At 69.2% G+C, this 57671-nt stretch carries 39 protein-coding genes, 1 tRNA gene, 2 pseudogenes and 1 riboswitch (2 of these 43 cut by a window edge); of the genes and pseudogenes, 22 read left to right on the top strand and 20 right to left on the bottom strand.

The genetic code is table 11. The annotated features are described in order from the left end of the window. Positions 1–652: the start of a M28 family peptidase gene (locus VMT65_RS19220; RefSeq protein ID WP_326309693.1), read on the bottom strand. It extends 1610 nt beyond the left edge of the window; only the first 652 of its 2262 coding nucleotides appear in the window; the start codon lies at positions 650–652; its stop codon lies beyond the left edge, outside the window. Positions 653–694: 42 nt separating this feature from the next. Continuing rightward, positions 695–1456, bottom strand: a complete 762-nt coding sequence (locus tag VMT65_RS19215) for an SDR family oxidoreductase (RefSeq protein WP_326309692.1) — start codon at positions 1454–1456, stop codon at positions 695–697. Between the two features lie 117 nt (positions 1457–1573). Between VMT65_RS19215 and VMT65_RS19210 the strand changes: the two genes are divergently transcribed. The 6 genes and pseudogenes from VMT65_RS19210 to VMT65_RS19185 all read left to right on the top strand — a co-directional run bounded on the left by VMT65_RS19210 (position 1574) and on the right by VMT65_RS19185 (position 6670). Beyond that, the gene (locus VMT65_RS19210) at positions 1574–2416 is read left to right on the top strand and encodes a helix-turn-helix transcriptional regulator (protein WP_326309691.1); all 843 of its coding nucleotides are present in this window, start codon (positions 1574–1576) and stop codon (positions 2414–2416) included. 77 nt (positions 2417–2493) lie between these two features. Next, positions 2494–3384: a LysR substrate-binding domain-containing protein gene (locus tag VMT65_RS19205; protein WP_326309690.1), complete on the top strand. Its 891-nt coding sequence runs from the start codon at positions 2494–2496 to the stop codon at positions 3382–3384. 164 nt (positions 3385–3548) lie between these two features. Then, entirely contained in the window at positions 3549–3734 is a 186-nt protein-coding gene (dmpI, locus tag VMT65_RS19200) for a 4-oxalocrotonate tautomerase DmpI (RefSeq protein ID WP_036545806.1), read from the top strand. Between the two features lie 93 nt (positions 3735–3827). After that, positions 3828–5033, top strand: a pseudogene (locus tag VMT65_RS19195) (MFS transporter); the annotation flags it as partial. A 35-nt stretch (positions 5034–5068) separates the two neighbouring features. Beyond that, on the top strand, positions 5069–5872 hold the full coding sequence (locus VMT65_RS19190) for an alpha/beta fold hydrolase (protein ID WP_326309689.1): 804 nt from the start codon (positions 5069–5071) through the stop codon (positions 5870–5872). Between the two features lie 141 nt (positions 5873–6013). Continuing rightward, entirely contained in the window at positions 6014–6670 is a 657-nt protein-coding gene (locus VMT65_RS19185) for a hypothetical protein (protein WP_326309688.1), read from the top strand. Between the two features lie 138 nt (positions 6671–6808). On the opposite strand, the gene VMT65_RS19180 is transcribed toward VMT65_RS19185, so the two are convergent. Next, a complete protein-coding gene (locus tag VMT65_RS19180) occupies positions 6809–7399 on the bottom strand; it encodes a helix-turn-helix domain-containing protein (RefSeq protein ID WP_326309687.1) in 591 nt (196 codons plus the stop codon). A 117-nt stretch (positions 7400–7516) separates the two neighbouring features. On the opposite strand from VMT65_RS19180, the gene VMT65_RS19175 reads away from it, so the two are divergent. The 3 genes from VMT65_RS19175 to VMT65_RS19165 all read left to right on the top strand — a co-directional run bounded on the left by VMT65_RS19175 (position 7517) and on the right by VMT65_RS19165 (position 9902). Then, the gene (locus VMT65_RS19175; protein WP_326309686.1) at positions 7517–8617 is read left to right on the top strand and encodes an aryl-sulfate sulfotransferase; all 1101 of its coding nucleotides are present in this window, start codon (positions 7517–7519) and stop codon (positions 8615–8617) included. A gap of 55 nt (positions 8618–8672) precedes the next feature. Next, the gene (locus VMT65_RS19170) at positions 8673–8849 is read left to right on the top strand and encodes a hypothetical protein (RefSeq protein WP_326309685.1); all 177 of its coding nucleotides are present in this window, start codon (positions 8673–8675) and stop codon (positions 8847–8849) included. Positions 8850–8912: 63 nt separating this feature from the next. Further along, positions 8913–9902 carry a cation diffusion facilitator family transporter gene (locus VMT65_RS19165; RefSeq protein ID WP_326309684.1) on the top strand — a complete coding sequence of 330 codons (990 nt, stop codon included), beginning with the start codon at positions 8913–8915 and terminating at the stop codon, positions 9900–9902. Between the two features lie 27 nt (positions 9903–9929). Here VMT65_RS19165 and VMT65_RS19160 read toward each other — a convergent pair whose 3' ends face one another. Further along, positions 9930–10844, bottom strand: coding sequence for a dienelactone hydrolase family protein (locus VMT65_RS19160; RefSeq protein ID WP_326309683.1), 915 nt, complete (start codon positions 10842–10844; stop codon positions 9930–9932). 158 nt (positions 10845–11002) lie between these two features. Here VMT65_RS19160 and VMT65_RS19155 point away from each other — a divergent pair, with 158 nt between their 5' ends. Both VMT65_RS19155 and VMT65_RS19150 read left to right on the top strand, forming a co-directional pair. Further along, positions 11003–11620, top strand: a complete 618-nt coding sequence (locus tag VMT65_RS19155) for a hypothetical protein (protein WP_326309682.1) — start codon at positions 11003–11005, stop codon at positions 11618–11620. A gap of 34 nt (positions 11621–11654) precedes the next feature. After that, the gene (locus VMT65_RS19150; RefSeq protein ID WP_326309680.1) at positions 11655–12494 is read left to right on the top strand and encodes a class I SAM-dependent methyltransferase; all 840 of its coding nucleotides are present in this window, start codon (positions 11655–11657) and stop codon (positions 12492–12494) included. Here the strand turns inward: VMT65_RS19150 and VMT65_RS19145 are convergent. Continuing rightward, positions 12437–13540 (bottom strand): HoxN/HupN/NixA family nickel/cobalt transporter, encoded by a 1104-nt coding sequence (locus VMT65_RS19145; protein ID WP_326309678.1) that lies wholly within the window; start codon positions 13538–13540, stop codon positions 12437–12439. The genes VMT65_RS19150 and VMT65_RS19145 overlap by 58 nt on opposite strands. Positions 13541–13571: 31 nt before the next feature. Continuing rightward, a riboswitch (cobalamin riboswitch) is annotated at positions 13572–13764 on the bottom strand. 128 nt (positions 13765–13892) lie between these two features. Here VMT65_RS19145 and VMT65_RS19140 point away from each other — a divergent pair. Beyond that, positions 13893–14837 (top strand): ATP-binding cassette domain-containing protein, encoded by a 945-nt coding sequence (locus VMT65_RS19140; RefSeq protein WP_326309676.1) that lies wholly within the window; start codon positions 13893–13895, stop codon positions 14835–14837. Beyond that, positions 14834–15616, top strand: a complete 783-nt coding sequence (locus VMT65_RS19135; RefSeq protein WP_326309674.1) for an ABC transporter permease — start codon at positions 14834–14836, stop codon at positions 15614–15616. Before VMT65_RS19140 ends, VMT65_RS19135 begins: the two co-directional genes overlap by 4 nt. Here the strand turns inward: VMT65_RS19135 and VMT65_RS19130 are convergent. The 3 genes from VMT65_RS19130 to VMT65_RS19120 all read right to left on the bottom strand — a co-directional run bounded on the left by VMT65_RS19130 (position 15600) and on the right by VMT65_RS19120 (position 20733). Further along, positions 15600–18773: a BTAD domain-containing putative transcriptional regulator gene (locus VMT65_RS19130; RefSeq protein ID WP_326309672.1), complete on the bottom strand. Its 3174-nt coding sequence runs from the start codon at positions 18771–18773 to the stop codon at positions 15600–15602. The genes VMT65_RS19135 and VMT65_RS19130 overlap by 17 nt on opposite strands. Positions 18774–18838: 65 nt before the next feature. Continuing rightward, entirely contained in the window at positions 18839–20065 is a 1227-nt protein-coding gene (locus VMT65_RS19125) for a cytochrome P450 (protein ID WP_326309670.1), read from the bottom strand. A gap of 32 nt (positions 20066–20097) precedes the next feature. Then, on the bottom strand, positions 20098–20733 hold the full coding sequence (locus tag VMT65_RS19120) for a hypothetical protein (protein ID WP_326309669.1): 636 nt from the start codon (positions 20731–20733) through the stop codon (positions 20098–20100). A 179-nt stretch (positions 20734–20912) separates the two neighbouring features. Here VMT65_RS19120 and VMT65_RS19115 point away from each other — a divergent pair, with 179 nt between their 5' ends. Beyond that, entirely contained in the window at positions 20913–21143 is a 231-nt protein-coding gene (locus tag VMT65_RS19115; protein ID WP_326309667.1) for an AbrB/MazE/SpoVT family DNA-binding domain-containing protein, read from the top strand. A 15-nt stretch (positions 21144–21158) separates the two neighbouring features. Here VMT65_RS19115 and VMT65_RS19110 read toward each other — a convergent pair whose 3' ends face one another. From VMT65_RS19110 to VMT65_RS19095, 4 genes are all read right to left on the bottom strand, one after another. After that, complete coding sequence (locus VMT65_RS19110) at positions 21159–21602, bottom strand: DUF4442 domain-containing protein (protein WP_326309665.1); 444 nt, start codon at positions 21600–21602, stop codon at positions 21159–21161. An 80-nt stretch (positions 21603–21682) separates the two neighbouring features. Next, a tRNA-Arg gene (locus VMT65_RS19105) sits at positions 21683–21755 on the bottom strand. Between the two features lie 88 nt (positions 21756–21843). Further along, positions 21844–22227 (bottom strand): DUF5313 family protein, encoded by a 384-nt coding sequence (locus VMT65_RS19100; RefSeq protein WP_326309663.1) that lies wholly within the window; start codon positions 22225–22227, stop codon positions 21844–21846. A 123-nt stretch (positions 22228–22350) separates the two neighbouring features. Then, positions 22351–23820 carry a flavin-containing monooxygenase gene (locus VMT65_RS19095; RefSeq protein ID WP_326309661.1) on the bottom strand — a complete coding sequence of 490 codons (1470 nt, stop codon included), beginning with the start codon at positions 23818–23820 and terminating at the stop codon, positions 22351–22353. A gap of 485 nt (positions 23821–24305) precedes the next feature. Here VMT65_RS19095 and VMT65_RS19090 point away from each other — a divergent pair, with 485 nt between their 5' ends. Then, on the top strand, positions 24306–25943 hold the full coding sequence (locus tag VMT65_RS19090; protein ID WP_326309659.1) for a long-chain fatty acid--CoA ligase: 1638 nt from the start codon (positions 24306–24308) through the stop codon (positions 25941–25943). Positions 25944–26084: 141 nt separating this feature from the next. Here VMT65_RS19090 and VMT65_RS19085 read toward each other — a convergent pair whose 3' ends face one another. The 4 genes from VMT65_RS19085 to VMT65_RS19070 form a co-directional block, all read right to left on the bottom strand. Then, the gene (locus VMT65_RS19085) at positions 26085–27497 is read right to left on the bottom strand and encodes a CBS domain-containing protein (RefSeq protein WP_326309658.1); all 1413 of its coding nucleotides are present in this window, start codon (positions 27495–27497) and stop codon (positions 26085–26087) included. Positions 27498–27503: 6 nt separating this feature from the next. After that, positions 27504–28193: a hypothetical protein gene (locus tag VMT65_RS19080; RefSeq protein WP_326309656.1), complete on the bottom strand. Its 690-nt coding sequence runs from the start codon at positions 28191–28193 to the stop codon at positions 27504–27506. Beyond that, positions 28190–29098 (bottom strand): ParA family protein, encoded by a 909-nt coding sequence (locus VMT65_RS19075; protein WP_442790266.1) that lies wholly within the window; start codon positions 29096–29098, stop codon positions 28190–28192. The genes VMT65_RS19080 and VMT65_RS19075 overlap by 4 nt, the downstream gene beginning before the upstream one ends. Before the next feature lie 290 nt (positions 29099–29388). Beyond that, positions 29389–29724 (bottom strand): cupin domain-containing protein, encoded by a 336-nt coding sequence (locus VMT65_RS19070; RefSeq protein WP_326309655.1) that lies wholly within the window; start codon positions 29722–29724, stop codon positions 29389–29391. Positions 29725–29795: 71 nt separating this feature from the next. Between VMT65_RS19070 and VMT65_RS19065 the strand changes: the two genes are divergently transcribed. Then, on the top strand, positions 29796–30728 hold the full coding sequence (locus VMT65_RS19065) for a GlxA family transcriptional regulator (protein WP_326309654.1): 933 nt from the start codon (positions 29796–29798) through the stop codon (positions 30726–30728). An 18-nt stretch (positions 30729–30746) separates the two neighbouring features. On the opposite strand, the gene VMT65_RS19060 is transcribed toward VMT65_RS19065, so the two are convergent. Next, on the bottom strand, positions 30747–31166 hold the full coding sequence (locus VMT65_RS19060; RefSeq protein ID WP_326309653.1) for a pyridoxamine 5'-phosphate oxidase family protein: 420 nt from the start codon (positions 31164–31166) through the stop codon (positions 30747–30749). Positions 31167–31269: 103 nt separating this feature from the next. Further along, the gene (locus VMT65_RS19055; RefSeq protein WP_326309651.1) at positions 31270–31644 is read right to left on the bottom strand and encodes a YybH family protein; all 375 of its coding nucleotides are present in this window, start codon (positions 31642–31644) and stop codon (positions 31270–31272) included. 245 nt (positions 31645–31889) lie between these two features. Here VMT65_RS19055 and VMT65_RS19050 point away from each other — a divergent pair, with 245 nt between their 5' ends. Then, a complete protein-coding gene (locus VMT65_RS19050; RefSeq protein WP_326309649.1) occupies positions 31890–33509 on the top strand; it encodes an acyl-CoA synthetase in 1620 nt (539 codons plus the stop codon). A gap of 105 nt (positions 33510–33614) precedes the next feature. Here the strand turns inward: VMT65_RS19050 and VMT65_RS19045 are convergent, their stop codons facing one another. Together VMT65_RS19045 and VMT65_RS19040 are read right to left on the bottom strand one after the other, a co-directional pair. Further along, the gene (locus VMT65_RS19045; RefSeq protein ID WP_040812982.1) at positions 33615–34007 is read right to left on the bottom strand and encodes an SCO5389 family protein; all 393 of its coding nucleotides are present in this window, start codon (positions 34005–34007) and stop codon (positions 33615–33617) included. A gap of 57 nt (positions 34008–34064) precedes the next feature. Then, positions 34065–35108: an NAD(P)H-dependent flavin oxidoreductase gene (locus VMT65_RS19040; RefSeq protein WP_326309644.1), complete on the bottom strand. Its 1044-nt coding sequence runs from the start codon at positions 35106–35108 to the stop codon at positions 34065–34067. Positions 35109–35306: 198 nt separating this feature from the next. On the opposite strand from VMT65_RS19040, the gene VMT65_RS19035 reads away from it, so the two are divergent. From VMT65_RS19035 to VMT65_RS19015, 5 genes and pseudogenes are all read left to right on the top strand, one after another. Next, positions 35307–36152, top strand: coding sequence for a M23 family metallopeptidase (locus tag VMT65_RS19035; RefSeq protein WP_326309643.1), 846 nt, complete (start codon positions 35307–35309; stop codon positions 36150–36152). A gap of 59 nt (positions 36153–36211) precedes the next feature. Then, entirely contained in the window at positions 36212–37192 is a 981-nt protein-coding gene (locus tag VMT65_RS19030; protein WP_326309642.1) for a helix-turn-helix transcriptional regulator, read from the top strand. Positions 37193–37406: 214 nt separating this feature from the next. Continuing rightward, complete coding sequence (locus VMT65_RS19025; RefSeq protein ID WP_442790265.1) at positions 37407–44753, top strand: amino acid adenylation domain-containing protein; 7347 nt, start codon at positions 37407–37409, stop codon at positions 44751–44753. 260 nt (positions 44754–45013) lie between these two features. Beyond that, complete coding sequence (locus VMT65_RS19020) at positions 45014–52339, top strand: non-ribosomal peptide synthetase (RefSeq protein WP_326309639.1); 7326 nt, start codon at positions 45014–45016, stop codon at positions 52337–52339. 297 nt (positions 52340–52636) lie between these two features. Further along, positions 52637–57671, top strand: a pseudogene (locus VMT65_RS19015) (amino acid adenylation domain-containing protein) (its annotated part continues 9845 nt past the right edge of the window); the annotation flags it as partial.

The following is a 57671-nucleotide window of genomic DNA, read 5'->3' as shown; positions in this document are numbered from 1 at the left end:
GCCGGGTGAGCCGCCACAGCAGAGACGGTCCGCCGGTGCCGCGCGCCTCGTGATTGATGACCACGCCGTGCTCGCGGTCGTAATCACCGGACGCCACAAAGGCTTCCGCGCCGAGCAGTCCGGGTTCCTCACCGTCGGTGAGCAAGACGACCAGGTCGTTGCGCAATGCGTTGGCACCGCCCGCGCGCAGTGCGCGAACCGATTCCAGGACGGCCGCGACGCCCGCCCCGTCATCGTTCGCGCCCGGTGCGGACGGCACGGAATCGTAGTGGGCGACAAGGTAAACCGTGCCGGTCGAGTCCTTGCCCGGGAACCGGCCCACAATATTGTGGACCAGGCCGATATTGGGATCGTCATCGAGCAGTCCGACGGGAAACCGCCCGACACCCGTGCGAATCTCGGTCTGCGCCCCGAGTTTTCGCAGCTGGTCCGCGAGCAGGTCGCGGACCCGATCGTGTTCGGCGGTCCCGACCGGATGCGGCTGCCGGGCGATGGCGTCGATCGTGGTGAATGCCCTTGTCGCACTGAACACATCCGCCGGTGCGTCCGCGTCCCGGTAGCCGTGCGGCTGTTGCGCCCACGCGGTGGCCACCACCACCGCGATCAGCAGCGCGAATGCCAACAGTCCCTGCAGCCCTCGTCCCACCCGCATGATCCCACCCTACGCAGGCGGTGATCATGCCCCGGAAACCTCTCAAACCTGCTGGGTGGGCAGCACGATGACCTGGCGCAGGTTCACGTGGGCCGGGCGGCTGGTGGTGTAGGCGATCAGATCGGCGATATCGTCCGCGCGCAGCGACTCCATGAACTCGAACATGCCGTCCAATTGTCCGCTCAGTTCGGCATTGTCGATGTGATTGCCCAGTTCGGTGTCGGTCAGGCCGGGTTCGATATTGGTGACCCGCACCTTGCGCGCGCCCAGCTCGGCGCGCAGCCCGTTGGACAGCTGGGTGATGGCGGCCTGCGTGGCCCCGTACACCGCGTAGCTGGGGAAGGCCACATGCGCCCCGATGGACGAGATGTTCACCAGGTCGGCGCTGCGGCCCGCCTCGCCAGCGGCCAGCAGGTCGGGCAGGAAGGCGCGGATCATGCGCAGCCGTCCCGCCACATTGGTCTCCAGCATGCGGGCCCACTCGTCCTCGCGGCCGTCGGCAATGGGGTTGGGCAGCATGACGCCCGCCGAGTTGACCACCAGATCGACCGATCCGAATGCTGCGTGCACGGCCTCGGCCGCGGCGGTGACGCTTGCCGAATCGGTGACGTCCACCGCCACCGCCAGCGCGGTGCCGCCCTCGGCCTCGATCTTGGCGGCCAGGGTCTCCAGCCGATCCGCCCGCCGCGCCAGCAGCGCCACCTTGGCCCCATTGCGGGCCAACAGCAGCGCGGTGGCCTCGCCCATGCCGCTGGCGGCTCCGGCGATGACGGCGGTCCGACCGGTCAGGTTCTCGTAGCTCATTTTTCTTCCTTCGCTCTCGCTGGTGTGCACTCATCTTGCGAGCCCGCAAGCGGGTCAACGAGGGTGAAGGTGTTCCTGGGTCTGCCAGTACCAGGATCGATTCGTAGGCTGGAAACCATGTCGAACGACCTGGGCGATTTCCTGCGCTCCCGCCGCTCCCGCATCCAGCCGGCCGAGGCCGGTCTGCGCGAATACGGCCGCCGTCGCGTCCCCGGGTTGCGGCGCGAGGAGGTGGCGCAGCTGGCGGGTGTCAGCGTCGACTACTACATCCGCCTGGAACAGGGTCGCGGCAAACACGTTTCGGACGCGGTGCTCGACGCCGTCGCCCGTGCCCTGCGCCTGACCGATCCGGAACGCCTGCACCTCTACGCCCTGGCCCGCCCCACCGGAACCGTCGACGCCCGCCCGACCACGGCCTCGGGGGTCTACACCGACACCATCCGGCCGGGTGCCCGCCTGATTCTCGACGCCCTCACCGCCCCGGCCTTCATCCTGGGTCGCCGCATGGATGTGCTGGCGTGGAATGCCCTGGGCGACTTGGTCTCCGGCTTCTCCCGGGTGCCCGCATCGGAGCGCAACCAGGCCCGGTATCTCTTCCTCGAGCCCGCGGCCCCGACCTTCTACCCCGACTGGGAAACCGTGGCGGGCGAAACCGTCGCCTACCTCCGCCTCGACGCGGGCCTGCACCCCGACGACCCGAAAATCGAGGCCCTGGTCGCGGAGCTCTCCGCCCGCAGCCCCGAGTTCCGCCGCCACTGGGCCGCCCACCCGGTCAAGGAGAAGACCTTCGGGACCAAGCTCATCCACCACCCCGAAGTCGGCCGCCTGGACCTCGGTTACGAAACCCTCGCCCTCCCGGGCGATCCCGATCAACTGCTGGTCCTCTACACCGCCGAGCCGAATTCCCCGGCCGCGGCGGCGCTGGCCCGCCTGGCCGAACGGCACGCGCTCACCGTGTGAGGATGCGCGTTGCCGATCGGGATGCCGAGCGGACCCGGAGCGGAGGGGCGCAGCCGGGGTGATGTTTGGATGGGCGGGTGGAGTTGCGTCAACTGCGGTATTTCGTGACGGTCGCCGAGGAGTTGCATTTCGGGCGGGCGGCCGAGCGGCTGCACATCGCGCAGCCCGCCGTGAGTCAGCAGGTGCAGCGGCTGGAGCGGGATCTGGGCGTGCAGTTGTTGGACCGGTCGCCGCGGCGGGTGCGGTTGACCGAGGCCGGGCTGCGGTTCCTGCCCGCGGCGCGCGGCGTGCTGGCGGCGGCGGATCAGGCGCGGGCGACGGTCGCCGAGCTCGCGGGCGGGCGGGCCGAGGTGTTCCGGCTGGGGACGGTGACCGGCCTCGGCGAGCGACTGGACGCGGTGCTCGACGCCTTCGCCGACAAAGCGCCGCAGGTGCAGGTGGAATTGGTGGCGCTGCCGGTGCGGGAGCGGCTGACACAGGTGGCCGACGGTCGGCTGGATGCCGCGTTCGTGCGGTCGCCGGAACCCGAGGCGAGCCCGGAGCTGGATTTCCTGCCCGCCTGGGACGATCCGCTGGTGGTGGCGCTGCCCGCCAAACACGCACTGGCCAAACAGGATTCGGTGCGATTGACCGATCTGGCCACCGTCCCGCTGCGGCTGACCGAGCGGCGCAACCATCCGGCGCTGGTGGATCTGGTCCTGAACGCCTGTGCCCGTGCGGGATTCGAGCCGGTGCCCGCCCCGACCTCGACCACGCTGCAGGACACCCTCGCCGCCATCGGCGCGGGTTCACCCATGTGGACCGTCGTCTACGAGTCGAATGCCCGGCAGGTCCACAACCCCCGGGTGGCGTTCCGCCCCTTCGCGGACGCGGGCATGAGTCTGCCCATCGCGCTGGCGGTGCGCGCGGACGCCGCCTCGCCGAATCTGCGCCTGCTGGGCGCGTTGCTCGCGGATTCCGCACGATAGGTTCCGCACGATAAGGATCGCTTATCGCTGCGCTAGCGACCTGCCCATTGGTCGGGGCATGGAATTCCGGTGAACTGTTCTCAGGCCGCCGAACGGATCGGAACTCGGAAACAAGGATTCCGAGATGGCCTGCATCCCAATGCTTTTCGCGAAGGAGAACAGTCATGCCCATCGTCACCGTGCAGCAGGGTCCCCGCACCGTCGAGCTGAAGCGCGACCTGGTGCGCCGCATTACCGACGCCTTCGTCGACGCCTACCAGATCCCGGCCGAGGCCGTGCAGGTCTGGATCCACGAGACCCCCGCCGACAGCTGGGGCACCGCGGGCCGCCTCACCGCCGACGGCAAGTAGTCGGAGCCCGTCGGTCCGCCGCGGTCGCTCGATCCGAGTCCCCGACCCGCCACCGAGCCGCCCGCGGCGCGCCGTCCCGCCCCGGCGCATTCCACTCGTTCTCTTCCCCAAGGACTTTCCATGCCCATCGCCGTCTTCGCGCTGGCCCTGTGCGCCTTCGCCATTGGACTCACCGAATTCGTGGTCGCGGGGCTGCTGCCCAATATCGCGACCGATCTGCACGCCTCGATTCCGGCCGCGGGCCTGCTGGTCTCCGGCTACGCCCTCGGCGTGGTCATCGGCGCGCCGGTGCTCACCGCCCTCACCGGCACGGTCGAACGCCGCCGCCTGCTGACCGGCCTCATGACCCTGTTTCTGTTCGGCAGCGTGATCTCGGCGCTGGCACCCGGGTACGCCGTGCTCATGGCGGGCCGCATCCTCGCGGCCCTGGCCCACGGCGCGTTCATGGGCGTGGGCATCGTGGCCGCCGGTGAACTGGTCACCGCCGACAAGCGCGGGCGGGCACTCTCGCTCGTGATCAGCGGCGCGACACTGGCCACCGTGCTGGGCGTGCCGTTCGGCACCCTGATCGGGCAGCAACTCGGCTGGCGGGCCACCTTCTGGATCGTGGCCGTCTGCGCAGCCGTCGGTCTGGCCGGAGTCGCCACCTTGGTGCCGCGCGCCGAACGCGCCGCCCAGGGCGACCTGCGCACCGAGTTCACCACCCTGCGCCAGCCGCAGGTGCTGCTGGTCCTGCTGATCACCGTGCTGGGCTTCGGCGGCGTCATGACCTCCTACACCTTCATCGCCGAAATGGCCACGCGGATCACCGGTTTCGCCAGCGGCTCGGTCATCTGGATCACCATGCTGTTCGGCTTGGGCACCGTGGTCGGCAATCTGGTGAGCGGACGATTCACCGACCGCTACCCGCGCGCCGCCGTCCCCGTGGCGCTGGGACTGCTGGCGCTGGTGTTGGCCGTGCTCACCCTCGCCATTCACGACAAGGCCGCCACCTGCGTGACCGTATTCCTGTTCGGCGCGGCCGCTTTCGGCACCCTCGCCCCGCTGCAGATGCGCGTCATGGCCAAGGCGCAGGCCGCGCCCACCCTCGCCTCGGCGACCAATGTGGCCGCGTTCAACCTGGCCAATACCGTCGGACCGCTGCTGGGTGGCGCGCTGCTCAACGCCGGATTCGGTTACCCCACCTTGAATCTCGCCGGTGCGCTGGTGACTGCCACCGGTTTGACAGTCGCCCTTCGTAGCCTGGCCGCCGACCGCCCCCGGGCCGTCGCGACCGAACCCGCCCTCATCGCGGCCTGAACCCCTATACACAATCACGAGAACGGTTGGATCCCATGCCTTTCGCACCCGTCACCCTCAGCAATGGCCCCAGCAGCGTCGAATACCTCGTCACCGGCAGCGGTCCGGGCGTGGTGCTGGTCCACGGCACCTTCGCCAACGCCGAGGCCAACTGGGCCGAACTCATGGCGGAACTGGGCGAGCGCTACACGGTCGTCGCCCCCAACTACGCCGGATCCGGTGCCACCACGGCCCCGGACGCGGTGACCGTCGACGATCTGGCCGCCCAGGTCCTGGCCGCCCCTGACCACGCGGGATTGACGAGCTTCCACCTGGCCGGGCATTCGCTGGGTGCGGTCACGGCGGCCGCGCTGGCCGCCCGCCACCCCGAGCGCGTGAATTCGCTTGTCCTGCACGCTCCGTGGGCGGCCACCGGGACCCGCGCCGCCGCCCTGTTCGAGCTGTGGCTGCACCTGCTGCGCACCGACCCCGCCGCGCTGGCCCGGCTGCTGCCCCTGACCGTGCTGAAGCCGGAAACCCCGGCGTCGTGGAGCGCGGCCGATTTCGAGGACACCGTCGCCGCCTTCGCCGGTCTCCTCACGCCGGGCCATGCCGTGCAGGTGGCCGCCGACCGCGACGCCGACATTCGAGACCTGCTCCCGCGCATCACCTCTGCCACACTGGTGCTCGCCAGCGCCCAGGATCAGATCGTCCCGATCGCCGAGCAACGTGAGGTCGCCCATGCCATTCCCGCCGCCGAATACCTCGAGTTCGACGCCGGTCACGCCCTGCCGCTCGAGGACGGCCCGGCTTTCGGCAAGGCGATCACCGAATTCTTCGACCGTCACACCGTCGCCTGAGCGTTCCGGCGAATATCTCGCGACCGACACCTCCCGGCCCGGACCGACCATCCGGTTCCGCGAGGTGTCGGTGCCGTTCCAACCCGGTATCGAACCAGCCTATTCGCAGGTAGATGCCGATTTCGGAGGTACAACGGCAGCATGAGCGAGCAAGTCGGCAGCGCTGCCGTACCGGCACCGGCGGGACGTTCGGTGGAATTCTGGGGCTACTGCATGTGGGGCCTCGCGGGGCTGGCAATCGCGGTGTCCGAACTCGCGTCGGTCTTCCGGCTGGCGAGCTGGCCGACCATCTCCAATACCATCGGGCACCTCGAGACCCAGCACGACTGGGTGCGGCTGGTCGTGGTCGCGGTGATCGTGCTGCTCGCCTATTACGCGGTGCCACAATTGACCACCCCGCCCGTGCCCGTCGTGCAATCGGTCGCGGGTCGCACGCTCACCGCGAACGGCCGTGTCACCAAGGGCGATTCACCGATCACCCTGCTGGGTGCGGGGTACCTCCTGGCGGCCATCGGCACGTATGTCTTCGGTGTCCTCTTCGCGGCGGCCGACCGCGGCATGCACCCGGATTCCTATCTGGGCGCGTACGTCCTCTACGGTCTGATCGCTCTCATGTGGGTCATCGTCCCCAGCGTCCTGGCCATGTTCTTCGGCCGAGATGTGCCGTTCCCCACGCTGTTTCGCACGGTCGGCTATCTGGAGCGGCGCGCACACCCGGTGGCCGCCATCCTGCTCGCCGGACTGGTCGTCCTGCTGATCCACCTGGCCTTCTACCCCTGGCCGAGAGTGGTGAGTTGAGCTATTTGCGTCCGCGTAGGACGAGGAAGGCCGCGTAGGCCGCCCCCGCGACACCGACCACTGCGACCACACCGATGGTTGTCAGGATTGCGTCCACCCTTGCGATTCTAGGCTTTTCGCCGAGATCGGGCGGTGTGGTCAGCGCGGGTGATGGGGGCGGCGGCGAATCGTCAGCGCGTCGGCGACCGACAGCAGCAGTGTCGTGGTGTCGTCGGTGTGCGCCCACCACCGATGCCGGACACCGGCCGCGCAGTAGAAGGCGTCCCCGGTCCCGAGCACGTGCTCCTCGCCCCCGGCGACAACCGTGATCGCGCCCCGCACCACATAGATCAATTCGTCATTGGCGTGGGCGAATTCGCGATCGCCGTGCGCCGAGCCGCCGGTGAACTCCAGCGCCCGCAGATCGCGCTCGCCATGGACGAGCGAGCGGACCGATCCGTCTGCCGCCTCGGCCTGCGGCAGCCGGGTGTCCTCGTCGGCACGCACCACGGGCGAGCTCGGCGCGTCATCGGCCTCGGACAACAGCTCGGTCGCGTTGACGCCCAAGGCATCCGCGATGCGCTGCAGCGACCGCAGGCTGGAACTGCTGCGCCCGTTCTCGAATTGGCTCAGGAACGACTGCGACAACCCGGTCAGCTCCGCCAGTCGCGCCAGCGTGAGCCCGGCCGCCAAGCGACGGGCATGCACGACCCGACCCAGCCGCCGCCAGCGTCCGCGTTCGATATCCACTCCATGCCTTTCGGTTACCGCGAGCCATGCCTTCCGGTTTGCCTCGAGCCGATCCGAACTCTTCAACCCGGGACCAATCTACTGAATATTCAGTGAGTCTGAATATTTGAAGGAACCGTGGAACAAAACACCCTCAAGCGCCGGGGCATCGGACTCATCGACAGCGATCCCGACCTGGCCTTCCCGGGCTACACCCTGTACGCGCCGCTGGCCGGGAACGGCATTGTCGACCTGGTCGATCTCGCGGGCGAGCGCGTGCACCGCTGGCAGCTGCCCTACCGCCCCGGCCGGCACGCCCGCCTGCTGCCCGGCGGCACCCTCGCCTACAACGGGACCACCCTGGCCGCGGGCGTGCTGTTCCCCATGTGGCGCAAGTACAGCGGCGGTTCCATGGGCAAGTACGCGCCCGACGGCACCCTGCTCGCCGAATACCGCGACGACCTGCAACACCACGACGCCCACCACTACGACGACGGCCGCATCCTCTACACCGCGGTCGAACCGCTGACGGGCGCGGCCGCGGCCCGCATTCGCGGCGGTGTGCCCGGCACCGAGGCGGACGGCACGGTGTGGGCCGACGTCGTCCGCGAGGTCGACGCGAACGGCGCGCTCCTATGGGAGTGGCGGGCCGCCGAGCACCTCGATCCCGCCGATCACGTACTGCAGCCGCACTATTGGCGCGAGCACTGGCCGCTCATCAACAGCGTGCACCCGCTCGACGAGCACACCGTGGTGGCCAGCCTGCGGAGCGTGTCCGCGGTGATCCTGATCGACCGCCGCACCGGTCGCGCCACCACCCTCGCCGACCGTTCGACCGTGGCGCAGCAGCATCACGTCACCCCGGTCAGTGACAGCCGCGTCCTGCTCTTCGACAATGGCACCTTCCGCACCGGCGAGTCGGTGACCTACAGCCGCGTCCTCGAAATCGACCTGGCCACCGGCGAACTCGCGTGGAGCTACCAGGATTCCCCGCGCGAGGCGTTCTTTACCCCGTACATGGGCGGCGCGCAGCGGCTGGCCAATGGCAACACCCTCATCACCGAGGCCGCGTTCGGGCGCATTTTCGAGGTGACGCCGGACCGGCGAATCTGCTGGGAGTACGTGGTCCCGTCGTTCACCGAATACCCCGACGCCGGGACCGCGGAGACCTTCCCCGGCGTCTCGAACGCGATCTTCCGCGCCTACCGCTACGCCGCCGACCAGATCCCCTGGCTGTAGCGGGTCCCGGCGCGGCGCGCATGACCGATCGGGAGAACAGGCGTATGCAGGAGGCATGGGTCGCCATCCGCAGCGGACGCCTTTCTACGGGGTGCTGATGCTGATCGGGGTCATGCTCTCCGGGCTCTGGATCCGGGACTGGCCCTGGTTGTGGCTGCGGGCGATCGGATTCGTCGCACTGTTCGTCATCGCGTTCGTCGGGTTCATCATGACGTTCCGCGATCTCTCATGACACAAATATTGCATACATAGCGATTCATGCATATGGTGGTCCGGGCACTACCGAAGGAGGGTCATGGGCGGACACGAGCATGCACACGGACACGATCACGCCGGGCATTCGCACGGCGCGACCGCGGACAGCGACAAGCGCTGGCTGGCGGGCGCGCTCGCGGTGATCGTGGCGTTCCTGCTCGGTGAGGTCGTGGTCGGTCTCATCGCCGGATCGCTGGCGCTGCTGTCCGATGCCGCGCACATGCTCACCGACGCGGCCTCGATCGTGTTGGCGCTGTGGGCGATTCGATTGGCCGCCAAGCCCGCCGAGGGTCGCATGACCTACGGCTGGAAGCGCGCCGAGATCCTCTCCGCCCAGGCCAACGGCCTGACCCTGCTGGGCCTGGCGGCCTGGCTGACCTACGAGGCGATTCGCCGCCTGATCGATCCGCCCGAGGTGACGGGTGGGCTGGTGCTGGCCACCGCGCTGATCGGCATCGTGGTGAACGTGCTGGCCAGCTGGATGATCAGCCGCGCCAACCGGACCAGTCTCAATGTCGAGGGCGCGTACCAGCACATTCTCAACGATCTGTTCGCCTTCATCGCGACGGCCGTGGCCGGTCTGATCATCATGCTCACCGGGTTCGCCCGCGCGGACGGCATCGCGACGTTGATCGTGGTGGTTCTGATGGTGAAGGCGGGCGTCGGCCTGGTGCGCGCCTCGGGCCGCATCTTCCTCGAGGCCGCGCCCGCCTACCTCGACCCGATCGAGATCGGCCGCGAGATGGCCCAGGTGGATTCGGTGGTCGAGGTCCACGACCTGCACATCTGGGAGATCACCTCCGGCGTCCCGTCACTGTCGGCGCACATCCTGGTCGCCCCCGGGGCCGACAGCCAATCCGTGCGCGCCGCGGTGGCCCACATGCTGGCCGAGAAGCATCACATCGATCACGCGGTCCTGCAGGTCGACTTCACCGATCACGAGGAATGCCCGCCCGACGACCACGACCACGAACCGCACTGCGCCGAGCCCCACGGCCCGGTGCACCGCAAAACCATTGCCACGAACTGAATTCGGGCCGATCGGGTCCGTGCGCTGTCAGGCGAGGTAGCGGCCGTACCAGTCGAGGACGCGACGCCAGGCCTCCGCGGCGGCGGTGGGTTGGTAGCGCGCGCCGGTGTCGTTGAAGAAGGCGTGGTCGGCATTGTCGGCGACGTAGGTGTCGTGGGGCAGGCCCGCCTGGTCCAGGGCGGCCTCGGCGGCGGGGCGGGAGGCGTCGACGCGGCTGTCCAGCGCGCCGTAGACGGCGAGGACCGCGGCCTTGGAACCGGTGAACTGGCCGCCGTCGGGGAAGGGGCCGTAGAAGGGTGTGGCCGCGGCCAGTTCGGGGGTGCCGGAGGTGAGCAGCAGCCAGGTCAGACCGCCGCCGAAGCAGAAACCGGTGGCGCCCAGCTTCTTTCCGGGGACGCGCTTGCCGAGTTCGGTCAGGCCCGCGCGCAGATCGGCGACGAAGCGGTCCTGCGGGATCTTGCTCAGCGCCGCGGTGGCGGCGGCCTCATCGGTGAAGGCGGCGGTGCCGCCCTCCTCGGAGAGCAGGTCCACCGCCAGCGCCGAATAGCCGACGCCCGCGAAACGGCCTGTCACGGAACGGATGTGGTCGGTGAGTCCCTTGTTCTCGTGGATCACCAGCACGCCGCCCTTGGGCTGCGCGGCCTCCGCCCAGGCGGCTTGCAGGGTGCGGCCCTCGGGGCCGGGGAGGGTGATGGCGGTCGGTTTCACGGCCGTCGCGGTTCCCGGCGGCGCGGCGGGCGCGCCGGAGGCGGTCGTGCCCGTGGCGGAGGTGGTGGGGGAGGATTGCTTCGCGGATTCGGCGCACGCGGCGAGCAGGGCCACCGCGGCGGGCGCGCCCATGCCGAGCAGTCCCAGCCGTCGCAGGGCCTCCCGGCGGCTGAGCAGGCCCTCGGCGTGGTCGGTGGCGATTTCCTCTGCGATATAGCGCTGCAGCGGCGTCATGGCACACAGCCTAGACCGTCAAGCCCGTGGAATCGGGGGCTCTTAGGTCAACTAACGATTATTGCGATTCGAACGAATGTTTCTGTGGGGGAAATGAATTGCCAATGATCTGCCAGGCGCGCCACCGACCATGCTCGACGACCGAAAGCGAAGTGATCATGAAAAAGCTCCTCACGGCGGCCGCCGCCCTCCTGATGGTCGGAGCACTGGCCGGTTGCGACCCCGACACCGGCACCTCCGGTGCGCCCGCGACCACCGCCCAGGCGACCCAGTCCGCTCCGGCGGCGACCTCGGGTCCGGGCTCCGCGCCCGCGACCACGGCCGCCAAGTCGACGCCGACCCTGCCCAACCGCGACGACGTGAATGTGGACGCCCGGGACTTCGAGTCGCAGGGCCACTACTACTTCCAGTCGCCAAGCACGAACATCAAATGCGGCATCTACGTGGACAATATCCACACCGTGGGCTGCCAGTTGAAGAACGCCACCGTCATTCCCGCGGGCCTGTCCTGCGCCAACAACCCGGGCCACTCGGTGGCCGCCCAGGTGCGGGCGGGCACCGCCGAATTCGTCTGCCTCAACCAGGGCGTCTACGTCGGCCCGCCCACCGACGGCTCGACCGCGCCCGGCTTTCACGAAGGCGGCGGCAAGGTCCTCGAATACGGCCAGACCATCGGCGTGCGCGGTGTCATCTGCGAGTCCATGCAGAGCGGTGTCCGCTGCACGGTGGACGGCCACGGCTTCGTCATCGCGGCCGACGCCCAGTCCCTGTTCTGACGCCCTCCCGGTGTCGGCGACCTAGCATGGCGGCGTGAGCATCGATCCCCTGTCGGTGAACCGTCGCAACTGGGATGCCCGCGCGGGCATTCACGCCGCCAGCAGCTTCTACCGCGACCACGATTCCGGCTATTGGTTCGCGCCGTTCGAATGGGATGCCCTCGGCGAGGTGCGCGATCGCGATGTGCTGCACCTGCAATGCCATCTCGGCACGGAGACAATAGAATTCGCGCGGCGCGGGGCCTGCGCGGTCGGCCTGGACTTCTCCCCGGAGTCGGTGCGGCACGCCCGCGAATTGGCCGGGGGCGCGGTCGAATACGTGTGCGCGGACGTCTATGACGCGCGAGAATCCTTGACCGGCAGGGCTTTCGACATCGTCTACACCGGCAAGGGCGCGCTCTGCTATCTGCCGGATCTGGACCGCTGGGCCCGCGTGATCGCCGATCTCCTGCGCCCCGGCGGGCTGTTCTACCTGGTCGAATTCCATCCGCTGCTGCACGCCCTCGGCCCCACCCCCACGCCGGGCGAGGACCCGAATCGCCTGGTGCTGCACGACGATTACCTCGAAGGCCGGGGCGCGCAGCGCCGCGACAGCGTCCACACCTACACCGACGGCCCGGACCTCACCACCGACACCACCGCCTACGAATGGCGGCACGGCTTGGGCGAGGTGATCAACGCGCTGCTCGCCGCGGGCCTGCGCATCACCGGCCTCACCGAGACCGCGACGCTCCCGTGGCCGCGCTGGCCGGACATGGTCCGCACCGATGACGGCTGGTGGCGGCTGCCCGCGACCGCCCCGATCATCCCTGTGCTCTACGGACTTTCGGCCGTCAAGGACCAGCGCGACTCGACCTTCGCCAGCCGCCAGTAGGCCAGCGCGATCGCCCACACCGCCACGAACAGCCCGACGATCACGAATCCCACATTGTTCAGGTCGATTCCGGAGATCCACGCGGTGACCGGATCGGTCAGCTCCAGCTTGTCGTGCAGGATGCCCACCAATTCGATGGTGCCGATCAGGAAGGCCACCGCGATGGAGAGCCCGGTGATGGTCAGGTTGTAGTACACCTTGCGCACCGGATTCGAGAACGCCCAGTGGTAGGCGAAATTCATGAAGGTGCCGTCGAGGGTGTCGAACAGGCTCATGCCCGAGGCGAACAGCAGCGGCAGGCAGACGATGGCGTACCAGGGCAGGCCCGCGGCCGCGCCGGACCCGGCCATCACCATGAGCGTCACCTCGGTGGCGGTGTCGAAGCCGATGCCGAACAGCAGGCCGATCGGATACATCTGCCCGGGCCGGGTGATGGAGCGGGTCAGCCGACCGAGGATCCGGTTGATGAAACCGCGATTGTCCAAATGCCGTTCGAGCTCGTGCTCGTCGAACTGTCCGGCCCGCATGGCCTTGAAAACCCGCCAAATCCCGGCCAGCGCCACCAGATTGAGCGCGGCGATCAGATACAGGAAGGTGCCGGAGCTGAGCGTGGCCACCAGGCCCAGATCCTGTCGCGCGCTGGAGTCGTCGTCCACCAGCGTGGTGGCCACCCGGGCCCCGGCCGCGATCCCGGCGGCCAACAGCACCACCACGGTGGAATGGCCGAGCGCGAACCAGAAGCCCACGGACACCGGGCGTTTGCCGTCGGCCATGAGCTTGCGGGTGGTGTTGTCGATGGCGGCGATGTGGTCGGCGTCGAAGGCGTGCCGCATGCCCAGGGTGTAGGCGGTGACACCCAGTCCGACCCCGAACACCTGGGTGCCGACCGTGTAATGCTGGGGCAGCACCAGCGCGAACAGAATGCCGAACGCCACCACGTGCATCGCGGCGATGACGGCGAGCAGTCCGCCGGTGCGGATCCAATCGCGCCGCTCCCAGCGCAGGGTGGGAAGCGTTCTCGGGACCGGTTTTTCGGGCAGGGACATCTAGGGCGGCCTCTCCAGCACCTCGTGGACGGGGTTCGTTGGTGCCGTGGCCGGTCTCCTGGCTGACGGGTCGAACGCCGGCGCGCCTGGTCTTCCGGAACCGAGATTCCGTGACCCTTTCCCGCACGAGCGGGGCAGACGACGCACCGACTAACCGATCACAGTGGCGAGGGCCGCACCGGTTTCCCACCGGTTTCCCGAGCACCACGGCGGCCCTCACGCTAGGCGGCGGGCCCGCGTGGCGGCAAGCCCGGCCCCGGAAAAGAGGGCCTGAACAGGGAAAATCTGGTATCAGCGCGGATGTCAGGTCGGTGTCAGGCCGGTATCAGGCGGCCCGGCGAATGTTGTCGCCATGAACAGCACAGCAATCGCGGCCTCCGGGTTGCGCAAGGCATACGGGGACAAGACGATCCTCGACGGCATCGATCTGAACATCGGTGCGGGCACCATCTTCTCGCTGCTCGGTCCGAACGGCGCGGGCAAGACCACCACGGTCAATGTCCTGACCACGCTGCTGACCGCCGACGGCGGGACCGCCCGGGTCGCGGGCTACGACATCGCCACCCAGACCAAGGCGGTCCGCGCGTCGATCGGCGTCACCGGTCAGTTCGCGGCCGTCGACGACCTGCTCACCGGCGAGGAGAACCTCCAGCTGATGGCGGATCTGCACCGGCTGCGCGGCAATGACCGCAAGCAGGTGGTCGATTCGCTGCTGGAGCGCTTCGCCCTGACCGAGTCGGCGCGCAAGCAGGCCTCGACCTACTCCGGCGGTATGCGCCGCAAGCTGGACCTGGCCATGACCCTGGTCACCCGGCCGCGGATCGTCTTCCTGGACGAGCCGACCACCGGCCTGGATCCGCGCAGTCGCCGCACCATGTGGGAGATCGTGCGGGAACTGGTCGACGACGGCGTGACCATCTTCCTCACCACCCAGTACCTCGAGGAGGCCGATCAGCTCGCCGACCAGATCGCGGTGCTCGACGGCGGCCGCATCGTCGCCCAGGGCACGCCCGAGGACCTCAAGCGGCAGGTGCCCGGCAGCTACATCCAGCTCCGGTTCGCCGACCGCGCGAATTTCGAAGCGGCGCTGCGGGTGCTGCCCGTCGCCACCCCCGACCACGACGCGTTGACCCTGCAGGTGCCGGGCAACGGCGGCACGAAACCCCTTCGGGCCCTGCTGGATCGGCTCGCCGACCACTCCCTCGAGGCCGATGAGGTCTCCATCCACACCCCTGATCTCGATGACGTTTTCCTCGCCCTGACCGGGCACGCCACCACGGAGGCCGAAGCACAATGAGCACCACGACCAGCACCCCCAGCCCCCTCGCGGCGTCGATCGGCGATTCGTCGATCATGTTGCGCCGCAACTTCAAACACATCGTCCGCAACCCGGTCACGGTCTTCAATGCCGCGCTCATGCCGGTGATGATGCTGCTGATCTTCGTCTACGTGTTCGGCAGCGCCTTCAATGTCGGCGGACACTACATCGACTACGCGACACCCGGCATGCTGCTGCTGGCCATCAACTACGGGCTCTCCGGCACCGCGGTCTCGGTCAGCTCGGACATGGCCAAGGGCGTCATCAACCGGTTCAAGGTCATGGACGTCTCGCGGGGCGCGGTGCTCACCGGCCACGTGGCGGCCACCATCCTCACCAATGTGATCGCGCTGGCGGCGGTGCTCGGGGTGGCCTTTGCCCTGGGCTTCCGGTCTCCGGCGAGCGCGGCCGAATGGCTCGGTGCGATCGGCATCGTGCTGGCGACCTCGTTCGCGGCCTCCTGGCTGGTCGTGGCGCTGGGCATGGCGGCCAAGACCCCGGAATCCGCGGGCATGTCCGTGGTGCCGCTGATCATGCTGCCCTTCCTGAGCAGCGCGATCGTGCCCGCCGACAAGATGGGCGCGGGTGTCAAGCAGTTCGCGCAGTACCAGCCCTTCACCCCGATCATCGAATCCCTGCGCGGGTTTCTCACCGGACACCCGTCGGGTGGCTACACCGCCGCCGCGCTGGCCTGGTGCGCCGGGTTCGCCATCGTCGGGTACGTGTGGTCGCGGGCCACGTTCAACAAGCGAGCGTGATCGAGACCAGATTGCTCCAATCCGATTCCGCCCCTTCCCTCATCGCCTCGGTGAAGCCCGCTTCACCGAGGCGATGTCGTGTCGTCTCCTCGATGCGCGCCGCATCCGGCAGCGAACGATCGGGCAGACCGCGCACCGCGGCGCTCGCCGCGAGCAGCCGCGCGGCCTGCTCGATCTCGTCTTTGCGCAGCGCGAGACCCGCTATGCCGACCATGATTTGGGCGATGAGTTGGGCGTGGCCCGCGGCCATGGCCGATTCGAAAGCGGTGGCATGGTGTTCGCGGGCCTTGTCGAGATCGTCGGTGAGATAGCCGCGCAGGGAATGGATCAGCGCGTCGACGTACTGCTGCTCCTGCCCGCTGTCCAATTGGGTTGTCGCGAGGTCGATCTGGCGATACGCCTGCTCGGCGTCGCCCTGCCAGCGGGCCAGTTCCGCCATCGACAGCGCCAGTTCGCCCTTGGCATTGGGCCAGCCGGACCGATCCGCGGCCCGCAGCGCCTCGGCGGTGGCGGCGGCGCTCGCCTCCGAATCGCCCAGCAGCCAGTACAACTGGGCCTGCCGCGAGCGGATCCGGACCACGTCCTCGAGGGTGCCGACCTCGCTCACCACCGTGATCGCCTGATCCAAAAGCTCACACGCGGACGCGAATTCGCCCCGCTGGGACAGGCGTTCGGCCAGCTCGGTGAGCGCGAACGACATGCCCCAGCGCTCCCCGATGGCCCGGAACTCGGCCAGCGAGGTCTCGAAGTACTCGTCCACCTCGTGACCGCCCTGGCCGAGCACCACCCGCATCTTGCCCATCTGCAGCCGGGCCAGCGCCCGCACCCAAGGATCGTCGTCGGTGAGTTGTGGCTCGAACGCGGTCAGCATGGCCTCGGGGCCTTGGAACAGGCGCTCCAAGGCGGCGATCAGCGCCACCGTGGGGTGCTGGCCGCCGCCACCCTCCCGGCTCAGTTCGTAGGCCTTGTGGATCCATTCCTGCACTTGGCGTTGGTCGTTCGGCCCCGAGGACAGGAAGTGCGAGACCAGCCCGTACACCGTGACCTTGGTCTCGGCCTCCACCTCGGCGGGCAGCTCGGCGGCCGCCATGACGAACTCCAGGCCCTCGGCCTTGTGTCCGGCCAGCCACCAGTACCAGCCGCCCGCCGCCGCGAGCCGCATGGCCGCGGTGCCGTCGCGGTCCGCCAGCGCGCCGCGCATGGCCGCGGCGATATTGTCGTGCTCCCGACCGAGGACGGCCAGCCACTCCACCTGATCGGCGCGGCGCAGCCGCGGTTCCGCCTGCGCGGCGAGGTCGGTGAAGTACGAAAGATGCGCTCGCCGTACGTGATCGGCTTCCCCCGATTCCTCCAGGCGTTCGCGCGCATACTGTTTGATGGTGTCGAGCATGCGATAGCGCGGGCCGCCGTCCTCGGTGACCAGCAGCAGTGACTTCTCGGTCAGCGCGGTCAACAGTTCGAGCACCTCCCACTGCTCGACCGCGGCGCTCTTCCCGTCGCCCGTCTCGGGGCCACCCGCGACGCAAACCTGTTCGGCCGCTTCCAGACTCGCGCCGCCGGAGAACACCGCCAGGCGGCGCAGCACCATGCGTTCGGCGTCGGAGAGCAGCTCCCAGCTCCAGTCGACCACCGCGCGCAGCGTCCGATGCTGCGGTATCGCGGTGCGGCTGCCGCCGGTCAGCAAGCGGAAGCGGTCGTCGAGGCGGGTGGCGAGCTGCTCGAGCGACATGGTGCGCAGGCGGGCCGCGGCCAATTCGATGGCCAGCGGGATGCCGTCGAGCGCGCGGCAGACGCGCGCCATGGTGGTGAGGGCCGCGGCGTTGGTCGTGAGGTCCGCGCGCACCGCGCGGGCCCGGTCCAGAAGGAGTTGGACGGCGGGGGAGGCGGCGATGGCGGTCGGATCGGCGTCGGCGGCGGGCAGGCTCAATGGCTGCACCTGCCACAGCGCCTCGCCCGTAATGCCCAGGGGCTCACGGCTGGTCGCGAGAATCCGCAACCGCCGGCATTCGCCGAGCAGGCGGTGGGCGAAGGCCGCGGCGGCGTCGATGACGTGCTCGCAGTTGTCGAGAATGAGCAGGGTTTCGCGTTCGCGCAGGGCGGCGACGAGCCGGTCCATCGGTTCCACACCCGCACCGTTGCCGAGCAGCGCGTCGCGCAATCCCAGTGCGGCCAGCACGGATTGGGCCAGATCGCGGGTGGCGTCGGCGGAGACCAGCTCCACCAGCCACGCGCCGTCGGGCAGATCCTCGAGCAGGGTATGGGCCACCTCGACGGCCAGGCGGGTCTTGCCGGAGCCGCCGGGGCCGGTCAGGGTCGTGAGCCGGTGTGCCGCAACCAGTTCGCGCACCGCGGCGATCTCGCCCTGTTTGCCGACGAAGGTGGTCAGTTCGGCGCGCAGATTCGTCTTGCGCTCATCCTCCTGGCGCGCGCCGACCTCGCCGCGCAGCAGGGCCAGATGCAGCGCGGACAGTTCCGGGGCGGGGTCCACGCCCAGTTCGTCGGCGAGGGTTTCGCGCAGGCGTTCGTAGGCGGTGAGGGCCTCGGTGGTGCGTCCGGCGGCGGCCAGGGCCCGCATGAGCGAACCGGTCAGTCGCTCCCGCATCGGGTGCTGGGTCACCAACTCGGTGAGTTCGGGGATCAGCTCGGTGTCCCGGCCGAGTCGGATCTCGGCCTCGTACAGATCCTCCGTGGCGGCCAGGCGCAGGCCCTCGAACCGCACCTGCACCGCGTCCACGATCTCGCTGCCGGGGACCCCGATGTCCTGCATGAATTCGCCGCGCCACAGGTCGACGGCCTCGCGCAGCAGTTGGGCCCGCTGGCCGTCGTCACCGCCGCGGGCCTGGTCGACGAGCTGTTCGAAGCGCACGGCATCGACATTCTCGGGCCGCACGAGCAGGCGGTAGCCGCCCGCCTGCACCTCGATCGAGCCGTCGGGCAGCAGTCGGCGCAGCCGGGACACCAAGGCCTGCAGGGCGTTCGCCGCGTCGGCGGGCGGCTGCTCGCCCCAAATCCAGTCGACCAGTTTCGTCTTGGGGACGGGACGGCCGGGCTCGAGTGCGAGGGCGATGAGCAGCCCCCGCAGTCGAGCACCCGGCACCTCGATCGGGTTTCCGTCGTCTGCCCGGATGTCGAGCGGTCCAAGCGTCCTGATTCGCACCCGGCCATTCTGCCGTGCACGTCCACCGGTCGCCCGATCACGCTCGGGCACGGCCGCGGGCCCGCTCAGTGGTCGCCATCCGTCCAGGTGACCGGCAGTTCGTGCACGCCATAGATATTCATGTCGGTCCGCAGCGGCACCCGGTCGGCGTCGACGGCCAGCCGCAGCGTCGCGAAGCGACGCAGCAGTCCGCCGAAGCCCGCGCGCATCTCCAGGCGGGCCAACTGGTGGCCGAGGCACAGGTGGACGCCGTGCCCGAACGCCACCAGACCGCGCGGCTGGCGATGAATGTCGAGGGTGTCGGGGTCCTCGAACTTGCGCGGGTCGTGGTTGGCGGCCAGCAGGGAGACGACGACCGTCGAACCCTCGGTGATGGTCTCACCGCCGAGTTCGATGTCCTCGGTGGCGTAGCGGTAGAAGATGTCGGCGACCGACAGGTAGCGGATGAGCTCCTCGACCGCATCGGGCAGCAGTTCCGGGTCGGCGCGTAGTTCGGCCAGCTGCTCAGGGTTCTCCAGGAGCGCGAAGGTGCCGAGCGCCAACATGTTCGCGGTGGTCTCGTGGCCCGCGAGCAGCAGCAGGAAGGCGATGCCGACCAGCTCCTCGATGCTCAGATCCTCGTCGCGCGCCAGATCCGAGAGGATGTCCTCGCCGGGTTCGGCGCGCTTGCGCACGACCAGTTCGGCCAGGTAGGCGGTCATCGCGCCGTACGCGGCACCCTTCTCCTCCAGGGTCTGCTCCTTCACCAGGAACTTGGCGGAGTTCACCTGGAAGGTGTCGCGATCCTCGTAGGGGACGCCGAGCATTTCGCAGATCACCAGCGAGGGCACCGGCAGCGCGAAGTGCTTCACCAGATCGACCGGCGGTGCCATCCGGGCCATTTCGTCGAGCTGCCGCTCCACGATCTCGGCCAGGTGATCCTGCAGCTGCTTCATGCGCCGCAGGGTGAACGCGCCGGTGAGCTTGTGCCGCAGGCGGGTGTGGTCCGGCGGGTCCATGGCGACGAACAGGCCCGGAATCTGCGGGGACGGTTCGGTCGGGGTCGGCATGCCCGGCGTCTCGTACGGCACGTGGATGACGCCGAGATCGAGGCGGGAGCTGAATCGGGTGTCGGCCAACAGCTTTCGGACCTCGTCGTAGCCGGTGACCAGCCAGCCGTGGTGGCCGTCGGGGAACACCAGCGGGCTGACCGGGCGGGCCGCGCGCAGTTCGGAGATCTCACGCGGCGGGGCGAACGGTCCGGCATTGCGATCCATGGGGAGGCCGTGCGGGACGGGGACGGTCTGAGTCATCGTAAATCCTTGGGGGAGAAGCTGATCGGTGGTCAGGCGGCGGTGTGTCGAATGACGACATTGCCGAGGGCGGTCTGCGCGAACACGTGGACCGTGTCCGGGCCGGTGGCGGCGACCGGCCCCATCGCGCTGCGCGCGGAACCGTTGTGGGAGATGGTCTCCACCTGCACCGCGCTGCCCGGGCGAACCCCGATCTCGAGGTCACCCATGGACGTCTGCAACCGCATCGCCCCGCGCACCGCCTCACCGATGCGAATGTCGCCCTTGCAGTTCTTCGCCGACACCGACCCGAGCGGCCGCTCCACGACAATGTCGCCCAGCGCCAACTCGACCTCGCACTCCCCGAGCTCGCCGACCCCGTGAATGTTCCCGACCCCCACCTCGGCCCGCACCCGAGACCCCGTCGGCACCTGAACGGTCACCTGAATCGAGGCATTCCCCCCGAACGGCGCATAGGTCCGCCAATTCCTCGGCATCGCGACCCGCACCGTGCCCCCGACCATCTCGACCCGAGTCCGCTCCGCGGCCCGCACATCAGCCTTCTTCGCCCCATCGGTCGGCAACACCTCCACCACGGTGTCCACCCGATCCGAGGCGACAACCCTGACATTGCCGCACAACACATCGATCTCGACCCCAACAGGCCCCGCCGTCTCAAAAGTATCCATCTCAGTCGCTCTTTCAGCTGGTAGTGGCTGGTACGCAACCGACTATCCCCACCCCCGCTGACACCGACCTGACGCCACCCTGACACGCCCTCGGCACAGCCGCCTGGGTGGCGCGCAATGGCAAGACGCCGACGGAAACGCGCAGTATTACGTGTAATACGTATGCGTGAGGGGTTGCGATGCGGCTGAACAGCAAGGGACAAGTGACGATTCCCGCTGACCTGCGCCGGAAGTATGCGCTGGAAAAAGGGGATGAGGTCGACATAGTCGAGGTCGGCACCGCGCTGCAGATCGTGCGTCGAGAGGGAGCGCTACGGCGGGGTAAGCGGCTGACCGAACATATGCGCGGCCGCGCGACCACATCGATGAGCACGGACGAGCTGATGGAACTGTTTCGTGGTAGGACCTGAACGAAGCCTTCGGCCTCACCTGGCGGAGTGAATGTCCGCGGCGGTGCGGAGTTGGCGGACGTACACATCCTGCGTCGCGTGGGCGACCGTGTTGCCGTCGGTGTCGTAGATCGTGGTGGAGTGCGTGGTGATCGACTTGGCACCGTCGCGGGTGGCTTCCCGAATCTGTTCGGCCAGCGCGGCGTCGAGTTCCATGGTCGCGGTGACGATTCCGCGCCCGGGCGCGACGAATTCGATACCGGATCGAACGCTCCAGACGCGATAGCCGTCACCGAGTTGCCCGCGGGCCATGATCCCGAAGAACGGGTCGGTCATCGCGTACAACGTGCCCCCGAAGGCCGCCCCATTGATATTGCGATTCCAAGCACGGACGCGATGCGACACCCGAATCGAGGTCCAATCCTCGGCCACATGCTCGACCCGCACCCCCGCGAACAACAACGGCGGATACGCACTCATCAGAAACCGAAACGCCCGCGCCGACGGCAACCGCACCGAATCCCCCAACTCCGCTCATCCCCGAGCCACTTCCACACTTGTGCCCTCGGCAGGATTCGAACCTGCGACACCCGCTTTAGGAGAGCGGTGCTCTATCCCCTGAGCTACGAGGGCTGGACGCACCGGCTGGGCCGGGCGGCGTGGACGTCGGGGAGTCTACCCGGTGGTGGGGGTTGGAGCCGCATCCATTGCGTGGGGCGGGTCAGCGGGGGTGGTTGAGGGTGTAGCGGGTGCGTTCGGCGGGGGTAGCGTGCAGGACGCCGGGGGCGTCGAGGGTGGCGGGGAGGCCGTGTTGGGTGAGGCGGTGGGCGCGGTTGGGGGCCATGTAGGCGGCGCAGTAGAAGAGGGCCAGGATCAGCGCGAGCAGGGTCATGGCGCAGCGGATCCAGACGGGGCCGGGGAAGGCGAAGAGGAAGGCGGCGAAGATCGGGAGGAACGGGATCATGCCGCGGGTGAGATGCCTTGTGTAGGCGTGCTTTCCGGTCAGGTCGTGGAGCACCCAGTCGCGCAGGTCGGCGGGCATGGGGCGGCCGACGGTGTAGCCGAGCCATTCGGGGAAGCTGGGGCGGCGGCGTTGGCGGATCATGACGGGCTCCTCTCGACCGCGGTGTTCAGCGGTTCCGATTTCAGCCTGCCGCGGCCGACGCCTCCCAGGTAGACGGCGATTTTCTCGCAGTCCATAGCCTCGTTCTATGCCCGGGTTCGGGCGCTATCGCCGGGTGGCCTGACCCTCGTCGTAGTCCGACGCCGCGAAGGTGCGTGTCTTCCAGCGGAACAGCACCGTCGCGCCCGGCCAGTTGTTGGTGATCCGCCCCGAGGCATTGCGGTACCAGCTCGAGCAGAAGTTCCACGGCGTGTCCTTCAACCGCTGCTGCAGCCAGTCGTCCCAGGATTGTTCGGCCTCGGCCCGCGCCGACAGGAATCGACCCGGCCGCGCACCCAGGTATTCGATGACCTGTCGGATATAGCGGGCCTGCGACTCCAGCATGTAGATGATCGATCCCGACCCCACATTGGTGTTCGGCCCGTACATCATGAACAGGTTGGGGAAGCCGGGCACCGACATGCCCAGGAACGCTCGCGCCCCCTCCGGCGACCACTCGTCGGCGAGCTTGCGGCCTTGCAGCCCATAGATATTCATGGGAGCGAGGAATTCGGTGCCCTTGAACCCGGTCCCGTAGACGATCACGTCCACCGGATGCTCCACGCCGTCGGCGGTCCGAATTCCCTTGGGCGTCACCGCCTCGATGGCCGTCGTCTCCACACTCACATTGCTCTGCGCGAGCGCCGGGAAGTATGCGTTGGAGAACAACCCGCGCTTGCAGCCCGCCGCGTAATCGGGAGTCAGCTTGGCGCGCAACGCCGCATCCGGCACCTGCTTCTCGCGATGCCGGTCGGCGATGGCGATCACCGGCGTCTTCATCGCCGGAATGTCGGTGAGCGCCAACGCCAGCACCTCGAAGAACGACCAGATGGCGAACCGCTCGGCCCACCGCGTCACCGGCACATGCTTGAACAGCGCGTGATGCAGCGGCGTGTACTCGGTGTCGAACTTGGGCAGTACCCACGCGGCCGACCGCTGGAACAGGGTCAGCTGCTCGACCCGCGGCTGAATCTCCGGAATGTATTGGATCGCACTGGCTCCCGTGCCGATGCACGCGACTCGCTTGCCGGTGAGATCCACCGAGTGGTCCCATTCGGCCGAGTGGAACGCCGCGCCGGTGAAGGTGTCGATCCCCGGCAGATTGGGCAGGGCCGGGCGGGAGAGCTGCCCGACGGCGGGAATCAGCACGTCCGCCAGGTGGGTGACGCCGTCGGCGGTCCGCACCCGCCAGATGCCGCCCTGCTCATCGAATTCCGCGTCGACGACCTCGGTGCCGAATTCGATCTTCGACGGCAGATCGTACTTCTCGGCGACGGCGCGCATGTAGTCGTGGATGTCGCGCTGCTGCGAGAACCGCCGCGGCCAATCGGATTTCGGCTCGAACGACCACGAGTACAGCGGCGACGGCACATCGCAGGCAGCCCCCGGATAGGTGTTCTCGCGCCAGACGCCGCCCAGATCGGCGGCCTTCTCCAGGATGGTGAAGTTGTTCAGCCCGTGGCGGCGCAATTCCAGCGCCATGCCCAGTCCGGCGAACCCGGCACCGATGATCAGAATCGACGGCTCTCGCTGCATACCAGCAACGGTAGGGGGCGTTCTCGCTGGTCATGGAGACATCGCCGGTCAGCGAATCGGTATTTTCGGCCATTTCCGGATGTGGTGATCGCTTCCCGCAAAACTGAGCGCTTGCTCACCTCGCTCACAATCCGCTGTCCGAGTCAGTGAGTGCGTCTGACCTGCGGCGCTGCCTCTCGACTGGACAACCCGATGCCGCACTCAATATATTCACGGAAGTCTTTGCTCCAATTTTCTTGTCCTGGTTAGTGATTGGCTATTCTGCGACGCCGCAGGGGGTGTCGTCAGCGCGCCGAGTCGCCGACCAGGACCGCGGAACCGGTTGGTCGTCGTGTTGGGCGGCGGCGGATCGGTCACGGGCTGCGGACGGCGAGGGTGGGGTTCGTCGTCCGCAGCCCGAAAGTTTTCGTGTCCGATTTCAGCTACGCTCGCCGCTAGTGACTCAGTTCACTCTCCAGTAGGCACATGCAAGGAGCGGTTGGGAAATGTTGAGTACCATGCAGGACGAGCAGCTGTCACTCGCGACACTGCTGCGCTACGCCTCCACCTTCCAGGGCGACAGCCACGTCTCGACCTGGACCGGAGACGGCGTCCGCACCCAGACCTATCGCGAGGTCGGCCAGGACGCGGCCCGGCTCGCCAACGCCCTGCGTGAGCTGGGCATCGGCGTGGGTGACCGGGTCGGCACGTTCATGTGGAACAACAACGAGCACATGGTCGCCTACATCGCGGTGCCCGCCATGGGCGCGGTGTTGCACGCGCTGAACATCCGACTGTTTCCCGAGCAGCTGGTGTACGTGGCCAATCACGCCGAGGACAAGGTCGTGATCGTGGACGGCTCGCTGCTGCCCATGTTCGCCCAGTACCTGCCCAACCTGAAGACGGTGCGGCACGTCATCGTCGCCAATGGGGATGCCGCCGCGCTGCAGGCGCCCGAGGGCGTCACCGTGCACTCCTACGCGGAACTGCTTGCCGCCCAGCCCGATACCTACGACTTCCCCATCATCGACGAGCGTTCGGCCGCAGGCATGTGCTACACCTCCGGCACCACCGGCGACCCCAAGGGCGTTGTCTACTCGCACCGCTCCAACTGGCTGCACGCCATGCAGGTGATCTCGCCCAACGGCATGGGTTTCACCGCGTCGGACACCGTGCTGGCCATCGTGCCGCTGTTCCACGCCAATGCCTGGGGCATCCCGTACGCCGCGCTCATGTCGGGCGCGAATGTGCTCATGCCCGACCGCTTCCTGCAGCCCGCGCCGCTGCTGGAGATGATGGAGCAGGCGCGTCCGACCTTCGCCGCCGCGGTGCCCACCATCTGGGGCGGCGTGCTGGCCGCGCTGCAGGCTCAGCCGCAGGACATCTCGTATCTGCGCACCTGTGTGGTCGGTGGCGCGGCGGTGCCGCCGTCGATGATGCGCGCCTTCGAGGAGCGTCACCACGTGAAGCTGCTGCACGCGTGGGGCATGACCGAGACCTCCCCGCTCGGCTCGGTCGCCCACCCGCCCGCCGGGGCCGAGGGTGACGAGGCCTGGGCCTACCGCTACACCCAGGGCCGATTCCCCGCCGGTGTGCAGGCGCGCCTGGTCGCCGACGACGGCTCGATCGTCCCGAACGACGGAGAAGCCCTGGGCGAGTTGGAGGTTCGCGGCCCCTGGATCACCGGCTCGTACTACTCGCCCTCTGGCGGCGAGGTCGACCCGGACAAGTTCCACGACGGCTGGCTCCGCACCGGCGACGTCGGCAAGATCAGCCCCAATGGCTACCTCACCCTGGTCGACCGCTCCAAGGACGTCATCAAGTCCGGCGGCGAGTGGATCTCCTCGGTGGATCTCGAGAACGCCGTCATGGGCCACCCCGCCGTCGCCGAGGCCGCCGTCATCGGCATTCCGGACGAGAAGTGGGACGAACGCCCCCTGGTCGCCATCGTCCTCGTCGAGGGTGCGGAGACGAAACCCGAAGAGCTCCGCGACTTCCTGGCCCCCAAGTTCGCGAAATGGCAACTCCCCGAACACTGGACCTTCATCCCCGAGGTCCCCAAGACCAGCGTCGGCAAGTTCGACAAGAAGCGCCTGCGCGCCCAGCACGCCGATGGCACGTTGACGGTGATCACACTGGCCTGACTCCGGGTCCACATGGGCCGATCCCTGCACAATCACACCGAAATCGCCAGGAACCTGTCACCCGGCGGCGGTTTGTGCAGGGATCGGCCCATTCCTCTGCCCCCAGGGAATGAGTGACGGCCGCTGCCGGAGTTGTCGAGGTCAAGCTCGTTCGCGATAGCGGTGCAGTAACTTGTTGAAGCGGCGCAGTTTGTCGACGGCGTCCTCGGGGATCGGGTCGGGGTGGAAATGCATGACCTTGTTGCGAATGTTCCGAATCTCCTCCAGACGGCAGATGAAGGAGGCGCGGTCCAGCGGCCAGCCCAGTCGGTCCCAGGCTTCCTTGTTCTCCAAAACTCGGCGGTAGTCCCCGAAGGTGAGCTGGTCGACACTGGAGATTCGCCGGTTGCAGAGCCGTTGCACCGTCTCGAAGTCCAAGGCGCGGTTCAGAATCCACCGGAGTGTCTGATCCAGCTCCCCGAGATGGAAGAACGGCATGGCCATCTGGCCGTAGCGTTGTGCCACATCGGCCGTGGTGACAATCCCGGCGATGGCCTTGCTCTCGTCACGAACGAAAACGAAGTCACGTTGTTGCAGCGTGCCGAGAACCTCGAAGAGATCCCGGTCGTAGTCGACGACCTCCGCCTGCGCGTCGATCGCATCGGCCAAGCGCACACTCGCTTTCCGGTGCATTGCCTGTGCGATCGAGCGCCAGGTGACCGCCCCACGGAGATTGCGGGGTCCGCTCAGCACGGCGAGCTGGGAGTAGTCGTTGAGCTCCATCCGCGTAATCGCCTCTTGCAGTGTGCTGTTCGGCCCGACGGATTCCACCCCCTGCAGTGGTGAGAGGTTGCCGACCGTGAGGCGCACATCGAGATCGCGACCACCTTCATCGTCCTCGTCGGCCGGCACCGCCTCGGTGCCGGACAGGTCGGTGGTCGCCGCATCCTCCGAATCGCTGGGTGGCGTGGTCAGCCACACGGGCGTATCCAAGGTCACCGCGCGGAAGCTCGGGGACGTCGTCAGGCCGTGATTGGCCAGATCGGCCTCGATGCGGCTGACCTGGTCACCGCGATCCGATGCGCCCCACAGCGCGAGCAGATCCCGGACGGAAATGCGTTCGGGGGCATGCTCATCCGCGCGCTTGCGCGCCTGTCGGAGACGGTCGTGAATGCGGCGGCGCTCGGAGTCTTCGTTGCGCTGATTGGCCTCGGCCGCTACTCGCGAAATCACCCTGTCGAGTAATTCCTGGCGAACCGTGTCGAGCATCCTGTCCTGGTCGACCACCAGCCATGCCCGCCACCCGTCGACCGCGCGCATTCCGGCCGCCACCATGGCCGCTCGCGAGGGCGAACGAAACTCCTCGCCTCCGGCCTCGAGCCGGATGAGTCCAGACTCGGTCACCGTCGCGTCATAGGTCACGCCGATCCGGCTGCGCCGGAATCTGAGGGCCTCGCCGACCCGGATCAGGCCGGCCTCCAACAGATCCGACACCGTGACCCGGCGACCGCCGATCAAATACATCGAGCGGGCGGCCGCTTCATCGTCCCGCTCGGTCTCCGCCCCACCTGCCATGGATCCTCACCACTTCCGTAGACCGGCGAACTTTCGACGGGCACCGATGGCCTGCTTGAGCACCCGCCTCTCGAGTTCGGTGCGACTCAGGCGTTCCACCCGCGTGAGATGCAATTCGTGGGCGACGGCAAGCAGGGCCTGGTGGTCCAGCCCTTGTGCGCGTAGGTACGCGAAGCCCTCTTCCTCGGTCTCGGTCGCGCGAAGCTGCGAGGCGATCCGCTCCGCCTCGACGTCCGGCCGCGGGGAGTCGGTCGAGGCTGCCGCGGCGGCGCGCGGGTTGCCGTCCGGTATGTTGTCGGCCGCGGAAGCGACGAAGCCGGAAGATCCCCCGGTGACCAGGAAATCGACGAGCCTCGCCTTCGCGAACTTGCTGTAGCCCCGCAATCCCAGTTGCTTGGCAACTTCCCGCAATTGCGGCACGGACAGCGGGGACGTGCTCAGATAGGACCGTCGCTGATCGGGTGGCATCGGCGAAAGGCTGCTCGCCACCTGTGCCGGGTCACGGGACGGCTCGATATCGGACCTGCTCGGCGTTGGGCTGGAGGCAGTGTGCGCGGTTTCGGGGCGCGGCGCGGCGCCGACGACCTCGAGCCGTGCGGATCCATCGATGATCGCCCTGAGGGTGGACTCGTCTTGCCGCTCCAGGAATTCGTAGACGCGACGCTGCAGAGCGGCAATACTCTTGAGATCGCTCATCGGTGGTCTCCCGAAGACAATTCGAGCGCGGTCAGGACCTCATCGGCCAATTGATCGAACTCCTTCACGACCTCGTCCTTGTACACATCGCGCAGCATGGCGGGGACGCCGGTCTCGCCCGCGTCGCCGAAATGCCGGGGACTATTGCGGATTCGGCTCGATAGCACGGGTACTCGTGACGCCTCGGCCACCTCGTCGATCCAGCGTTGCTGCGCGAGTGTCACCTGTTGCGAATAGATCTGCACCATGGTGAACACGACCCCCAGGAATCCGGGATCGATCGGGCTGTGATCTTGGGCCCCGCCCTTGTGGCTCACGAAATCATTGAACTGCTGAACCAGTCCCGCGCAATTTCCGACCAGGTAATCCAATCCGAGGGTCGATAGATAGTCCGCCTTGGCCGGCACGAGGATGTGCTCGCTGGCCACGATCGCGGTCTTGGTGACGAGTCCGAAGTTGGGCGCGCAATCGATCAGGACCAGGTCATAGTCGGCGAACTGGCTGTCTTCCAGCGCGTGTCGTAGGCAACCGTGCAGGTCCAGGAACCTTCGCTTGGACCCGTCGAGGGTGGTGGCCCCGCCAAGTCGCGCGGCGAGTTCGAGATCGATGTCGATGAGACCGAGATGGGAGGAAATCAGATCGAGGCGGCCGCCATTGCCGCCGAGGAGGCTGTTGACTCGCTCCGGGGTGACGATGAGATCGGCCAGCGAGACGTCTCGGCCGGGCATATCACCGTCGTACCACTGCCTGATCGTCCGGCTGTCCTTCAGATGGCTCTGCCAGTCCTCGATCGAGTAGAACGAGAAGGTCAGATTGGTCTGCGGATCCAGATCGATGAGCAGCACCCGGAGACCACGCCGCGCTGCCACCGCTCCGAGATTCGCGGTGAGCGTTGTCTTGCCCACTCCACCTTTGTAATTCATCACGGCGACAACCCGCATAGGCATGCTCGATCCCCCTTCTCCCCAACGCGGCCGGATCGGCCTGTCTCGATAGTGACACCATCGAGCACCCCGCAGAGCGAAATCGGCTCTTTCGCATTGCTTTTGGCGGCGATTCGCCACTTCGATATTTGAAGTCAGACTGCCCAGTCTTCGAATGCGCCCCGGGGCTGGGCGCCGGGACCCCGTCTTATTAGCGCGCCAAATCCTGGACTGGACAGTAGCTTTCGTGGCAAATGTCTAATATATCGCGGCTAGCCCTCGGGGTAGAAGACGAACAGGGTGCAGCCGGTGGTGGTGGAGGGGATGTGCCAGGAGCCGGCGGGGGCGTGGAGGAAGGTGCCGGCGGGGTAGTCGCGGGCGCCGTCGTTGAAGGTGCCGGAGACGACGTAGACCTCTTCCGGGCCGGGCTCGTGGATGTCTTTGCGCGGCCACGAGGTGTTCGGGTCCATTTCGAGGAGGTTGGCGCTCGCGCCGGACGGGCCCTTCCAGAGGGGGCGTACCCGGATGCCCGGGAAGATCTCGCGCACAGGGGATTCCGTGACGGTGATGGACGTGTAGCCGGGCTGGTCGAGGATCTCTGGGTTCATGATCACCACGGTGCCGTGGGCGGAGTCGGTCGGCCAGTGTCAGTAAAGACGTCATGGGGTACTTTTCTGCCATGCATCGCGTGGTGGCTCTGGTGCGGCCGGTGCAGTCGACCTTCGAACTCGGCTGCGCCGCAGAGGTGTTCGGCACGGCGCGGCCCGGGGTGCCGCAGCACTACGAGTTCGGCGTGTGCGCCGAGAATCCGGGGCCGGTGCCGACGACCTCCGGATACACGGTGGATGTGGCGCAGGGGCTTTCGGCGCTGGCGTCCGCCGACACGGTGATCATCCCCGGCTGGCTACCGGTCGAGACTCCACTCTCCCCGCGGGTGCATCGCGCGCTGGTCCGCGCACACGCCCGCGGCGCGCGCATCGTCACCATCTGCTCGGGCGTCTTCGCCCTGGCCCGAACCGGTCTGCTCGACGGCCGGTCCGCCACCACCCACTGGGCCCGAGCCGACCAGCTGCGGCGCGAATTCCCCAGTGTTCGAGTCGAACCCAATGCGCTCTACGTCGATCACGGCGATGTCGCCACCAGCGCGGGGGCGGGCGCGGGCATCGACCTGTGCCTGCACCTGGTTCGCAAAGACCACGGCGCGGCGCACGCGGCCCTGCTGGCCCGTCACATGGTCATGCCCCCGCACCGTACGGGCGGCCAGACGCAATACGCTCCGCCAGAACCGCCGACCGACGCCCTCGAAGGGCTGCTCGACTGGGCCGAAGCCCGTCTGTCACAGCCGCTTTCGGTCGACGACATGGCGGCCCAGCTCAACGTCTCCCCCCGAACGGTGGCCCGTCGCTTCGCCGATCAGCTCGGCACCAGTCCGGGCGCGTGGCTCCTGTCCCGCCGCATAGCCGCCGCCCGCACCCTGCTCGAGGACACCGACCTCCCCGTCGAGGCCATCGCGACCCGGGTCGGCCTCGCCTCGGCGGTCAACCTCCGCCGCCGCTTCCGCACCCACGTCGGCACCACTCCCGGCGCGTACCGTCGCGCATTCCGGGGCTGATTCGCCACCCCGGACCGGTTACTCTTTCGAGTAGTCCGTGGTCAGCCAGCGTTCGGGGCGCATGCGGATGAGCAGGGATTCGGGGGTGAGGTTCTGGGCGGTGAAGGCCTTGCCTTCGGGCTCGCCGAGGTAGCGAATCGCGATGGGGCCCACCGTTTCCGGGGTGGCGGGGTCGATGGCGGTGACGGGGCCCTCGACCGAGACGTAGCGGTAGGGCTGCTCTTCGACCTGGGCGGTGAGGGTGAAGCGGCCCGCGGCGCGGATCAGCTTCTCCTTCACCGAGCCGGATTCGGTCCAGATGTGGACCTCGCCGCCGGGTTCGTAGCCGTACCAGATCGGCACCGCCAAGGGGGCGCGATCGCGTCGTTCGATCGCGATCACCCCTACGTGCAGTTCGGCCAGAAACTTCTCGCGCTCGTCACCGGTCATCTTCGCCATCGAACGGTCCCTTCGCTCGTGCGGTCCCACCCCCCATTCCGGCAACCTCCCGGCGCACCGACTTATTTCCAGGTGGGTGCGCCGGGACGCCTGTTTCGCGGGGTCAGGCGGTGCCGAGGGGGTTGAGGAGGGTGAAGCGCCATTCGCCGTTCTCGAGGCGGCGGGCGATATTGGCGGTGGTGCCGGTGGGGGAGATGCGGCCTTCGGGGGTGGTGATGTCCATGGTCCAGTCGGTGACCAGGAGGGCCGTGTCCGCGCCGACGAGGACGTGGCGCGGCTTGTTGGTGAGGTGGCCGTTGGCGGCGACGGTGCCGGTGATTTCCTGACGCAGGGCGTCGGGGCCGGTGATGACCGTGCCGGTGGTGGTGCGCATGGTGGCGTCGGGGGTGAAGAGGGCCAGGACGGCGTCGATGTCGCCCGCGTTCAGGTGGGACTCGAAAAGGGTTGGGAGGGAAGCGGGGTCGGTGATCGTGGTCATGGCTTCCATCCTGGGTGCGGGTGGGGACGCGGGCGAGGTGCAAAGAAGACACGTCATGGTGAAAAGTGGACGTGGGCTGGGACGCGGGGAAGAGACCAGGCGGTCGGGGGTTTCCGGTCGCGGGTGCGGGTCCGTACCGTTAGTTTGGGGGCGGATGCCCCCAAACGGCAGGGGTGGACGAGGAGGTCCGGGGTGCTGGAATCGGTACGCGCGCAGGGTGGATCGATGGTCGGGGGTGTTCGCGCATGACTCTCGGGCTGATCAGGTCGCTGGGGGAGCGGGCCTATCTGGAGGCGGAATCGGCGCGGCTGGTGGTGGAGGCGGGGCTGGCGCGCATCGAATCGCCGACCGTGCTGCTGTCGGCGGCCACCGCTATGCTGCGCTACGGCACGTTGGCGGCGGGGCTGCGGCTGTCGGCGGCCCGCTACGGCGGGCGCACGGCGATCATCGACGAGCTGGGCGAGCTGACCTTCGCCGAGCTCGAGGACCGCTCCAATCGGTTGGCCAATGCCTGGCGCGAGCGCGGGCTGAAACCGCGTGAGGGCGTGGCCATTCTGGCACGCAATCACCGCGGACTGATCGAGGCCGTCTTCGCCGCCGCCAAGTGCGGCGCCAAGATCATCCTGCTGAACACCGATTTCGGGGGCCCGCAGATTCGCGATGTCGCCACCCGCGAGGGCACCGACCTGCTCGTCTACGACGACGAGTACGCCCACATGCTCGACGAGGTGCACCCGCGCCGCGGCAGCTACCGGGCCTGGACCGAGGAACCGCGCGAGGACAGCCTCGAATTCCTCATCGCGCAGGGCTCATCCGACGCCCCGCCCGCGCCCGGCGCGGAGCCCCGCATCATCCTGCTCACCAGCGGCACCACCGGCACCCCGAAGGGCGCGCCGCGCGCGGAGCCGAAATCGCTGCTGTCCCTGGGCGGTCTGCTGTCCAAGGTCCCGTTCCGGGTGAACGAGGTGACCGAATGCTGCGCCCCCATGTTCCACACGCTCGGCTTCGCCATGGCCATGCTGACCCTCGGCTTCGGCTCCACCCTGGTGATCCGCCGCCGCTTCGACCCGCAGACCGCCATCGATTCCATCGCCGAACACCGGGCCACCACGGTGATCGTGGTCCCGGTCATGCTGTCCCGCATGATGGATCTGGGCGGCCGGGCGCTGACCGGGCACGACCTGTCCGCGGTGCGCATCATCTTCGTGGCCGGTTCCCAACTGGGCGCGCAACTGTGCCGGGAGGTGACCGCGGCCTTCGGCCCGGTGGTCTACAACCTGTACGGCTCGACCGAGGTCGCCTACGCCACCATCGCCACCCCGGAAGATCTCGCCGAAGAGCCCGGCTGCGTGGGCAAACCGGTCCTCGGGGCGCGCGTGCGCATCCTCGACGACCGCGGGCGCACCGTGCCCAATGGCGCGACCGGCCGCATCTTCGTCGGCAATTCCATCCAGTTCGAGGGCTACACCGGCGGCGGCCACAAGGAGATCATCCGCGGCCTCATGTCCTCCGGCGACGTCGGCCACTTCGATAGCGAGGGCCGGCTTTTCATCGACGGCCGCGACGACGACATGATCGTCTCCGGCGGCGAGAACGTCTTCCCGGTGGAGGTCGAGGAACTGCTCTACACCCACCCCGCCGTCCGCGAGGCGGCCGTGATCGGCGTCCCCGACGAGGTTTTCGGCGCGCGCCTGAAGGCCTTCGTGGTCATCCACGACGGGCACACGTTCCCCGAGTCGGACCTCAAGGAATTCGTGAAATCCAACCTGGCCCGCTACAAGGTCCCCCGCGAGGTCGTCTACCTCCCCGAACTGCCGCGCAACCCGACCGGCAAGGTCCTCAAGCGCAAGCTGCTGGAAGTCTGAGAACCGCGAACAAGCTGTACCGAACCGCGAACAAGCTGTAATCGAACCGCGAACAAGCTTCGGCGCGACCGGGTTACGGTCGCGCCGAAGCTCGCGTGCGGGCGCTCAGCAGTTGCGGAGCTCGGGGCTCTGGTTGAGCAGCTGTGCGCGGGTGGAGATGAAGGTGGTGTAGGTGTCGTTGCCGACCGAGGAGAGCGGGAAGGCCGCGACCCGGTGGCAGTTCTGGAACGCGAGTTTGATGTTGAAGTGGCGTTCCAGGCCGCCGCGGATGGCGTCGGAGGCCATGGCGCGCAGCAGCTGGCCGCGGGCCGTCTCGTCGGGTGGCGCGATGGTGTTGTCGGCGAATTCCGCCGTGCCGGAACGCAGATCGGCGGCTACCCGGCTGACGACCTCGTAGGCGTAGGGCAGCGAGTTACGGACGCATTCGACGAACTCTGCGTCGCTGACTTCACCGCGTTCAGCGCGCTCGAGTAGGGCGGTGGGTACGTCGAGTGACATAACGCTCTCCTCATGGGATGGCGGAAGATGTCAGCCGATTGTAGATGAAAGCGGTTGTCAATAACCCTGGATTCGCAGTGAAAGTGCCCGCTCCAGAGCATTTTTCGCATCCGCTGTCAGCTTGCGCACCAGCTCACCCGCGGGCAGCTCCGGGGCCAGCGAATGTGCCTGACCTGCCCAGAGATTCACTTCCTCGGCGTTGCCCGCGGTGCGCGCGGCCGCCCGCAAAGGCCCGGTGGCGTAATGGATCTCGGGGTAGGCGGCGGGCGCGTCGAGATGCTCGAGCATGAAGCGATTGCGCAGGCCGCGCGCGCGGCGACCGGTGAAGGCGCGGGTCAGCATGGTGGGGGTGTCGGCGGTGATGGCCGCGCGAATGAACGGTGCGGTCCCGGCCTCCGGGCAGCGCATGAACGCCGTGCCGACCTGCGCGGCGGAGGCACCGGCGGCCAGCACCCCGGCGACCGCGGCGCCGGTGGCGAGCCCGCCCGCGGCCACGATCGGCACCTCGACGGCCGCGCGCAGCAGCTGCACCAGGGCCAGCACACCCAGTGGATCGGCGAGATCCTCGGCCGGATCGTCGATGAAGGTCCCGCGATGCCCACCGGCCTCCGCGCCCTGCGCGACCAGCACGTCCGCGCCCGCCGCCACGGCCTGCCGGGCCTCGGCCACGGAGGTGACCGTCACCCACACCTCGGAGCCCACCGCGTGCAGCCGCGCGATCTCCGATGCCGTCGGGCAGCCGAAGGTGCTCGACACCACCGCCACCGGCTCGGCGAGCAGCAGCTCGAGTTTGGCGTCCCAGTCGTCGGTGTCGTGCTTGGCGTCGCCGACGGGGAACTCGCGCGACAGCTCCTCTATATAGGAAGAGAACCGAGCGGTCGGGCTGGGTTCGGAGGGATAGAAGAGGTTGACCCCGAACGGGCGCGTGGTCAGGGCCCGGGTGGCCTTGACGCGCGCGGCGAGCTCACCCGCGGGCAGATATCCGGCGGCCACGAAACCCAACCCCCCGGCCTCGGACACGGCCGCGGCCAACTCCGGGGTCGAGGGCCCACCGGCCATCGGGGCGAGAACAACTGGCGTACCCAACTCGTCGAGAACCATGTCACAAGTGTGCCTCGTCGGTTACCTTTTGTGATCAAGGGTTCGAGTGCTCGAGCGGGCGTTATCGCACAAAAGGTTGCGGAATGGTCACAACCGAGTACAGTTTCCGTCACAGCGATGCCGAATCGTTACCGGACCCACCGAACGCTAGGACTTGCAGTGCCGCACCACAGAACTACCGCGAACTCCGTAACAGTCATGGATTTGCTTGGTGATTCCGGTGCCGGCCGCGCTGGCACCCCGTCTCGCAGACGGCACCGGGCCGAACCCACCGCCACCGATCGCGTGAAGACCGCCGCGGGCGTGGCCGTCGCCGCCGGAGCCCTGATCGGCACCGCGACGCAGCTGGTCCCCGCCCTCGCGCACGCCGCCCCGCTCCTACCCACCCACGACGAGAAGCCGACCACCATCGGCGAGGACGTCGCCGCGGTCGACCAGACCGCCCAGGAAATGAAGCAGGCCAAGCCGGACGCCGCTCCCGTCGCGGAGAACGCGCAGCAGGCGCAGGCGGTCGCGGCCACCACGCCGGATCCGGCCCCGTTCGGCCTGCAGAACCTGCCGCCGGAGATCTCCGCCCCGCTGCAGCAGGCCGAGCAGACCCTCAAAACCCTTCAGCAGCAGCTCAACCCGGGCCCGGGCGTGGTCAAGCCGGTCGACGGCCAGCTGACCTCCGGCTTCGGCATGCGCTGGGGCGCGATGCACTACGGCATCGACTTCGCCGATCCGATCGGCACCCCGATCCACTCCGTCATGGGCGGCACGGTCATCGATGCCGGTCCCGCCTCGGGCTTCGGCCTCTGGGTGCGCGTCAAGCAGGACGACGGCACCACCGCGGTCTACGGCCACGTCAACGACATGTACGTGACCACCGGCCAGCGCGTGAACACCGGCGATGTGATCGCCTCCGTGGGCAACCGCGGGAATTCCACCGGTCCCCATCTGCACCTCGAGATCTGGGACGCCGCCGACAACAAGATGGATCCGCTGCCATGGCTAGCCAGCAAGGGCGTTCTCATGCAGCAGCAGTGGGGACCGGACCAGTAGAGCGTTCACCGCTTCCCCCGACCGGACGATTTCCGGACCGGCGCACGCCGGTGGGCGCGGTGACGACACTGGACGATCTCTTCGACCCGGCCTCGCTGCCCGGCCGCTGCTACGCGGTGCTCGTGCAGCATCCGCGCTCGACCGTGCCGGAAGTGGCCGAGCGCCTGGCCATTCCGCCGCGCGTGGCCGAGGCCGCGCTGGAGGCGCTGTGCCAGCTCGAGGCCGCGGTGCGCCTGACCGACGGCAAGGGCGTGGTGCGTTTCGACGCGCATGCCCCGGAAGCCTTGTCGGAGGCCGAGACTCGACGCCGCAATCAGGACATGCTGCGCATGCAGTCGGCCGCCGCGCGCCTGGGCGAGACCTTCCGCTCGGTGCGCCGCACCACCGATGCCGACGGCGCGGTGGTGGCGGTGTACGAACGTCGCCAGCTGCTGGCCGATTTCGAGGATCTGCAGCACACCGCGCACGCCTGCGTGAAGGTGGTGGAGCGCGGCCCGTTCCTCTCCGATGTGGAGACCGAGGAGCGGATGTTCGAGCTCAAGTCCTCGCGCATCCAGGCCGGAATCGACTACCGGACCCTGTATCAGGAGACCATCTACCAGGATCCCGAGCGGCTGCGGCACGTGCTGGCCACCAATGCGGTTGGCGCGCAGGCGCGTACGCTGCCCGATCCGCCCATGAAGCTGATCGTCGCCGACGACCGGCGCGCGGTGCTGGTGCTGCACACCGACGAACGCCGCGGCGACCCCATGGGTGTGCGCGTGGGCCCGTCGCCCACGCTGGACCTGCTGGTCAAGACCTTCGACGCGCTGTGGCTCATGGCCACCCCGATCTCGGTGAATCCCGCTGAGGCCCTGGACGAACGCGACAAGGCGATCCTGACGCTCATGAGCATGGGCGCGACCGACGACACCATCGCCCGCCGACTGGGTCTCTCGCGTCGAACCGTGGTGCGCCGCACCGCAAGTCTGCTCGAGCGCCTCGGCGCGAGCACTCGCTTCCAAGCGGGAGTTCAGGCGACACGCCGCGGCTGGCTATAAACATCTTGTGGTCCAAGTCACTTCGTGGCAACAATCGTCGCTGCTCAGCGATAGTTGGGTCGTATGGCCGCTCGAGGCCGCTCGCGCGCCTCGATATGATCGAGTGATCCGCTGACCCTCCTCGACGTCCCGGGAACAGACGTCACTTTCATGGGGTTCGGTCGAGTGTCTTCGGCCTGCGGAAATGACGGACCCGAGAGGTGATTGCACGCGTATGGAGACTGCCCGCCGTTCTGCTCGCGGTACTCGTCGGCGTCGGTCCGGCAGCCCGCTCTTCGGACAGTTGCTCACCTCCGCCGTCGAATCGGCGGCCAATGTGACTGCAATTCGTTTCAATCCTACCGGTAATCCGGCCGACCAGCGAGAGATCAGCTACCGCGAACTCGACGCGCAGTCCTCGCGACTGGCCCGAGAGCTGATCGCGCGCGGGGTCGGGCCCGGTGCCATGGTCGCCATCGGCATCACCCGCTCGATCGAGTCGGTGCTCTCGGTCTGGGCCATCGCCAAGACCGGCGCGGCGTACGTGCCCGTCGACCCGGCCTATCCGCCGGACCGCATCGACCATCTGCTCACCGACTCCGGCGCGGTGCTCGGCCTGACAACGCGGGAGTACCGCGGCGCGCTGGGCGACGCGGCCGAATGGATCGAACTCGACGATCCGGCACAGGCGCAGCGCATCGCCGCGCACCCGGACCACCCCATCTCCTACGCCGACCGCCTGGGCACGCTGACCGAACAGCACCCGGCCTACGTCATCTACACCTCCGGCTCGACCGGCAAGCCCAAGGGCGTGGTGGTCACCCACACCGGCCTGGCCGGGCTGGTCGCCGCCGAGCGCGAGCACTACGCGGTCACCGCCGAGTCGCGGGTGCTGCACGTCTGCTCGCCGAGCTTCGACGTCTCGGTGCTGGAACTGCTGCTGACCTTCACCGCCGGTGCGACCCTCGTCATCGCACCGGCCGGTGTCTTCGGCGGTGTCGAGCTGGCCGAACTGCTGGGCCGCGAACGCGTCACGCACGTGCTGATCACGCCGGGCGCGCTGGAGTCGGTGGACCCGGCCGGGCTGACCGAGTTGCGCACCGTCGTGGTGGCGGGCGACAAGTTCGGGCCCGAATTGGTGTCGCGGTGGGCCACCGGGACCCGCTCCTTCTACAACGGCTACGGCCCCACCGAGGCCACGATTCTGGCCACCTCCAGCGCGCCGCTGCTGCCGGGCGAGGCCATCACCATCGGCTCGGCGATTCCGGGAGTCGGTGCCTACGTACTGGATTCGCGGCTGCGCCCGGTGCCGGACGGCGTGGTCGGCGAGCTCTACCTCTCGGGTCCCGCGCTGGCCCAGGGGTACAACCGACGCCCCGGCCTGACCGCGGAACGCTTCGTGGCCAGCCCCTTCGGCGAGGCGGCCGGTTCCCCGGGCGCGCGGCTGTACCGCACCGGCGACCTGGTCCGCCGCACCCCCGCCGATGCCGACCACCCGGGCATCATCGAGTACCTGGGCCGCTCCGACTTCCAGGTGAAGATCCGCGGCCTGCGCATCGAACTGGGCGAGATCGACAATGCGCTGAGCGCGCACCCGGACGTGGATTTCGCTGCCACCCTGGGCAAGTCGCTGCCCTCGGGCGCGACCGCGCTGGTGTCCTACGTGCTGCCGCGGCCGGGCGCGAGCCTGGACACCGCGGCGCTGGCCGCCCACGTCGGCGAGTCGCTGCCCGCCTACATGGTGCCGTCGGCGATCGTGGTGCTCGACGAGATTCCGCTGACCCCGGTGGGCAAGCTGGATCGAAACGCGTTGCCGGAGCCCGTGTTCGCGGCCCGCGAGTTCCGCGCCCCGGCCACCCGCGCCGAGGAACTCATCGCGGAAGTCTTCGCGGCCCTGCTGATTCCGGACAACCCGGACGCGCGCGTGGGCGCGGACGACGACTTCTTCGAGCTCGGCGGCAACTCGCTGCTGGCGGCGCAGGCCGCCGCGCGCATCGGCACCGCGCTGGGCGTGCGGGTTCCGGTGCATGTGCTGTTCGCGGGCTCGACCGTGGCCGAGCTGGCACGGGCGCTCGAGGGCGAAACCGCCCCGGCCGCAACCGGACCGGCGCTGGGCACGCTGCCGCGCCCGAACCGGGTGCCGCTGTCGTTCGCGCAGCAGCGCATGTGGTTCCTCAACCGCTTCGATCCGAACAGCGCCGTGGACAATATGCCGCTCGCGGTGCGGCTGTCGGGTGCGCTCGACGTGGACGCCATGCGGGCCGCCGCCGCGGATCTCGTCGCGCGCCACGAGGTGTTGCGCACCATCTACCCCGAGGTGGACGGCGAGGGCTTCCAGCAGGTGCTCTCGATCGAGGATCCGCGCGCGCTGCCCGAGCTGCCGGTTCTCGACATCGACGCCGCCGAGATCCCGGCCGCCGTGGCCGAAGTCGTCGGCACCGGCTTCGATGTGACCGCCGCGCCGCCGCTGCGCCTGCGCCTGCTGCGCGTCGCGCCCGACGAGCACGTGCTGGTCGCCGCGATCTATCACATTGCCGCCGACGGCGTTTCGATCGGCGTGCTGGCCCGCGATCTGGTGACCGCCTACGCCGAGCGGGTGCGCGGCGCGGTGCCGGGCTGGGCTCCGCTGCCGGTCCAGTACGCGGATTACGCGGTGTGGCAGCGGGAATCGCTGGGCAGCGAGGACGATCCGGACTCGCCGCTGGCCCGCCAGATCGCCTACTGGCGCGCCGAGCTGGCCGACCTGCCCGACGAACTGGTGCTGCCGTGGGACCGCCCGCGGCCCGCCGTCGCCTCCTACCGGGGCGGCACCCACGCCTTCCGCCTGGACGACGAGATCTACGCGGCCGCACGGCGATTCGCCGAAACCCACAACACTACGCTGTTCATGGTGGTGCACGCCGCGCTGGCGGTGCTGCTGGCGCGGCTGTCGGGCACCCGCGACATCGCCATCGGCACCCCGGTGGCCGGGCGCGGCGAGGCCGAACTCGACGACCTCATCGGCATGTTCGTCAACACCCTGGTGCTGCGCACCGACATCGACCCGGCCGCCTCCTTCGCGGACCTGGTGGGCGCGGTGCGCGAGACCGACGTGCGCGCCTTCGGCCACGCCGACGTGCCGTTCGAGCGCCTGGTGGAACTGCTGGACCCGGCCCGCTCGCAGGCCCGCAATCCGCTGTTCCAGGTCATGCTGACCTTCCAGAACATGGCACCGACCCGCCTGGAGCTGCCCGGGCTCACGGTGGCGGGCGCGGACCTGGAGATCCCCTTCGCCAAGTTCGATCTGCAGCTCACCCTGCAGGAATCGCACGACGAACAGGGCGACGCGACCGCCATGGCCGCCGAATTCTCCTACGCCACCGACCTTTTCGACCCGGCCACGGTCGCCGAACTGGCGGCCCGCTTCCAGCGCGTGCTGGCCGCGGTGACCGCCGCCCCGACCGCGCCGGTCGGCGATCTCCCGCTGTTCTCGGCGGGGGAGCGGCAGCGCATCCTCACCGACTGGAACGCCACCGCCTTCGACGTGGCGGCCACGCTGCCCGAAGGCGATGCGGCGACCCTGGTTTCGCGTTTCGAGGCCCAGGTCGCGGCCACCCCCGACGCCGTCGCGCTGGTCTTCGAGGACGAGCGACTCACCTACCGCGAGCTGTCCGAGCGCTCCAGCCGCCTGGCCCGCGAACTGCTCATGAACGGCTACGGCCCGGGACCGGAATCGCTGGTGGCCCTGGCCATGCGGCGGTCGGTCGAGCTGGTGGTCGCCATGTACGCGGTGCTGAAGACCGGCGCGGCCTATGTGCCGCTGGATCCGGACCAGCCGATCGAGCGCAATGGCCACATTCTCGACACCGCCCAGCCCCGCATGGTCCTGACCACCGAGCGGGACGGCTTCTCCACAGGCGGCCGCGAACTGACACTGCTGTGGGTGGAGCAGCTCGAAGACGTTGCGCTGCAACGGCACAGCGGTGCCCCGGTCGCCGATGCCGAGCGGGTCGCGCCGCTGCGGGCGGCGAACACGGCCTATGTCATCTTCACCTCGGGTTCGACCGGACGGCCCAAGGGCGTCGCGGTATCGCACGGGGCCATTGTCAACCGCCTGGTGTGGATGCAGCACGAGTACCCGCTGACCGCGGATGACGCTGTGCTGCAGAAGACCCCGGCCACCTTCGACGTGTCGGTGTGGGAGTTCTTCTGGCCCTTGCAGACCGGCGCGCGCCTGGTGGTCGCCAAGCCGGACGGGCACCGGGATCCGGTGTATCTGGCGCAGGTCATCGCCGAACAGGGCATTACGACAGCGCATTTCGTGCCGTCCATGCTGTCGGCGTTCGTGGCCACGCTCGACAATGACAGCGAACTGGCGGACGCGGGCCGCGGGCTGCGGCAGGTGTTCGCCTCCGGTGAGGCGCTGCCCGCGCCGACCGCGCGGCAGCTGCGCGCGCTGACCGGTGCGCGCCTGCACAACCTGTACGGCCCGACCGAGGCCGCGGTCGACGTCACCTATCACGAGGCGACCGACGCGGACACCGTGTCGATGCCGATCGGTCGGCCGGTCTTCAATACCCGCGTCTACGTGCTGGATTCGCGGCTCAACCCGGTGCCGGTCGGTGTCGCGGGTGAGCTGTATCTGGCGGGCGCGCAGTTGGCGCGCGGGTACGTCGAGCGGCCCGACCTGACCGCCGACCGCTTCGTGGCCGACCCGTTCGGGACCGGCGAACGCCTCTACCGCACGGGCGATCTCGTGAAGTGGACCGCCGCGGGCGAGCTGGAGTACCTGGGCCGCACCGACTTCCAGGTGAAGCTGCGCGGTCTGCGCATCGAGCTGGGCGAGATCGAGGCCGCGCTGCTGGCGCAGCCGGGTGTGGCGCAGTCGGTCGTGGTGGTGCGCGCCGACGCCCACACCGGCGATCAGCTGGTCGGCTATGTCGCGTCCACCGACGCCGATGTCACCGCCGAGAACCTGAAGACCGCGCTGGCGCAGTCGCTTCCGGCGTACATGGTGCCGTCGGCGATCGTGGTGCTGGAGGAGTTTCCGCTCAATGCTTCGGGCAAGCTGGATCGTAGGGCGCTGCCGGCCCCGGTCTTCGAAACCAAGTCTTTCCGTGCGCCGTCGACGCCGATCGAGGAGATCGTGGCGGGTGTGTTCGCGGATCTGCTCGGTGCCGATCGTGTGGGTGCCGATGACGATTTCTTCGAGCTGGGTGGCAATTCCCTGATCGCGACCCGCGCGGTCTCGCGGATCAATGCCGCCCTGGACACCAATGTCGCGGTGCGTGAACTCTTCGAGACCGCAACGGTTTCCGGCCTGGCGGCCCGCATCGTGCCGGGCAATAGCGAGGGCGTGCGTCCGCCGCTGGTGGCGGGGGAGCGTCCGGCGCGGATTCCGTTGTCGTTGGCGCAGCAGCGCATGTGGGTGCTCAATCAGTTGGATCCGGAGTCCCCGGCCTACAACATTCCCATGGTCATCCGCCTGACCGGCGCGCTCGACGTGCCCGCCCTGCGGCACGCCGTCGAGGACGTCCTGACCCGTCACGAGGTGCTGCGCACCCGTTACCCCGAGTCGGCCCCGGGCGCACCCGCCTACCAGGAGATCCTCTCGATCGCCGACGCGCTGCCGGGCGGCCTGGAGACCGAACGCGCCGCCGACATCGGCGCCCGCGTCGCCGAACTGGTCGGCACCGGATTCGATGTGGCCCAGCGGGTTCCGGTGCGCATTCGCCTGATCAGCGGCGACGATCCGGACGACTACCTGCTGGTCCTGGTCGCCCACCACATCGCGGCCGACGGCGCGTCCATGGCCCCGCTGGCCCGCGACCTCATGACCGCGTACCTGGCGCACGCCGCCGGCACGGCCCCCGCCTGGACGCCGCTGTCGGTGCAGTACGCCGACTACGCGGTCTGGCAGCGCGCGGCACTCGGCCTCGAGGACGACGAGAACTCCGCCGCCGCCGCGCAACTGAACTACTGGCGCGAACAGCTGGCCGGGCTGTCGGTCCGCCCGCTGCTGCCGCTGGACCGGCCGCGTCCCGCGGCGTCGGCCATGCGCGGCGCGCTGCTGGACTACACGCTGCCGGCCGAGGTGCACGCGGGCCTGAATCGCCTTGCGCGCCAACACAATGCCTCGCTGTTCATGGTGGTACACGCCGCCGTGGCGGCCTGGCTGGCGCGCCTGTCGGGCAGCGCGGACGTGGTGCTCGGCACGGCGGTCGCGGGGCGTGGCGAGCGTGCGCTGGACGATCTGGTCGGCATGTTCGTCAACACCCTCACCCTGCGCACCCAGGTCGATGTGTCCGCGCCCTTCGACGATCTGGTCGAGCGGGCCCGCGAGACCGACCTGTCGGCCTTCGCGCACGCGGACCTCCCGTTCGAGCGGGTCGCGGAGATCGCGGCACCCGGCCGCACCCCCGCGAATCCGCTGCTGCAGGTGGTGCTCTCGCTGCAGAACACCGAGACCCCGGTGCTGGAACTGCCGGGCCTCACCGTCGCCGCGGTCGACACCGACCTGGCCACCGCCAAGTTCGACCTGCAGATCAGCGTCGAACCGCGCCCCGGCGTGGACGGCGCGGCCGGCGAGCTGGCCGTGATCCTCAACTACGACACCGAACTGTTCGAGGAGTCCTCCATGGACTCCTTCGGCCGGGCGCTGGAGCGGGTGCTCACCGCGGTCGCCGCGGATCCGCACCTGCCGGTCGGCGAGATCGTGCTGCTGGACCAGGCGGAATCGGCCGCGGTGCACGCGCTTTCGCAGCCCGCGCCGGAGCCCGCCGGGGTCGGCGTGCGCGGGGCCGCCCTGGCCCAGGTGCTCACCACCGCCGCCGAGGACGATCCGGAGGGCCCGGCCCTGGTCTGGGGCGAGCAGACGCTGACCTACCAGGAGCTCGACGCGCGCTCGTCGCGCCTGGCCCGGGTGCTCATCGCCCGCGGCAGCGGTCCGGGCACGGGTGTCGTGCTGCGACTGGACCGCGGCGTGGACCAGGTCGTCGCGGTGTGGGCGGTGTTGAAGGCGGGCACCATGGTGGTCCCGTTCGCGTCCGCCGAGGCGCCGGGACAGGACGTGAAGGTCGGCATCACCGTCGGCACCGCGCCCGAATCCGTGCACGGCGTGGAGTGGCTGGTTCTCGACGATCCGGAGACGGCGGCCGAGATCGCGGCCGAGTCGGCGCGACCGGTCACCTACGCCCATCGCATTCGCGCCCTGCGCGGCGGCGATCCGGCCCGGGTGGCGGCCGATGGCGAACTCACCTACGACGGCCTGGCCGCCGTGGTGGACCGGGCCCGCGGCCTGGACCTCACCTTCGAATCCCGCACCTTCCACCACGGCGCGGCCGACACCGCGCTGGCCATGATCGAGTTGGTGGCCGCCGGTGCGGTCGGCGCGTCGGTGGTGCTGGTGGATGCGGAATCCGGTGCGGACCTGTCCGAGGCCCTCGCCGACGAGTGGGTCACCCACGTCTTCGCCGAGCACGACCGATTGGGCGAGCTGAATCCGGCTCCGCTCGAGGATCTTCGAGCCCTGGTGCTGGACGCTCCCACCCCGGTCGCCGAGCGGTGGTCGGAGTCCGCCACCGTGCTGGTGCTGCCCGAATAGCGGTCCCGAAGCCGCTTCTCGCGCCGCCGGATTCACCTCCCGGCGGCGCGATTCATAGCTATTCTAAATAGCTATGTCGCGGCTCACATGCTGCAACGTCGCGACGGGAGCTGCGATAGTCCCTTCCAGTTCGAGCCGCCGTGCCAACGGTCCGCGGATATGCTGTGCCCGGTTCGCCCGGCCGTGCGGTGTGGTCGGTTCGGGCTGGTCGAAATGTCTCGGCACGTGTGGACTGCTGTACCTGTGAGGTGAACAACAAGATGGATACTGCTCGCAGATCAGCTCGGGGTGGTCGCCGTCGCCGTTCCGGTAGCCCATTCTTCGGGCAACTGCTCACCGCCGCAGTGGAATCCGCCGCCGATGCCGTGGCCGTCAGTTTCAACCCGACCGGAGCGCCGCAGGATCTCCGCGAGTTCACCTATCGCGAGCTGGACGAACAGTCCTCACAGGTGGCCCGCGAACTCATCGCCCTGGGTGTCGGCCCGGGCGATGTGGTGGCCATGGGCATCGCCCGCTCGATCGAATCGGTGTTGGCCATGTGGGCCATCGTCAAGACCGGCGCCACGTATCTGCCGGTGGATCCGACCTATCCGGCGGATCGGATCGAGCACATGCTCACCGATTCCGGCGCGAAATTCGGTGTCACCCTGGCGGCCCACCGCCCCGGGCTGGGCACCGCCGCCTACTGGATCGAACTCGATGACGCGGCCCGTGCCGAGCGCATCGCCGGGCGGCCCGCCCACCCCATCTCCTACGCCGACCGCACCCGGCCGCTGACCGAACAGCACCTGGCCTACGTCATCTACACCTCCGGCTCCACCGGCAAACCCAAGGGTGTGGCCATCACCCACGCGGGTCTGGCCGGACTGGCCGCGCGCCGGGAAAGCCGTGGGGTGACCGGAGATTCGCGCATCACCCAGCTGACCACCCCGAGCTTCGACTTCTCCATCGTCGAGATGCTGTACGCGTTCACCGCGGGCGCGACGCTGGTCGTGGTGCCGCCGGACGTGTTCGGCGGCCCGGAGCTGTCGGAACTGCTGCGCCGCGAACGGGTCACCCACATCTGCATCACCCCGGCGGTGCTGGAGTCGCTGGATCCGGCCGTGCCGCAGGACCTGCAGTCGATCATGTGCGGCGGGGAACGGGTCCCGCCCGCGCTGGTGGACCGCTGGATCACCCCCGACCGCGACTTCTACATCGAATACGGCCCCACCGAGGTCACCGCCCTCTCGACCGGCACCGCGCCCCTCGAACCGGGCGGCGGCACCCACATCGGCACGCTGCTGCCGGGCATCGGCGCGTACGTGCTGGACACCGGGCTGCGGCCGGTGCCCCCGGGCGTGGTCGGCGAGCTGTATCTGGCGGGCCCGGCCCTGGCCGAGGGCTATCTGAACCGGCCCGCGCTGACCGCCGAGCGTTTCGTCGCGAGTCCGTACGGCGAACCCGGGCAACGCCTGTACCGGACCGGTGACCTGGTCAAACGCCTGGAGAACGGGAACTTCGAACACCACGGCCGCACCGACTTCCAGGTCAAGATCCGCGGCCTGCGCATCGAACTCGGCGAGATCGACAGCGCCTTCGTCGGACACCCGGACGTGGATTTCGCGGTCACCCTCGGCACCACGCTGCCCACCGGGGCGGCGGCCCTGGTCACCTACGTGCTGCCGACACCCGGAAAACACGTGGACACAACGGAATTGGCGGACTTCGCCGGAGAATCCCTGCCCGCGTACATGGTTCCGGCGGCCATCATGGTGCTCGACGAGATCCCGCTGACCCCGGTCGGCAAGGTGGATCGTGAGCGGCTGCCGGAACCGGTGTTCACCGGCAAGGAATTCAAGGCACCCGCCACCCCGGCCGAACAGGCTGTGGCCGAGGTGTTCTCCGGCCTGCTCACCCCGCCCGGTGCCGACCCGCTGCCCATCGGGTCCGATGACGACTTCTTCGAACTGGGCGGCAACTCGCTGTTGGCCACCCAGGCGGTGGCCCGCATCGGCACGGCGTTGGGCACCCGGGTGCCGGTGCGTGTGCTGTTCGAGGCGTCCACGGTGGCCGACCTGGCCCGACTGGTCACCGGCGAGGTCGCGGCCGACGACGCCACGCCCGCGCTGACCGCCGGACCGCGACCCGACCGGGTGCCGCTGTCCTACGCGCAGCAGCGCATGTGGTTCCTCAATCGCTTCGATCCCGCCAGCGCGGTGGACAATGTGCCGCTCGCGGTGCGACTGTCCGGCGAACTGGATCTCGAAGCCCTGCGCGCGGCCGTCCGCGACCTGGTGGCACGGCACGAGGTACTGCGCACCGTCTACCCCGAGGTGGACGGCGAGGGCTACCAGCAGGTACTGCCGCTCACCGATGAGCGTGCGGTGCCGGACCTTTCGGTCGAGGACGTCTCCGCCGACACCGTGACGGCCCGGGTCATGGCCCTGGGCGGCGCGGGCTTCGACGTCACCGCCGCCCCGCCGCTTCGGCTGGCGGTGCTGCGACTCGCGCCCACCGAACAGGTCCTGGTGTGCGTGATCCACCACATCGCCGCCGACGGCTTCTCCATGGGCCCGTTCATCCGGGATCTGGTGAGCGCCTACGTTTCTCGCGGCTCCGGCGCCGAGCCGCACTGGCAACCGCTGCCGGTGCAGTACGCCGATTACACGCTGTGGCAGCGCGCGGTGCTGGGGTCCGAGGACGACGAGAACTCCACGCTGGCACGGCAACTCGCGTTCTGGCGCGAAACCCTGGCCGACCTGCCCGATGAACTGGTGCTGCCGTCGGATCGCCCGCGCCCGCCGGTCGCCTCCTATCGCGGCGGCACCTTCCGCTTCGAGTTGGACGACGACGTGTACGCGGGGGTGCGCGCGCTCGCGCGCGGCACCAACGGCACCACCTTCATGGTGGTGCACGCCGCCCTGGCCGTGCTGTTGGCCCGCCTCTCGGGCACCCGCGACATCGCGGTCGGCACCCCGGTGGCGGGCCGCGGTGAGACCGAACTCGACGACCTCATCGGCATGTTCGTCAATACCCTGGTCCTGCGCACCGACGTCGATCCCGCGCTCGGTTTCGCCGAATTGCTGGGCCGGGTCCGGGAATCGGATGTGCGCGCCTTCGGCCACGCCGACGTGCCCTTCGAACGCCTGGTGGACCTGCTCGAACCGGCGCGCTCGCAGGCCCGCAATCCGCTGTTCCAGGTCATGCTGTCGTTCCAGAACCTGGCCCCGACGGAGTTCCGACTACCCGGCCTCACCGTCTCCGGCGCGGACCTCGAGGTGCCCTTCGCCAAGTTCGACTTCCAGCTCACCGTGCAGGAAACGGTGGACGAGCGCGGCGACGGCACCGGCATGGCCGCCGAATTCTCCTATGCCACCGATCTTTTCGACGAGCCGACCATCGCCTCGTTCGCCCGTCGCTTCGCGCGGGTGCTGGAGTCGGCCGCGGCCGATCCCGACGCCCCGGTCGGCGACCTGGACCTGCTCTCCACCGTGGAGCGGCAGCGGGTCCTGACCGACTGGAACGACACCGAATTCGATGTGCGCACCGCGGTCGGGCTGCCGGAAGGCATTGTGCCGAGCCTGGTTTCGATGTTCGAGGCCCAGGTCGCCGAGACGCCGGAGGCGGTGGCGCTGGTCTTCGGCGACGAGCGGCTCACCTACCGCGAACTGGCGCAGCGCTCCCGCCGACTGGCCCGCGAGCTCATGGACGGCTACGGCGTCGGACCGGAAACCCTGGTGGCCCTGGTCATTCGGCGCTCCACCGAACTCGTGGTGGCCATGTACGCGGTGCTGCAGACCGGTGCGGCGTACGTGCCGCTGGATCCGGAACAGCCCGTCGAGCGCAATGAGCACATTCTCGACACCGCCCGGCCCCGGCTGGCGCTGACCACCTGGCGCGACGGCTTCGGCAGCGGCTCCGGCATTCCGACCCTCTTCGTCGAGGAGGCCGAGGAGCTCGCGCGGACCCACCGGGCCGCCGGGCCCATCACGAATGCCGAACGGACACTGCCCTTGCGCGCCGAGCACACCGCGTACGTGCTCTTCACCTCGGGTTCGACCGGGCGGCCGAAGGGTGTCGCCGTCTCGCACGCCGCGATCGTCAATCGCCTGGTGTGGATGCAGGCGCGGTACCGGCTGAGCTACGCCGATGTGGTGCTGCAGAAAACCCCGGCCACCTTCGATGTGTCGGTGTGGGAGTTCTTCTGGCCCTTGCAGACCGGCGCGCGGCTGGTGGTCGCCAAGCCCGACGGGCATCGCGATCCGATCTACCTGGCGCAGGTCATCGCCGAACACGGCGTCACCACGGCGCATTTCGTGCCGTCCATGCTGGCGGTCTTCCTGTCCGCGCTCGGCGCCGAGATCGCGCCCGGCGAACTCGCGCTGCGGCAGGTGTTCGCCTCCGGTGAGGCGCTGCCCGCGCCGACCGCGCAGCGGCTGCGCGAGCTGACCGGCGCGCGGCTGCACAATCTGTACGGTCCCACCGAGGCGGCGGTCGACGTCACCTATCACGAGGTCACCGACGCCGACACGGTCTCGGTGCCGATCGGGCGGCCGGTGTTCAATACCCGCCTGTATGTGCTGGATTCACGGCTGCGGCCGGTCGCGCCGGGTATCGCCGGTGAGCTGTACCTGGCCGGTGATCAGCTCGCCACCGGCTATGTGGCCCGCCCGGATTTGACCGCGGACCGCTTCGTGGCCGACCCGTTCGGCGACGGCGACCGCATGTACCGCACCGGTGACCTGGTGAAGTGGACGGCCGACGGCGAGCTGGAGTACCTGGGCCGCACCGACTTCCAGGTGAAGCTGCGCGGTCTGCGCATCGAGCTGGGTGAGATCGAGGCGGCGCTGCTGGCCCGGCCGGGCGTCGCGCAGTCGGTGGTCGTGGTGCGCGCCGACGCGCACGCCGGTGATCAGTTGGTGGCCTACGTGGTCGGCGAACCCGCCGCCGAGCTCGACGTGGCGGAGGTGAAAGCCGCGCTGGCGCAGTCGCTTCCGGCGTACATGGTGCCGTCGGCGATCGTGGTGCTGGAGGAGTTTCCGCTCAATGCCTCGGGCAAGCTGGATCGTAAGGCGTTGCCCGCTCCGGTCTTCGAAACCAAGTCCTTCCGTGCGCCGTCGACGCCGATCGAGGAGATCGTGGCGGGTGTGTTCGCCGATCTGCTCGGTGCCGATCGTGTGGGTGCCGATGACGATTTCTTCGAGCTGGGTGGCAATTCCCTGATCGCGACCCGTGCCGTGTCGCGCATCAACGAGGCTCTCGAGACGACCGTCGCGGTGCGCGAACTCTTCGAGACCGCAACGGTTTCCGGGCTCGCGGCTCGCATTGTTCCGGGCACGGCCGCGGGGGCTCGTCCGCCGTTGGTAGCGGGGGAGCGTCCGGCGCGGATTCCGTTGTCGTTGGCGCAGCAGCGTATGTGGGTGCTCAATCAGTTGGATCCGGAGTCCCCGGCCTACAACATTCCGATGGTCATCCGCCTGACCGGTGCGCTCGACGTATCCGCGCTGACGCAGGCCGCCGAGGACATCCTCACCCGTCACGAGGTGCTGCGCACCCGCTACCCGGAATCCGGTCCCGGCGGTGCGCCTCATCAGGAGATCCTCTCGGTCGCCGACGCGCTGCCGGGCGGGCTCGAGATCGAGCGCGCCCACGACATCGGCGCTCGGGTGCGGGAGCTGATTCTCACCGGATTCGATGTGGCGCAACAGGTTCCGGTACGGCTGCGACTGCTCACCGGTGACGCGCCCGACGACTACCTGCTCATCCTGGTGGCCCATCACATCGCCGCCGACGGGGCCTCCTTCGCGCCGCTGGCCCGGGACCTGATGACCGCCTATCTGTCCCGTGCCGAGGGCGAAACCCCGAGCTGGGCACCGCTTCCCGTGCAGTACGCCGATTTCGCGCTCTGGCAGCGCGCGGTGATCGGGTCCGAGGACGACCCGGACTCGCTCGCCGCCGCGCAGCTCGACTACTGGCGTGCGCGGCTCGCGAATCTGCCCGCGCGCCAACCGCTGCCGCTGGATCGACCCCGCCCGGCGGTGCCGTCCATGGCGGGCGCGCTCGTCGACACGGTGGTACCCGCCGAGATCCACGCGGAACTGAATCGCATTGCGCGACGGCACAATGCGTCGCTGTTCATGGTCGTGCACGCCGCGGTCGCGGTCCTGCTGGCCCGCATGTCCGGCAGCGCCGACATCACCATCGGCACCGCCGTCGCGGGTCGCGGTGAACGAGCGCTCGACGGCCTGGTCGGCATGTTCGTGAACACCCTGGCCCTGCGCACCGCCGTCGACACCGCCGCCTCCTTCGACGAAGTGGTGGCCGCCGCTCGCGAAACCGATCTGTCCGCCTTCGCCCACGCCGATGTGCCCTACGAGCGGGTGGCCGAATTGGCCGCACCGGGCCGCGGTTCCGGCGATCCGCTGCTGCAGGTGGTGCTGGCCCTGCAGAACAACGAGGTGGCCGCCCTCGAACTGCCCGGCCTGACGGTGTCCGCGGTGGACGCGGATCTGGCCGCCGCCAAGTTCGATCTGCAGATCTCGGTCGAGCCCGGCCCGCCCGCCGCCGACGGCGGCCCCGGAGACCTGGCCGTCGTCTTCGCCTACGCCACCGAACTGTTCGACGAGGCGACCATCGAGGCGCTGGCCGCGCGGCTGCTGCGCATTCTCACCGCCGTCACCCGCGATTCGCATATGCCGGTGGGCGACATCGACATTCTGGACCCGGCCGAACGCGCCCGGTCCCGGCCCGCACCCACGCCGGTCCCGACCGCCGCCGCGCGCGGCACCGCACTGCCGCAGTCGCTGACGGCCACGGTCGAGGACGACCCGGACGGCCCCGCCCTGGTGTGGGGCGACGAGACGGTGACCTACCGCGATCTCGACGCCCGCTCCTCCCGCTTGGCCCGCTTCCTCATCGGACGCGGCTGCGGGCCCGGCACCGGCGTGGCGCTCCGCTTCGACCGCGGCGTCGACCTGGTCGTGGCCACCTGGGCCGTGCTCAAGGCGGGTGCCGCCGTCATCGCCCTGGCCACCCTGGACCGGCTGCCACCCAGCGAACTGGACGTGAAACTCGGCCTCACCACGGGCCTTCCGATCGCCGTGCCCGGCATCGACTGGCTGGCCGTGGACGATCCGGCCGTGGCCGCCGAGGTCACCACCGAATCCGCGCGGCCGGTGACCTACGCGCACCGCACCCGGGCGCTGCGCGGCGAGGACATCGCCTTCGCCGCACCCGGCCGGGCGTCGCTGAGCTACGACGCGGTGGCCGCGCTGGCCGAACGGGTCCGCGCCGAGACGGAGCTGACCTTCGAATCCCGCACCTACCATCTGACTTCCGCGGACCACCCGTTCGTGGTGCTGGAGGCCGTCGCCGCGGGCGGGGTCGGGGCGTCAATGGTCCTGACGGACCCGGAATCCGATCCCACCGAGACGCTCACCGAGGAATGGGTCACCCACCTGTTCGCCGAACGCGGACGCCTGGACGGGCTGGATCCCGCCGACCTCGATGATCTCGCGGCCGTCGTGGTGGATGGTCGTGCGGTCCCGCCGCGGTGGTCGGGCCGCACCGTCCTGCCCCTTCCGGGAGCCGCCGACGTCCGATGAGCACCGGGTAAATTGCCCGGAGTGGCTCTCCCGCCCGTAGGACTGAATACTCCTTGAGGGACGCGCCGCGCGACCCCGCCCCGGGGTCGAGCACTCGGCCCCGCGAACGCGTGGTCGAGTAACGCGGCCTGCGTGAATCCGATGAAGGTTTTCGGTGCACACGGGCGGTCGAGCAATGACGGACAGGATGAGGGACAGCTGCATGATTCGGGTGGTCGGGGACCGGAAGAACGAGCTCGTGGCGGTAATGGCATGACCCGCACGGCTCGCGTACGCCCCACCCGGACCCGCCGCGGACCGGGCGTTCCGACGCTGCCGCAGCTGCTGGCCACGGCCGTCGAGGCGAATCCGGGCGGCACCGCCGTCGTCCTCGCCGACGCCGACGCCACCCGGACCGAACTCGGCTACGCCGAACTCGACGAGCGGTCGAACCGGCTGGCGCGCCTGCTCATCGCGCGCGGCATCGGTCCCGAGGATCTGGTCGCCGTCGGCATTCGCCGCTCGATCGAGTCCGTGGTGGCGGTCTGGGCGGTCGCCAAGACCGGCGCGGGGTTCGTCCCCGTCGACCCCAACTATCCGGCCGACCGCGTGCTGCACATGGTCGCCGACTCCCGGGCCGTGCTCGGCCTGACCGTCACCGACACCCGCTCGACCCTGCCGACCACCCTGCCCTGGCTGGAACTGGACACCGAGGAGATCGCGGCCGCGGCCCAGAGCTACCCGGCCGAACCGGTCACCAATGCCGACCGGGTGCGCCCGCTGCGCGCCGAGCACACCGCCTACGTCATCTACACCTCCGGCTCGACCGGCCTGCCCAAGGGTGTCGTGGTCACCCACACCGGCATCGCGGCGCTGACCGCGGAGATGCGCGAGCGCTTCGGCATCGGTCCGGAATCGCGGGTGCTGCACGTGGCCACGCCGTCGTTCGACGCCTCCATCATGGAACTGCTCATGGCGGTGGGCGCGGCGGCGACCATGGTCGTCACCGTGCCGGAGGTCTACGGCGGTGACGAACTGGGCCGCCTCATCGCGCGCGAGCGAGTGACGCACGGCCTGATCACGCCCTCGGTGCTGGCCTCGCTGGATCCCGACCAGCTCACCAGCATGGAGGCGATCGTCGGTGGCGGCGAGGCCATTTCGGCCGAGCTGGTGCGCCGCTGGGCCGGGGACGCGACCGGCCGCCGCCGCTTCCACAATGCCTACGGCCCGACCGAGGCGACCATCGCCACCAATATCTCCGACCCGCTCTCGCCGGAGCGACCGGTCACCATCGGCGCGGCCATTCGCGGGGCGACCGCGTACGTGCTGGACGAATTCCTGCGGCCGGTGCCGGTCGGCACACCCGGCGAGCTGTACATCGCCGGTGCGCTGCTGGCCCGCGGCTACCACGCGCGACCCGAGCTGACCGCCTCGCGCTTCGTGGCGAACCCGTTCGAGGACAACGGTTCCCGGCTCTATCGCACCGGTGATCTGGTGCGTGCCACTGTCGCCGGGGAACTGGAGTACGTGGGCCGCAACGACTTCCAGGTCAAGATTCGCGGGCTGCGCATCGAGCTGGGCGAGATCGACGCCGTGCTGGCCGGGCCGGACGCGGTGGACTTCGCGGTCACCGTCGGCCACGAGGTGAACGGCCGCGCCACCGCGCTGGTGTCGTACGTGCATGCCGCCCCGGGCTTTTCGATCGATACCGCCGAGCTGCTGGCCCGCGCCGAGCGGACGCTGCCCGCGCACATGGTGCCCGCCTCGATCATCGTGCTCGACGAGATTCCGCTGACCCCCGCGGGCAAGCTGGACCGCCGCGCCCTGCCCGAGCCGCAGCTCGAGGTCACCGAATACCGTGCGCCGCAGACCCCGGCGCAGCAGGCGGTGGCCGAGGTCATCGCCGAGGTGCTGCACCTGGATCGGGTGGGCCTCGACGACGACTTCTTCACCCTCGGCGTGGATTCCATCACCGCCATTCAGATCGTCTCGCGGGCCCGGGCCCGCGGCCTGGGCTTCAAGCCCAAGGAGATGTTCGCCGCCCGCACCGTGGCCGCCCTGGCCGAGCTCGCGGTGCCGGTCGAGAACGCCTCGGCCACCGAGGAACTCGCGACCGGGCCGCTGGTCGAGCTGTCGGCCGCCGACGAGGCGCGGCTGCGCGAGCGGTACCCGAGCATGTCCGAGGTGTGGCCGCTCACGCCGCTGCAGTCGGGCATGCTGTTCCACGCCCGGCTCGCCGAATCCTCCGTCGACGCCTACATGGTGCAGTTCGCGCTGGACCTGGCCGGTGAGATCGATGTGGCGCGCGTGCACGCCGCCGCGCAGGCCATGCTCGACCGGCATGTGAACCTGCGTGCCGTGTTCGCCGAGGACGGCGCGGGCAATCCGGTGCAGGTCGTGCTCGATGATGTCGAATTGCCGTGGCAGTACCTGGATCTCAGCGATCGGGTGCCCGCCGAGGCGGTCGCCGAGACCGACCGGCTGATGGCCTTCGACGTGGCCCGCCACTTCGACATGGGCACCGGCCCGCTGCTGCGCATGACCCTGTACCGGACCGCCGCGGATCGCTACCGCTTCTGCGTCACCAGCCACCACATCCTCATCGACGGCTGGTCGATGCCGCTGCTCATTCAGGACATGCTGCTGCTGTACGCGGCGGGCGGTGACGCGTCGGCGATTCCGGCCGTGCGGTCCTACCGCGACTACCTGGCCTGGCTGGCCGCCCGCGATCACGAGGCGGCGCGGGAGGCGTGGCGCGCGACCCTCGACGGTTTCACCGAGCCGACGCCGCTGGCCGCGGTCGACCCGTCGCGCGAAATCACCTCCGGCATCGGCGAAGTCGTCTTCCAGCTGTCCGAGGCCGACACCGCCGCGCTGACCAGGGTCGCGCACGAGGCGGGCGTGACGCTCAATACCGTGGTGCAGGCCGCGTGGGGTCTGCTCATCGGCCGTACCACCGACCGCGACGATGTGGTGTTCGGCGCCACCGTGTCCGGGCGTCCGCCGCAGCTGGCGGGCATCGAGACGATGATCGGCTTGTTCCTCAACGCCATTCCGGTGCGCGTGCGGCTGCATGCGGGCGACACCGTCGCCGATGTGCTGCGCGCGCTGCAGGACGAGCAGGCCGCCCTGCTCGACCACCACTACGTCGGACTCGGCGAGATTCAGGAAATCGCCGGTGTCGACGGGCTTTTCGACTCCATCGTGGTGTTCGCCTCCTTCCCGGTCGACGAGGAATCCCTCGACGACGCGGCCGCGCCCATCGACGGCGCGGGCATTCTCGGCGCGCATGCGACCAATGGCACCCATTACCCGCTCACGGTCATGGTGCAGCCGCGCGGTCGGGGCCTCAGCTTCGGCGTGAAGTACCTGCGCGACCTGTTCGAGGAGCAGGCGGCACAGGCCATCGCGCATCGACTCTCGGTGCTGCTGGGCCGCATTGCCGCCGATCCGCGGGCGCGGATCGCCGAGGTGGACGCGCTGCTCGACGCCGAGCGCCGCGAACTGGCCGCCGTCAATGCCACCGAAGTGCCGGAGCTGCTGGACGATTCGACGCTGCTGACGCTGTTCGACGCCCAGGTGGCGCGGACGCCGGACGCCGCGGCCGTGATCTACGGCCGCACCACCCTCACCTACGCCGAGCTCGACGCGCGCTCGCGCCGCCTCGCCCAGGAACTGACCCTGCGCGGGGTGGGCGCGGAATCCCGGGTGGCCGTGGCCATGCGCCGCGGCATCGACCTGGTGGTGGCCATCTACGCGGTGCTGCGCTCCGGCGGCGCGTACGTGCCGGTGGACCCGGACCATCCGGCCGAGCGCAACGAGTACGTGCTGGCCGGGTCCGCACCGGTGTGCGTGCTCACCCGCGCCGCCGACGACTTCGAAACCGCCTCGGGCGTACCGCTGTTCTTCGTCGACGCCCTCGCGGGCGCGGACTCGCTGGTCGAGGTGGCGCCCGCCGAGGTGCGGGCCGACAATGCCGCCTACGTCATCTACACCTCCGGCTCCACCGGCCGCCCCAAGGGCGTGGTGATCACGCACCGGCAGATGGCCAACCAGTTCCGGTGGGCCCAGCGCACCTACCCGCACCGGCCCGGCGATGTGGTGCTGCACAAGACGCCCATCACCTTCGACATCTCCACCTGGGAGCTGTTCTGGCCGTTGCAGACCGGTGCGGCCGTGGTCATCGCCGAGCCCGACGGGCACCGCGACCCGGCCTACATCGCGAGCGTCATCGACGAATACGCGGTCACCTCGGTGCATTTCGTGCCGTCCATGCTCGACGCCTACCTCGACGGTCCCGCAGCTCTCGAAGCGCACCCCGCTCGGCGGCATCCCTCGCTGCGCTGGGTGTTCGCCGCCGGCGAGGCGCTGTCCGCCGAGAGCGCCGCGAAATTCGCCGCCGCGCTGCCGGATACGACCCTGGTGAACTGGTACGGCCCCGCCGAGGCCACCGTGGTCACCGCGCACCCGGCCGAGCGCGCCCACGGCGTCGCGGTGCCGATCGGCGGCCCGGTCGCCAATACCCGGGTGCTGGTGCTGGATCGGCAGCTGCGGCCGGTGCCGTTCGGCGCGGCCGGTGAACTCTATGTCGCCGGTGTGCAATTGGCGCGCGGCTACCTGGGCGCGCCCGCGCTCACCGCCGAACGCTTCGTCGCCCACGCGGGCGGGCAGCGGTTGTACCGCACCGGTGACGTCGTGCGCTGGGTCGCCGACGACAGTGTCGGACCCGACGGCTCCGCCGTCACCGGACACGCCCTGGAATACCTGGGCCGCAGCGACTTCCAGGTCAAGCTGCGCGGCCAGCGCATCGAACTCGGCGAGATCGAGACCGTGCTGCTGTCGCACGAGGCCGTGCACCGAGCCGCCGTCACGCTGGTGCGCGCCGCCACCGGCGACCGCCTCGTCGCCTATGTGGTGCTCGAGGAGGGCGCGTCGGTCACCGACGCCGATCTGCTCGCGCACACCCGCGAATCCGTGCCGTCGTACATGGTGCCCTCGGCCGTGGTGCGGCTGGATGCCATGCCGCTCAACGCCTCCGGCAAGCTGGACCGCAAGGCCCTGCCGGTGCCGGAGTTCCAGGCCCGCGAATACCGTGAGCCCGCCACCGCCGCCGAGCGCACCGTCGCCGAGGTATTCGCCACCGTGCTGCGGCTCGAGCGGGTCGGCGCGGACGACGACTTCTTCGAACTGGGCGGCAACTCGCTCAATGCCACCCAGGTGGTGGCCCGGCTGGGCGCCGCCCTCGGCGCGCGTGTGCCGGTGCGCGCCCTGTTCGAGACGCCCGTCGTCGCCGAACTCGCGAAATCCCTGGGCGCGCTGGCCGATACGGGTGTCGCCCCGTTGCGGCCCATGC

The organism is Nocardia sp. CDC153 (genome assembly GCF_035818515.1).
Classification (GTDB): Bacteria; Actinomycetota; Actinomycetes; order Mycobacteriales; family Mycobacteriaceae; genus Nocardia.
This window is presented reverse-complemented; position numbering and strand designations above follow the sequence as displayed.

Excerpts from the sequence above, each read along its gene's own strand:
- VMT65_RS19215 (WP_326309692.1), bottom strand. The coding sequence starts at position 1,456 with ATGAGCTACGAGAACCTGACCGGTCGGACCGCCGTCATCGCCGGAGCC.
- VMT65_RS19210 (WP_326309691.1), top strand. The coding sequence starts at position 1,574 with ATGTCGAACGACCTGGGCGATTTCCTGCGCTCCCGCCGCTCCCGCATC.
- dmpI (WP_036545806.1), top strand. The coding sequence starts at position 3,549 with ATGCCCATCGTCACCGTGCAGCAGGGTCCCCGCACCGTCGAGCTGAAG.
- VMT65_RS19190 (WP_326309689.1), top strand. The coding sequence starts at position 5,069 with ATGCCTTTCGCACCCGTCACCCTCAGCAATGGCCCCAGCAGCGTCGAA.
- VMT65_RS19185 (WP_326309688.1), top strand. The coding sequence starts at position 6,014 with ATGAGCGAGCAAGTCGGCAGCGCTGCCGTACCGGCACCGGCGGGACGT.
- VMT65_RS19170 (WP_326309685.1), top strand. The coding sequence starts at position 8,673 with ATGGGTCGCCATCCGCAGCGGACGCCTTTCTACGGGGTGCTGATGCTG.
- VMT65_RS19165 (WP_326309684.1), top strand. The coding sequence starts at position 8,913 with ATGGGCGGACACGAGCATGCACACGGACACGATCACGCCGGGCATTCG.
- VMT65_RS19160 (WP_326309683.1), bottom strand. The coding sequence starts at position 10,844 with ATGACGCCGCTGCAGCGCTATATCGCAGAGGAAATCGCCACCGACCAC.
- VMT65_RS19155 (WP_326309682.1), top strand. The coding sequence starts at position 11,003 with ATGAAAAAGCTCCTCACGGCGGCCGCCGCCCTCCTGATGGTCGGAGCA.
- VMT65_RS19145 (WP_326309678.1), bottom strand. The coding sequence starts at position 13,540 with ATGTCCCTGCCCGAAAAACCGGTCCCGAGAACGCTTCCCACCCTGCGC.
- VMT65_RS19140 (WP_326309676.1), top strand. The coding sequence starts at position 13,893 with ATGAACAGCACAGCAATCGCGGCCTCCGGGTTGCGCAAGGCATACGGG.
- VMT65_RS19135 (WP_326309674.1), top strand. The coding sequence starts at position 14,834 with ATGAGCACCACGACCAGCACCCCCAGCCCCCTCGCGGCGTCGATCGGC.
- VMT65_RS19125 (WP_326309670.1), bottom strand. The coding sequence starts at position 20,065 with ATGACTCAGACCGTCCCCGTCCCGCACGGCCTCCCCATGGATCGCAAT.
- VMT65_RS19120 (WP_326309669.1), bottom strand. The coding sequence starts at position 20,733 with ATGGATACTTTTGAGACGGCGGGGCCTGTTGGGGTCGAGATCGATGTG.
- VMT65_RS19115 (WP_326309667.1), top strand. The coding sequence starts at position 20,913 with ATGCGGCTGAACAGCAAGGGACAAGTGACGATTCCCGCTGACCTGCGC.
- VMT65_RS19110 (WP_326309665.1), bottom strand. The coding sequence starts at position 21,602 with ATGAGTGCGTATCCGCCGTTGTTGTTCGCGGGGGTGCGGGTCGAGCAT.
- VMT65_RS19100 (WP_326309663.1), bottom strand. The coding sequence starts at position 22,227 with ATGATCCGCCAACGCCGCCGCCCCAGCTTCCCCGAATGGCTCGGCTAC.
- VMT65_RS19095 (WP_326309661.1), bottom strand. The coding sequence starts at position 23,820 with ATGCAGCGAGAGCCGTCGATTCTGATCATCGGTGCCGGGTTCGCCGGA.
- VMT65_RS19090 (WP_326309659.1), top strand. The coding sequence starts at position 24,306 with ATGTTGAGTACCATGCAGGACGAGCAGCTGTCACTCGCGACACTGCTG.
- VMT65_RS19085 (WP_326309658.1), bottom strand. The coding sequence starts at position 27,497 with ATGGCAGGTGGGGCGGAGACCGAGCGGGACGATGAAGCGGCCGCCCGC.
- VMT65_RS19080 (WP_326309656.1), bottom strand. The coding sequence starts at position 28,193 with ATGAGCGATCTCAAGAGTATTGCCGCTCTGCAGCGTCGCGTCTACGAA.
- VMT65_RS19070 (WP_326309655.1), bottom strand. The coding sequence starts at position 29,724 with ATGAACCCAGAGATCCTCGACCAGCCCGGCTACACGTCCATCACCGTC.
- VMT65_RS19065 (WP_326309654.1), top strand. The coding sequence starts at position 29,796 with ATGCATCGCGTGGTGGCTCTGGTGCGGCCGGTGCAGTCGACCTTCGAA.
- VMT65_RS19060 (WP_326309653.1), bottom strand. The coding sequence starts at position 31,166 with ATGGCGAAGATGACCGGTGACGAGCGCGAGAAGTTTCTGGCCGAACTG.
- VMT65_RS19055 (WP_326309651.1), bottom strand. The coding sequence starts at position 31,644 with ATGACCACGATCACCGACCCCGCTTCCCTCCCAACCCTTTTCGAGTCC.
- VMT65_RS19050 (WP_326309649.1), top strand. The coding sequence starts at position 31,890 with ATGACTCTCGGGCTGATCAGGTCGCTGGGGGAGCGGGCCTATCTGGAG.
- VMT65_RS19045 (WP_040812982.1), bottom strand. The coding sequence starts at position 34,007 with ATGTCACTCGACGTACCCACCGCCCTACTCGAGCGCGCTGAACGCGGT.
- VMT65_RS19040 (WP_326309644.1), bottom strand. The coding sequence starts at position 35,108 with ATGGTTCTCGACGAGTTGGGTACGCCAGTTGTTCTCGCCCCGATGGCC.
- VMT65_RS19035 (WP_326309643.1), top strand. The coding sequence starts at position 35,307 with ATGGATTTGCTTGGTGATTCCGGTGCCGGCCGCGCTGGCACCCCGTCT.
- VMT65_RS19025 (WP_442790265.1), top strand. The coding sequence starts at position 37,407 with ATGGAGACTGCCCGCCGTTCTGCTCGCGGTACTCGTCGGCGTCGGTCC.
- VMT65_RS19020 (WP_326309639.1), top strand. The coding sequence starts at position 45,014 with ATGGATACTGCTCGCAGATCAGCTCGGGGTGGTCGCCGTCGCCGTTCC.